At 73.3% G+C, this 54,837-nt stretch carries 55 protein-coding genes and 1 tRNA gene (1 of these 56 only partly in view); 30 read left to right on the top strand and 26 right to left on the bottom strand.

Annotation, left to right across the window (positions count from 1 at the left end; translation table 11 throughout):
* The 3 genes from mfd to MWU57_RS12685 form a co-directional block, all read left to right on the top strand.
* Window positions 1-204, top strand: the 3' end of a protein-coding gene (gene mfd, locus MWU57_RS12695; RefSeq protein WP_246909554.1) for a transcription-repair coupling factor. The gene continues 3,435 nt to the left of window position 1, outside the view; 204 of the gene's 3,639 nt are visible here — the last part of the coding sequence; its start codon lies off the left edge, out of view; the stop codon is at window positions 202-204.
* A 104-nt stretch (window positions 205-308) separates the two neighbouring features.
* On the top strand, window positions 309-1,478 hold the full coding sequence (locus tag MWU57_RS12690; protein WP_246909553.1) for a nucleotidyltransferase family protein: 1,170 nt from the start codon (window positions 309-311) through the stop codon (window positions 1,476-1,478).
* Window positions 1,478-3,361 (top strand): ABC transporter ATP-binding protein, encoded by a 1,884-nt coding sequence (locus MWU57_RS12685; protein WP_246909551.1) that lies wholly within the window; start codon window positions 1,478-1,480, stop codon window positions 3,359-3,361. Before MWU57_RS12690 ends, MWU57_RS12685 begins: the two co-directional genes overlap by 1 nt.
* Here the strand turns inward: MWU57_RS12685 and MWU57_RS12680 are convergent.
* The 4 genes from MWU57_RS12680 to MWU57_RS12665 all read right to left on the bottom strand — a co-directional run bounded on the left by MWU57_RS12680 (window position 3,313) and on the right by MWU57_RS12665 (window position 6,084).
* Entirely contained in the window at window positions 3,313-4,290 is a 978-nt protein-coding gene (locus MWU57_RS12680; RefSeq protein ID WP_246909549.1) for a hypothetical protein, read from the bottom strand. The two genes, MWU57_RS12685 and MWU57_RS12680, sit on opposite strands and share 49 nt — an antisense overlap.
* Window positions 4,287-4,736, bottom strand: coding sequence for a lasso peptide biosynthesis B2 protein (locus MWU57_RS12675; protein ID WP_246909548.1), 450 nt, complete (start codon window positions 4,734-4,736; stop codon window positions 4,287-4,289). The genes MWU57_RS12680 and MWU57_RS12675 overlap by 4 nt, the downstream gene beginning before the upstream one ends.
* Window positions 4,733-5,884, bottom strand: a complete 1,152-nt coding sequence (locus MWU57_RS12670) for an asparagine synthase-related protein (RefSeq protein ID WP_246909547.1) — start codon at window positions 5,882-5,884, stop codon at window positions 4,733-4,735. Before MWU57_RS12670 ends, MWU57_RS12675 begins: the two co-directional genes overlap by 4 nt.
* Before the next feature lie 71 nt (window positions 5,885-5,955).
* Window positions 5,956-6,084: a lasso RiPP family leader peptide-containing protein gene (locus tag MWU57_RS12665; RefSeq protein ID WP_106267616.1), complete on the bottom strand. Its 129-nt coding sequence runs from the start codon at window positions 6,082-6,084 to the stop codon at window positions 5,956-5,958.
* Between the two features lie 199 nt (window positions 6,085-6,283).
* Here MWU57_RS12665 and MWU57_RS12660 point away from each other — a divergent pair, with 199 nt between their 5' ends.
* A complete protein-coding gene (locus MWU57_RS12660; protein ID WP_106267618.1) occupies window positions 6,284-6,544 on the top strand; it encodes a PqqD family protein in 261 nt (86 codons plus the stop codon).
* 272 nt (window positions 6,545-6,816) lie between these two features.
* Window positions 6,817-10,875: an endo-1,4-beta-xylanase gene (locus MWU57_RS12655; protein ID WP_246909546.1), complete on the top strand. Its 4,059-nt coding sequence runs from the start codon at window positions 6,817-6,819 to the stop codon at window positions 10,873-10,875.
* Window positions 10,876-11,266: 391 nt separating this feature from the next.
* Here MWU57_RS12655 and MWU57_RS12650 read toward each other — a convergent pair whose 3' ends face one another.
* The gene (locus MWU57_RS12650; protein ID WP_246909545.1) at window positions 11,267-11,959 is read right to left on the bottom strand and encodes a hypothetical protein; all 693 of its coding nucleotides are present in this window, start codon (window positions 11,957-11,959) and stop codon (window positions 11,267-11,269) included.
* Window positions 11,960-12,144: 185 nt separating this feature from the next.
* On the opposite strand from MWU57_RS12650, the gene eno reads away from it, so the two are divergent.
* From eno to MWU57_RS18180, 7 genes are all read left to right on the top strand, one after another.
* Window positions 12,145-13,425 (top strand): phosphopyruvate hydratase, encoded by a 1,281-nt coding sequence (eno, locus tag MWU57_RS12645; RefSeq protein ID WP_106267626.1) that lies wholly within the window; start codon window positions 12,145-12,147, stop codon window positions 13,423-13,425.
* A gap of 132 nt (window positions 13,426-13,557) precedes the next feature.
* Window positions 13,558-14,232: a septum formation initiator family protein gene (locus MWU57_RS12640; RefSeq protein WP_246909543.1), complete on the top strand. Its 675-nt coding sequence runs from the start codon at window positions 13,558-13,560 to the stop codon at window positions 14,230-14,232.
* A gap of 4 nt (window positions 14,233-14,236) precedes the next feature.
* Entirely contained in the window at window positions 14,237-14,758 is a 522-nt protein-coding gene (locus MWU57_RS12635) for a DUF501 domain-containing protein (protein ID WP_246909541.1), read from the top strand.
* A 49-nt stretch (window positions 14,759-14,807) separates the two neighbouring features.
* Window positions 14,808-15,761 (top strand): Ppx/GppA phosphatase family protein, encoded by a 954-nt coding sequence (locus tag MWU57_RS12630; protein ID WP_246909540.1) that lies wholly within the window; start codon window positions 14,808-14,810, stop codon window positions 15,759-15,761.
* 106 nt (window positions 15,762-15,867) lie between these two features.
* Window positions 15,868-17,319, top strand: a complete 1,452-nt coding sequence (locus tag MWU57_RS12625; protein WP_246909539.1) for an NAD(P)/FAD-dependent oxidoreductase — start codon at window positions 15,868-15,870, stop codon at window positions 17,317-17,319.
* 81 nt (window positions 17,320-17,400) lie between these two features.
* Window positions 17,401-17,474: transfer RNA gene (locus tag MWU57_RS12620), tRNA-Leu, on the top strand.
* Between the two features lie 179 nt (window positions 17,475-17,653).
* On the top strand, window positions 17,654-18,031 hold the full coding sequence (locus tag MWU57_RS18180; protein WP_281495669.1) for a helix-turn-helix transcriptional regulator: 378 nt from the start codon (window positions 17,654-17,656) through the stop codon (window positions 18,029-18,031).
* Between the two features lie 32 nt (window positions 18,032-18,063).
* Here MWU57_RS18180 and MWU57_RS12610 read toward each other — a convergent pair whose 3' ends face one another.
* The 4 genes from MWU57_RS12610 to MWU57_RS12595 all read right to left on the bottom strand — a co-directional run bounded on the left by MWU57_RS12610 (window position 18,064) and on the right by MWU57_RS12595 (window position 20,818).
* A complete protein-coding gene (locus MWU57_RS12610) occupies window positions 18,064-18,267 on the bottom strand; it encodes a hypothetical protein (protein ID WP_246909538.1) in 204 nt (67 codons plus the stop codon).
* Between the two features lie 290 nt (window positions 18,268-18,557).
* Window positions 18,558-19,175, bottom strand: a complete 618-nt coding sequence (locus MWU57_RS12605; protein WP_246909537.1) for a ClpP family protease — start codon at window positions 19,173-19,175, stop codon at window positions 18,558-18,560.
* The gene (locus MWU57_RS12600; RefSeq protein ID WP_106267640.1) at window positions 19,175-19,801 is read right to left on the bottom strand and encodes a ClpP family protease; all 627 of its coding nucleotides are present in this window, start codon (window positions 19,799-19,801) and stop codon (window positions 19,175-19,177) included. The genes MWU57_RS12605 and MWU57_RS12600 overlap by 1 nt, the downstream gene beginning before the upstream one ends.
* A gap of 48 nt (window positions 19,802-19,849) precedes the next feature.
* Entirely contained in the window at window positions 19,850-20,818 is a 969-nt protein-coding gene (locus MWU57_RS12595) for a LysR family transcriptional regulator (RefSeq protein ID WP_246909536.1), read from the bottom strand.
* 72 nt (window positions 20,819-20,890) lie between these two features.
* On the opposite strand from MWU57_RS12595, the gene MWU57_RS12590 reads away from it, so the two are divergent.
* Window positions 20,891-21,835 (top strand): EamA family transporter, encoded by a 945-nt coding sequence (locus tag MWU57_RS12590; RefSeq protein WP_246909535.1) that lies wholly within the window; start codon window positions 20,891-20,893, stop codon window positions 21,833-21,835.
* Here MWU57_RS12590 and MWU57_RS12585 read toward each other — a convergent pair.
* On the bottom strand, window positions 21,809-22,471 hold the full coding sequence (locus tag MWU57_RS12585; RefSeq protein WP_246909534.1) for a helix-turn-helix domain-containing protein: 663 nt from the start codon (window positions 22,469-22,471) through the stop codon (window positions 21,809-21,811). The two genes, MWU57_RS12590 and MWU57_RS12585, sit on opposite strands and share 27 nt — an antisense overlap.
* A 24-nt stretch (window positions 22,472-22,495) precedes the next feature.
* Entirely contained in the window at window positions 22,496-22,732 is a 237-nt protein-coding gene (locus MWU57_RS12580) for a hypothetical protein (RefSeq protein ID WP_246909533.1), read from the bottom strand.
* 275 nt (window positions 22,733-23,007) lie between these two features.
* Between MWU57_RS12580 and MWU57_RS12575 the strand changes: the two genes are divergently transcribed.
* Both MWU57_RS12575 and MWU57_RS12570 read left to right on the top strand, forming a co-directional pair.
* A complete protein-coding gene (locus tag MWU57_RS12575; RefSeq protein WP_246909532.1) occupies window positions 23,008-26,373 on the top strand; it encodes an efflux RND transporter permease subunit in 3,366 nt (1,121 codons plus the stop codon).
* Between the two features lie 161 nt (window positions 26,374-26,534).
* Window positions 26,535-27,359 (top strand): Bax inhibitor-1/YccA family protein, encoded by an 825-nt coding sequence (locus MWU57_RS12570; protein ID WP_246909531.1) that lies wholly within the window; start codon window positions 26,535-26,537, stop codon window positions 27,357-27,359.
* Window positions 27,360-27,542: 183 nt separating this feature from the next.
* On the opposite strand, the gene MWU57_RS12565 is transcribed toward MWU57_RS12570, so the two are convergent.
* The 3 genes from MWU57_RS12565 to MWU57_RS12555 all read right to left on the bottom strand — a co-directional run bounded on the left by MWU57_RS12565 (window position 27,543) and on the right by MWU57_RS12555 (window position 31,023).
* Complete coding sequence (locus MWU57_RS12565; protein WP_246909530.1) at window positions 27,543-28,139, bottom strand: WHG domain-containing protein; 597 nt, start codon at window positions 28,137-28,139, stop codon at window positions 27,543-27,545.
* Window positions 28,132-29,007: an alpha/beta fold hydrolase gene (locus MWU57_RS12560; RefSeq protein WP_246909528.1), complete on the bottom strand. Its 876-nt coding sequence runs from the start codon at window positions 29,005-29,007 to the stop codon at window positions 28,132-28,134. The genes MWU57_RS12565 and MWU57_RS12560 overlap by 8 nt, the downstream gene beginning before the upstream one ends.
* Before the next feature lie 99 nt (window positions 29,008-29,106).
* Window positions 29,107-31,023 carry a glycoside hydrolase family 15 protein gene (locus MWU57_RS12555; RefSeq protein ID WP_246909526.1) on the bottom strand — a complete coding sequence of 639 codons (1,917 nt, stop codon included), beginning with the start codon at window positions 31,021-31,023 and terminating at the stop codon, window positions 29,107-29,109.
* Window positions 31,024-31,188: 165 nt separating this feature from the next.
* Here MWU57_RS12555 and MWU57_RS12550 point away from each other — a divergent pair, with 165 nt between their 5' ends.
* The 3 genes from MWU57_RS12550 to MWU57_RS12540 all read left to right on the top strand — a co-directional run bounded on the left by MWU57_RS12550 (window position 31,189) and on the right by MWU57_RS12540 (window position 33,484).
* Entirely contained in the window at window positions 31,189-31,617 is a 429-nt protein-coding gene (locus MWU57_RS12550) for a YciI family protein (RefSeq protein ID WP_246909524.1), read from the top strand.
* A gap of 71 nt (window positions 31,618-31,688) precedes the next feature.
* Window positions 31,689-32,111 carry a YciI family protein gene (locus tag MWU57_RS12545; protein WP_246909521.1) on the top strand — a complete coding sequence of 141 codons (423 nt, stop codon included), beginning with the start codon at window positions 31,689-31,691 and terminating at the stop codon, window positions 32,109-32,111.
* A gap of 125 nt (window positions 32,112-32,236) precedes the next feature.
* Complete coding sequence (locus MWU57_RS12540; RefSeq protein WP_246909558.1) at window positions 32,237-33,484, top strand: RNA polymerase sigma factor; 1,248 nt, start codon at window positions 32,237-32,239, stop codon at window positions 33,482-33,484.
* On the opposite strand, the gene MWU57_RS12535 is transcribed toward MWU57_RS12540, so the two are convergent.
* Window positions 33,476-34,519 (bottom strand): DMT family transporter, encoded by a 1,044-nt coding sequence (locus MWU57_RS12535; protein ID WP_246909519.1) that lies wholly within the window; start codon window positions 34,517-34,519, stop codon window positions 33,476-33,478. The genes MWU57_RS12540 and MWU57_RS12535 overlap by 9 nt on opposite strands.
* 82 nt (window positions 34,520-34,601) lie before the next feature.
* On the opposite strand from MWU57_RS12535, the gene MWU57_RS12530 reads away from it, so the two are divergent.
* Window positions 34,602-35,507, top strand: coding sequence for a LysR family transcriptional regulator (locus tag MWU57_RS12530; RefSeq protein ID WP_246909517.1), 906 nt, complete (start codon window positions 34,602-34,604; stop codon window positions 35,505-35,507).
* A gap of 64 nt (window positions 35,508-35,571) precedes the next feature.
* Window positions 35,572-35,973, top strand: a complete 402-nt coding sequence (locus MWU57_RS12525) for an FKBP-type peptidyl-prolyl cis-trans isomerase (protein ID WP_243400994.1) — start codon at window positions 35,572-35,574, stop codon at window positions 35,971-35,973.
* Window positions 35,974-36,149: 176 nt separating this feature from the next.
* On the opposite strand, the gene MWU57_RS12520 is transcribed toward MWU57_RS12525, so the two are convergent.
* Window positions 36,150-37,382: a methyltransferase gene (locus MWU57_RS12520; RefSeq protein WP_246909516.1), complete on the bottom strand. Its 1,233-nt coding sequence runs from the start codon at window positions 37,380-37,382 to the stop codon at window positions 36,150-36,152.
* 22 nt (window positions 37,383-37,404) lie between these two features.
* Between MWU57_RS12520 and MWU57_RS12515 the strand changes: the two genes are divergently transcribed.
* Window positions 37,405-37,743: a SelT/SelW/SelH family protein gene (locus tag MWU57_RS12515; RefSeq protein WP_246909515.1), complete on the top strand. Its 339-nt coding sequence runs from the start codon at window positions 37,405-37,407 to the stop codon at window positions 37,741-37,743.
* A gap of 49 nt (window positions 37,744-37,792) precedes the next feature.
* Here the strand turns inward: MWU57_RS12515 and MWU57_RS12510 are convergent, their stop codons facing one another.
* A complete protein-coding gene (locus tag MWU57_RS12510) occupies window positions 37,793-38,182 on the bottom strand; it encodes a DUF5997 family protein (RefSeq protein ID WP_106267670.1) in 390 nt (129 codons plus the stop codon).
* Window positions 38,183-38,234: 52 nt separating this feature from the next.
* Between MWU57_RS12510 and MWU57_RS12505 the strand changes: the two genes are divergently transcribed.
* Together MWU57_RS12505 and MWU57_RS12500 are read left to right on the top strand one after the other, a co-directional pair.
* Window positions 38,235-39,140, top strand: a complete 906-nt coding sequence (locus MWU57_RS12505; RefSeq protein ID WP_246909514.1) for a LysR substrate-binding domain-containing protein — start codon at window positions 38,235-38,237, stop codon at window positions 39,138-39,140.
* A gap of 172 nt (window positions 39,141-39,312) precedes the next feature.
* Window positions 39,313-40,233 (top strand): hypothetical protein, encoded by a 921-nt coding sequence (locus MWU57_RS12500; protein ID WP_246909511.1) that lies wholly within the window; start codon window positions 39,313-39,315, stop codon window positions 40,231-40,233.
* Between the two features lie 146 nt (window positions 40,234-40,379).
* Here the strand turns inward: MWU57_RS12500 and MWU57_RS12495 are convergent, their stop codons facing one another.
* A complete protein-coding gene (locus tag MWU57_RS12495; protein WP_246909510.1) occupies window positions 40,380-41,939 on the bottom strand; it encodes an ATP-dependent DNA ligase in 1,560 nt (519 codons plus the stop codon).
* Window positions 41,940-41,997: 58 nt separating this feature from the next.
* Window positions 41,998-42,375, bottom strand: a complete 378-nt coding sequence (locus MWU57_RS12490; RefSeq protein WP_106267678.1) for a helix-turn-helix domain-containing protein — start codon at window positions 42,373-42,375, stop codon at window positions 41,998-42,000.
* 86 nt (window positions 42,376-42,461) lie between these two features.
* Here MWU57_RS12490 and MWU57_RS12485 point away from each other — a divergent pair, with 86 nt between their 5' ends.
* Window positions 42,462-43,106, top strand: coding sequence for an NAD(P)-dependent oxidoreductase (locus tag MWU57_RS12485; protein ID WP_246909509.1), 645 nt, complete (start codon window positions 42,462-42,464; stop codon window positions 43,104-43,106).
* Window positions 43,107-43,162: 56 nt separating this feature from the next.
* Here MWU57_RS12485 and msrA read toward each other — a convergent pair whose 3' ends face one another.
* Both msrA and MWU57_RS12475 read right to left on the bottom strand, forming a co-directional pair.
* Window positions 43,163-43,834, bottom strand: a complete 672-nt coding sequence (gene msrA / locus MWU57_RS12480) for a peptide-methionine (S)-S-oxide reductase MsrA (protein ID WP_106267682.1) — start codon at window positions 43,832-43,834, stop codon at window positions 43,163-43,165.
* A gap of 179 nt (window positions 43,835-44,013) precedes the next feature.
* Complete coding sequence (locus MWU57_RS12475; protein ID WP_246909508.1) at window positions 44,014-45,606, bottom strand: Na+/H+ antiporter; 1,593 nt, start codon at window positions 45,604-45,606, stop codon at window positions 44,014-44,016.
* A gap of 105 nt (window positions 45,607-45,711) precedes the next feature.
* Here MWU57_RS12475 and MWU57_RS12470 point away from each other — a divergent pair, with 105 nt between their 5' ends.
* From MWU57_RS12470 to ilvA, 3 genes are all read left to right on the top strand, one after another.
* Window positions 45,712-46,323 carry a YdeI family protein gene (locus MWU57_RS12470; RefSeq protein ID WP_246909507.1) on the top strand — a complete coding sequence of 204 codons (612 nt, stop codon included), beginning with the start codon at window positions 45,712-45,714 and terminating at the stop codon, window positions 46,321-46,323.
* Between the two features lie 79 nt (window positions 46,324-46,402).
* Window positions 46,403-47,671: an AI-2E family transporter gene (locus MWU57_RS12465; RefSeq protein ID WP_308221179.1), complete on the top strand. Its 1,269-nt coding sequence runs from the start codon at window positions 46,403-46,405 to the stop codon at window positions 47,669-47,671.
* Window positions 47,668-48,888: a threonine ammonia-lyase gene (gene ilvA, locus MWU57_RS12460; RefSeq protein WP_106267691.1), complete on the top strand. Its 1,221-nt coding sequence runs from the start codon at window positions 47,668-47,670 to the stop codon at window positions 48,886-48,888. The genes MWU57_RS12465 and ilvA overlap by 4 nt, the downstream gene beginning before the upstream one ends.
* Window positions 48,889-49,046: 158 nt before the next feature.
* Here ilvA and MWU57_RS12455 read toward each other — a convergent pair whose 3' ends face one another.
* From MWU57_RS12455 to MWU57_RS12435, 5 genes are all read right to left on the bottom strand, one after another.
* Complete coding sequence (locus MWU57_RS12455; protein WP_106267693.1) at window positions 49,047-49,460, bottom strand: ectoine synthase; 414 nt, start codon at window positions 49,458-49,460, stop codon at window positions 49,047-49,049.
* Between the two features lie 52 nt (window positions 49,461-49,512).
* Entirely contained in the window at window positions 49,513-50,811 is a 1,299-nt protein-coding gene (gene ectB / locus MWU57_RS12450; protein WP_374108550.1) for a diaminobutyrate--2-oxoglutarate transaminase, read from the bottom strand.
* A 97-nt stretch (window positions 50,812-50,908) separates the two neighbouring features.
* Window positions 50,909-51,460 carry a diaminobutyrate acetyltransferase gene (gene ectA / locus MWU57_RS12445; RefSeq protein WP_246909506.1) on the bottom strand — a complete coding sequence of 184 codons (552 nt, stop codon included), beginning with the start codon at window positions 51,458-51,460 and terminating at the stop codon, window positions 50,909-50,911.
* Window positions 51,461-51,587: 127 nt separating this feature from the next.
* Complete coding sequence (greA, locus tag MWU57_RS12440) at window positions 51,588-52,067, bottom strand: transcription elongation factor GreA (RefSeq protein ID WP_106267697.1); 480 nt, start codon at window positions 52,065-52,067, stop codon at window positions 51,588-51,590.
* Window positions 52,068-52,220: 153 nt separating this feature from the next.
* Window positions 52,221-52,652, bottom strand: a complete 432-nt coding sequence (locus MWU57_RS12435; protein ID WP_246909505.1) for a DUF4307 domain-containing protein — start codon at window positions 52,650-52,652, stop codon at window positions 52,221-52,223.
* Between the two features lie 77 nt (window positions 52,653-52,729).
* On the opposite strand from MWU57_RS12435, the gene mca reads away from it, so the two are divergent.
* Genes mca through MWU57_RS12420 form a run of 3 tightly spaced genes read left to right on the top strand, consistent with a single transcriptional unit; the run spans window position 52,730 to window position 54,773 of the window.
* Window positions 52,730-53,602: a mycothiol conjugate amidase Mca gene (gene mca / locus MWU57_RS12430; protein WP_106267701.1), complete on the top strand. Its 873-nt coding sequence runs from the start codon at window positions 52,730-52,732 to the stop codon at window positions 53,600-53,602.
* Window positions 53,602-53,964 (top strand): hypothetical protein, encoded by a 363-nt coding sequence (locus tag MWU57_RS12425; protein WP_106267703.1) that lies wholly within the window; start codon window positions 53,602-53,604, stop codon window positions 53,962-53,964. The genes mca and MWU57_RS12425 overlap by 1 nt, the downstream gene beginning before the upstream one ends.
* Window positions 53,961-54,773, top strand: coding sequence for a carbon-nitrogen hydrolase family protein (locus tag MWU57_RS12420; protein ID WP_246909503.1), 813 nt, complete (start codon window positions 53,961-53,963; stop codon window positions 54,771-54,773). The genes MWU57_RS12425 and MWU57_RS12420 overlap by 4 nt, the downstream gene beginning before the upstream one ends.
* Window positions 54,774-54,837 lie beyond the last annotated feature (64 nt).

The raw sequence follows: 54,837 nt of genomic DNA, 5'->3' as shown, positions 1-54,837 counted from the left end.
CAGATGCGGCTCAAGCGCCTCTACCCGGGCACGATCCTCAAGCCCGGGATCCGCGCGGTCCTCGTGCCCTTCCCGACGACGGCGAGGATCGGCGGCAAGCCGCTGCGCGGCGCCGCTCTGCTCACCTGGGCACGCCAGCTCATCGACGCCGTGATCCTCGGGGAGGTGGCGGCCGCGGCGTCGGCCGGGGCCGCGGCGCGGTAGCCGCGGCTCAGCCGAACGACGCCGTCGGTCGCCGGCACGCTTTCACTCGGGTGAAATCCGCTCTCGCGGTGTTGAGCGTGCCGAGCGCGCGTCATGCTCACCTGGTGGTACTTGTGAGACGACGGGCGTCGGCCGGTGCCGGTCGCCCGCTGCGGCCGCTGGCCCAGCTGCTCCTCGATGCTGCCTTCGACCAGTGCGCCACCTGGGACGACGGCCTCGCGGCGGTCGCCGGCGACGACGTGGTGGATGCGGGCTTCCTCCACCGGATCTCGCCGGCGATCGCCCGAGCGACACGAGGGTGGACCGAGGTCTCGGACGGGTGGCGCGCGCCGTTGCGGGCGGTCCAGCACCGGCAGATGCTCAGGCACCTGCGAGCGCTCGAGGATCTCAAGGTCGTCGGTGCTGCCCTCGACCGAGCCGGCATCGCCTGGGTCGTGGTCAAGGGCGCGACGCTCGCCTCCGTCGTCTGGCCGCACGCGGACATGCGGGAGTACTACGACCTCGACCTGCTCGTCGAACCGGCGTCGTTCCGGGACGCGGTGGCGATCGTCGAGTCCACGGGCGGCCGTCTGCTCGACCGCAACTGGCCCGCGTTGAGCGCGTCGGGTCGCGGCGAGCTGGCCATGGTCGGGCGGCACGGCACACCCCTCGACCTGCACTGGCACCTGGCCGTGGCTCCGTCGGTGCGGCGTGCCTTTCCTCTCGACGTCGACGCGATGCTCGCACGGCGCCGCCACCACCATTTGTCGGTGGCGCCGATGCCGGTGCTCGACCCCGAAGACCAGGCGCTCCATGTGGCCGTGCACGCGGCCCAGGCGGGCGCCAACCGGTTGGTGTGGCTCGCCGACGTCTACTACGCGACGCGGGGCGTCGACTGGGAGGAGCTGGCACGACGATGCCGACGGGCGGACGCCACGGTGCCCGTGGCGCTCGTCGTCGACCGGGCCTACCGCGTCGCTGGTCGGGGCAGCGTCCCGTCCCGGGATCTGGCGCAGGCCGCCGACGGCGTCTGGGGCCGGCTCGCGCGATCCCGTGACGATCTGCTCCCGTTCCCTGGTCTGCCGGGGGACCGGAGGCTCGGGGGGAACATCTACGGGGCCGCCCGGCCCACGGTGCCGGCGAGCATGTGGAGGCTCGGGAAGGACCATGTCGCGGCCCGCTACCAGGGCTGGCGCCACCGCCACGGCCGGAACACGGTCCGCCCGTGGCAGCAGGACGTCCCTGACCCACAGGCTCGCGAGGCCTACTTCGCCACGGCCATGAGCGGAGGGTGATGAGCGGCGTCCGGTCCGCTACCTCCGGTCGTGACGGTCACGGCGGGCGGTCGTCGACGTCCAGGGGCCGCCGGGTCGTCGAGCTGGTCCGCCGTTCGACCCGGCTCGTGTGGTCGTGCAGCCCGCGGCTCTTCGTGGCCCTGGTGGCGCTCCAGATCGTGGCGGCGGCCTCGCTCGGCGCGCAGGTGCTCGTGGTCGCCCAGGTCCTCGAGCGCATCCTCGACCTGACGGAAGCCGGGGTGACTCCGGGGCTCGTCTGGTCGGTCGCGGCCCTGGCCGGCCTGATGGCGCTGGGCGCACTGATCGCCGTGGCGCAGGGCAGCGTGCGGCGGCTCCTCGGCGAGCTCGTCGCCCGTTCGATGAACGAGAAGGTGCAGGACGTCGCCACCACGGTGCCGCTGCGCAACTTCGAGGACCCCGAGTTCTTCGAGAACCTCCAGCGCGTCCGCCAGAGCGCGATGACCCGGCCGTTCCAGGTCACCCAGGGGTTGTTCTCCGTCATCGGGACCGTGGCGTCGAGCGTCGCGGTCGGGGCCGCGCTCGTCGCGCTCTACCCGTGGCTGCTGCCGTTGCTGGCCGTCGGTGCCGTCCCGGTGCTGCTGACCAGCCGCCGCGAGAGTGCGTTGGAGTTCCGGTTCACGGTCGCGCAGACGACCAACCAGCGCGAACGCACCTACGTCAACTACGTGCAGACCAACCGTGACGAGGCCAAGGAGATCCGCGCCTTCCAGGTCTCGCCGTGGCTGCGGGACCGGTACCGGGCGTTGTACGACAGCTACCTCGAGGCACTGCGCAAGCACCTGGGACGCCGGTTGCGGCTGGCGACCCTCGGGCAGTTGTTCTCCGGCGTCGTCCTCGTGGGGACGCTGCTCCTGCTCGTGATGCTCATCGCGAACGGGGAGGTGGGTGTCGCGGACGCCGGTGCCGCGATCGTCGGGATCCGGGCGCTGCAGGGACAGATCCAGGGCCTCGTCGGCGGGGTGCAGCAGATCCACGAGTCGGGGCTCTACCTCGACGACCTCGAGGCGTTCTTCCGGCACCACGCGGACGAGGCGACCGGTCCCGCAGGCGCCGACGACCTTCCCCCGTTCGACGGCGCGCGGATCGAGAAGGTGTCCTTCCGGTACCCGGGGTCCGGCACCGAGGCGTTGCAGGACGTGACCATCGAGGTCGGTCGCGGGGAGGTCGTGGCCGTCGTCGGTGAGAACGGGTCCGGCAAGACCACCGCGGCGAAGGTGCTGGCAGGGCTGTACGAGCCGGACGCCGGCGACGTCCTCTGGGGCGAGACGCCCTACGCCAAGCTCTCGCAGGACGATCTGCGCAGCCGGGTGGCGGTCATCTTCCAGGACTTCGTCCGGTACGCCTTCTCGGCCACGGAGAACATCGCCCTGGACCGGGCCGGTATCGACGCGCGCCAGGACCCGGCCGGCCGGGAGGACGTCCGAGCGGCGGCGCGGGCCGCGGACATCGACGGCGCCCTCTCGCGCCTGCCCCACGGGTATGCGACGCGGCTGTCGAGGATGTTCGACGACAGTGCGGACCTCTCGGGGGGTCAGTGGCAGCGGCTCGCGATCGCGCGAGCGTTCTACCGGGACGCGGACCTCGTCATCCTCGACGAACCGTCGGCGGCGCTCGACCCACGGGCCGAGCACGACCTGTTCAGCTCGTTGCGCACGACGCTGCGCGGCCGGTCCGCCCTGTTCATCTCCCACCGCTTCGCCACGGTGCGGGGCGCCGACCGCATCTACGTCATGGACTCGGGCCGGGTGGTCGAGTCGGGGACGCACACCGAGCTGATGGCCCGTCGTGGCCTGTATGCCGAGCTGTTCGAGCTTCAGGCCGGGGCGTACTTCCCCGACGGCTGGTCCAGCTCGGCACCCTGAGCCCGCAGCGCCGCGACGAGCTCAGTCCCGAGGCGCTCGCGGAAGGGCGGTCCCCAGGGCACCCGCGCCGTGAAGACGGGGACGCTCGCGGCGAGAGCAGAGACTCGGGCGAACTGCTGGGCGGTCACCCGCGGGTCCCGCCACCCGAGCAGCCGGGGGAACTGCATGAGGGCGAACGCCGCCGCCCCGCCGCGGACCCGGTCGACACGCAGCTCCTTGCACGTGCGGTCGGGGAGCGGGACGACCAGCGCACCGACCGGACGAGCGTCCGTCGGCTCACGCCCCGGTGCCAGCAGGTCGCGGCCGTCAGCGCTGCGCCCCCGGCGCGGTGAGTCCGCACCGAACCGCTCGGTGAGGGTGTCCGCGCCCTTGCGCAGCCGCAGCTCCGTCGCCCCGAGCCGAGCGAGGTGGTCGTCGCCCGCCGGGTCGACGCGGAGCACGTCATCGGTGACGAGGGCGCCGCCCTCGGCGCAGAGCAGCGCCGCCATCGTCGACTTGCCCATGCCGGACCGCCCGACGAACCCGACGACGTCGTCCTCGAGCTGCACCGCGCTCGCATGCAGGACCGCGTGCCCGCGCAGGTAGAGCTGGAACGCCATCTGCGCCCCGGACGCGAGCACGCGCGCCACACCGGAGTCCGCGCCCTCCACCGCGTGCAGCGTGACGTGCTCGAGGTCGGGTGTGAGCACGAAGTCGCAGGTCCCGTGGAACCGGAGCCGGTAGCCGTCGTCCGAGCGGGTCGCCGTGTACCAGGGGCGTTCTGGGCTCGCGTACCGCAGGATGATCTCACCGGCCGGGTCTTCGTCGGTGTGGCTGCGGTCTGCGCCGCGGCGGAGGCGAACCGTGCCGTCGACCGTCACGGACTCCGGCCGCGAGGGCATCGGCACGTCGGAGTCGACGGACAGCCCGTACAGCGTGGTCGACGTCATGCGGATCCCCCGGTGGTCTGGGCCTGCTCGAACTCGCGGTACAGCCAGGCGGCGCCCTCGGGGTCGAGGTCCGTGCCGTCGATCCGCAGCCAGGCGTGGGCCCTGATGTGGCCGCCGTCGTCGCGGCGGACGCCGAGCACGATCTGGGGGTCGCGAGAGCGCAGGCTGTGGCCGAGCACGAGGGCGGTGCGCAAGCATGTCCCGTTCACCCACCGCAGACGCAGCACGCGGCGGTCGATGCGCAGCCGGCGCAGCTCGCCGGCGGTGAGCCGCGCCGTGTCGAAAGCGGCGCGGGGTGTCGTGCCCGGTGCTCCGCCGAGCCGCAGACCCAGCATGGCGGCGGTCCGGCGCAGCCCGACCGTGCGCAGGCCCGTCTCGGCCACCAGGTACACGAGCCCGGACCGGGCTGCCCGCAGCAGCCCGCCTACCTGCCGCCGGGGGCTCATGCCGCGTCCCGGGCGCGCGTGCGGTCCTGGCTCGCCAGCCAGGCGGACTGCAGCAGGAGGCCGGTGGGGCCGGGCGGGCGTTCGCCCAGCCACGCCTTCTGCAGCTCCTCGGCGTCGACCAGGTCGTGCGGTACGCCGCTGCCGTCCCAGCTCCGTGCGAACTCACGCGTCGCCGCGCCGAGGTAGGCGAGGGTGAAGGTCGCCTTCGAGGTGCGCGCGAGGACGGCGTCCGGGAGCACGTCGGCGAACACCGCGCGCATGCCCTCCGTCCGCGAGGAGAAGCCGGTCGGGTGCCGGCGGGCCACGGCGGCGAGGAACGTCGGGTCGAGCAGCGGGTGGGCGACCTCGGCGTGGTGCTCGGCCGCGAGGGCGGAGTAGGTGCGGAAGAACTCGGTGACCGACCGACGGCGCGCGACCCAGCGCAGCGAGCCGCCGAACGACAGCGGTTCGGCCAGGTCGTCGGCACCGATCCGCTCGACCAGCTCGTCGTGGGCGGCAGGTCGGAGCCAGGGGAGCGACATCGGCGCCCGCAGCCGGCGACGGCGGAGAACGGCCGGTGAGACTGCCGTGAGCGCGGAGCGGCGAGGGCTTCCCGGCGCGAACGGTCGGCGAGCGGTGCGCCGGAGGGCTCGGATCCGACGATCGCCGAAGACCTCGTCGCCACCCTCGCCGGTGAGGACGACCCCGCCGGCACACCGCTCGAGCAGAGGGCCGCGTGCGTGCATGGTGGCCGGCCAGAGCAGGCCGTGCCGCCGCAGGCTGTCCTGGGCGACCGGGCCGAGCAGGTCGTTCTCCGTGGTGATGGCGAGCCGCCACCAGTCGTGCAGGCCGAGGTGGTCGACGACGGTCCGCTGCCACTCGGACTCGTCGGCCTCGGCGACCCCGGGATAGACGAACGTCACCGGGATCGGGGGCGGGGTGCCGGCCAGCGCGGTGGCGCGGCACGCTGCCGCGAGGACGGCCGAGGAGTCTCGTCCTCCGGAGAAGGTGACGTAGACCTGCCGGTCGCCGGCACGGTCCGCGATGCGTGACGTCAGGACGTCGAGGGGCGCGGCCGTGGTCCGATGGCCGGGCGACGTGTCGACCAGTCCGGGGAGCCACGCCCACGCGGTCTCGCGAGGGGTCGGGCGGTGTACATCGAGGGCCATGTCGACCTCCGCACGGATCGGCGGCACCCGCGACCGTGCCGCGGGCGCCGCCGACCGAGTGCTGGGGAGCGTCAGGAGACGCCGCCGCCGCCGTGCCTGTCGCCACGGAACAGGTCGCCGTCGTAGTCGATGTCGAACTGCGCCTCGAGCGTGAGGTCGGCGACCGTGCCGACCTCGCGGATGCTGGGTGCCTCGTACATAGAAGTGCCTCCTGTGTGTTGTGCCGGACCGTTTCAGTATTCCGAGCACGGTGTGACCGCGGCAGGTGAGGCAGGGGTGAAAAGGCCCGGAGAGCGGGTGAATGCCGTGGCCGCGCGGATGAAATCCACGAACCGGCCGGTGTGGCTCGCCGTCCGGTGGTTTGATGCCTGCGGACGACCGCGACGATGGGGGAAGACGATGCGGCTTCGCGCAGACGGGGTGACCTGGCAGGAGATCGACGGCGAGCTGGTGCTGCTGGACCTGAACTCGTCGACGTACCTCACCACCAACGCGGCCGGCACTCTGCTCGCCCGGACGCTCGCCGACGCCGACGGCGCCACCGAGGACCAGCTCGTGGGTGCGCTGGTGCGGGAGTACGGGATCGACGAGTCGGTCGCACGGACCGACACCACGGCCTTTCTCGCCGACCTGCGGCACCGCGGCCTCCTGCACGACTGAGGCGTCCCCACCGACCGACGTGCGTGCCGGTCCGTGACGCTCCCGCCGGACACCGTCACGGACCGGCACGCACGTCGCCCTTCGGCCGACGCGCTCCCGGTAGCGCAGGACCGCGCCGTCGCAGTGAGATAACGATTTCGCACCGGTTCGTTCAGCCATTGACCTTAAATGGGCGCCCCCGTAGCGTTCCCGATGACGGGGCGCGGCGCGCCCTGCCCGGGGCCCCGAGCATCGAGGCCGGCGCCCCGGCCGCACATCGCAAGGGAGCGACGATGAGGCAGAGCATCACCAGGACGGTCGCGGGGCTCACCGCGGCCGCGCTGGCGGCGAGCGGCGCGGTGGGTGCCGTCGTCGTGGGAGCGTCGACGGCGGCAGCGGACGACGCCGTCATGCTAGAAAACGATTTTGATTCCACGGTGGACCCGTGGGGCCCCCGCGGCCCCGTCGAGCTGACGATCACCGACGACGCCCGCACCGGCGCCGGAGCCCTCGCCGTGACCGGACGGACGGGGGAGTGGAACGGCCCCGCGACCGACGTCACCGGCCTCTTCGCCGAGGGCGGCGTGTACCAGGTCGAGGCCTGGGTCAAGCTGCCCGCCGGGGCCGCGGACGCCACCGACGTCCACGTCACCGTCCAGGAGACGTCCGCCGACGGTGACGCCTACACCTGGGTCGGCGGGGCGGTCACCGCCACCGCCGACGAGTGGGTCGAGGTGGGCGGCACGTACACGATGCCCGCCGGCCTCACCGCCGCCCGGCTCTACCTCGAGGCCGCGCCCGTCGGCGACGCCCACCCCGACTTCCTCGTGGACGACGTCGTGATCACCGGCCAGCAGGTCGACGCCGGCCTGCCCGACGGGTTCGTCCCCGGCGGGGCGGTGAGCCCCACCAGCACCCCGGTGTCCGCCGCCCAGTCCGGCAGCACACCCGAGACCCCCGTCGCGGCGCTCACCTTCGACGACGGGCCGAACCCGGGCACCACGCCCGCGCTCCTCGACCTCCTCGCCGCCCACGACCTGCCGGCCACGTTCTGCGTCATCGGGCAGAACATCGAGGCCGACGGCGGCGCGGAGCTTCTGCGCCGGATCGTGGCCGAGGGGCACACCCTGTGCAACCACTCCACCGGCTACGCCGACATGGGCTCGATGACGCCCGAGCAGGCGCAGGCCGACATGATCGCGAACCTCGACATCATCCGCGGCGCCCTCGGCGACCCGCAGGCCGAGGTCCCGTTCTGGCGCGCCCCCAACGGGTCCTGGGGTGCCACCCCCGGCGTCGCGGTGAACCTCGGCATGCAGCCGCTCGCCGTGACGAACACGATCGCCGACTGGGAGACGCAGGGCGAGGCCACGCTCACCGAGAACCTCCGCGCCGCCCTGACCGACGGCGAGCTCGTGCTGGTGCACGACGGCGGTGGTGACCGTTCGGGTTCGCTCGCCGCGGTCGAGACCGTGGTCACCGAGCGGCTCGCCGACGGCTGGGAGTTCACTCCGGTGCAGGGCACGCCACCGGCGTCCGGCCCCGTGCTGAGCACCGACTTCGAGGACGGCCTCGACGGGTGGGGCCCGCGCGCGGGCGACGACACGGACCCGACCGTCGAGATCACGACGGCGGACGCCGCCTCGGGCGAGGCCGCCGCGCTGGTCACCGGCCGCGACAGCCAGGGTGACGGCGTCGGCCGGGACGTCTCGGTCGCGCTCACGCCCGGCGTGCGCTACGAGGTCTCCGCCCAGGTGCGGTTCGCCGCGGGCCAGCAGCCGGACGCCGTCTGGCTCTCGCTCGCCAGCACGGCCGACGGTTCGACGTCGTACGCCACGTTGGCGCAGTGGTCCGGCGTGACGGCGGACGGCTGGACCGAGGTCACCGCGACCTTCCAGGCGCCGGCCGGCGAGGAGCAGTTCCTCTACCTGGAGACCGACTACAACGGCACCAACACGAGCGACCTCCTCGTCGACGACGTCGTGGTCTCGGTGCCGGAGCCGGCCGTGGTCCAGGACCTCACGCCGATCCAGGAGACCGTGCCGTTCGCGGCCGGGGTGGCGATCGACTCGCGCGAGACCAGCGGCTCCGCCGCCGACCTGCTGCTGCGGCACTTCAACCAGGTCACCGCCGAGAACCACATGAAGCCGGAGGCCTGGTACGACGACGAGGGCACGTTCCGCCCGCACCCCGAGGCGGTCGCGCTGATGGACTTCGCGGCCGCGAACGATCTCGCGATGTACGGCCACGTGCTGACGTGGCACTCCCAGACGCCGGACTGGTTCTTCACCGACGACGCCGGCGAGCCGCTCACCGACTCCGCCGCCGACCAGCAGGTGCTCCGCGACCGCCTGAGGGACCACATCTTCGCGGTCGCCGAGTGGCTCGCCACGTACGGCGAGTTCGGCGCGGACAACCCCGTCAACGCGTTCGACGTGGTCAACGAGGTCGTCGCGGACGGCGCCACGGACGACGGCCTGCGCCGCAGCGAGTGGTACCGGATCCTCGGCGAGGAGTTCATCGACCTGTCCTTCGAGTACGCGGACGAGGCCTTCAACCACACCTACGCGGCCGAGGGCGCCGACCGCCCGGTGCGGCTCTTCATCAACGACTACAACACCGAGCAGGGCGGCAAGCAGGACCGTTACGTGGCCCTGGTCGAGCGGATGCTCGAGCGCGGCGTCCCGCTCGACGGCGTGGGTCACCAGTTCCACGTCTCGCTCGCCATGCCGGTCTCCGCCCTGGAGGTCGCGCTCGAGCGGTTCGAGGACATGCCCGTCACCCAGGCGGTCACCGAGCTCGACGTCACCATCGGCACGCCCGAGACACAGGCGAACCTCGTCGAGCAGGGCTACTGGTTCCGGGACGCGTTCCGGATGTTCCGCGACCACGCCGGCTCGCTGCACGCGGCGACGGTCTGGGGCCTGACGGACGGCCGTTCGTGGCGTGCGGACAACGGTGCGCCGCTCCTCTTCGACGACGCCTACCAGGCCAAGCCGGCGTACCTCGGGGTCGTCGACGGCGACCTGCCGGCGCAGCAACGCTCGGCGAACGTGTTCGCCGGCGACGTCCCGCTGGACGGATCCGCCACGGCCTCGCCCCAGTGGGAGCGTCTGCCGCTGCACCAGGTCATCGCGGCCGGCGAGTCCGTCGCCGGGTTCCAGCTGCGCTGGGCCGCCGACCACCTCACCGCGTACGTGTCCGTCACCGACGGTGCGGCCGAGGCGAGCGACGGCGTCACGTTCGACCTCGGCGGCACGACCGCCGTCGTCGGCCGGGACGGGACGGTGACGGGCGACGCGACCGCCGAGGTCGTCGAGACCGACGCCGGGTACGACGTCGTGGCGCACCTGCCGCTCGACGCCGCTGCGGAGGGCGACACGCTCGCCCTCGACGTCCGGGTGGACGACGGCGGCACCTCCGCCGGGTGGAACACCCCGGGCGCGTACGGCACGCTCACCCTCCTGGAGGAGCTGAGCCACGTCGAGGTGGTCGAGGCGGCCGCCGCGCCCACCGTGGACGGCGAGGTCGACGACGTGTGGACCGCGGCGAACGCCGTCACCACCGCGCAGCGCGTCGAGGGTACCGATGGTGCGGTGGGGAGCTTCTGCACCCTGTGGGCCGACGGCGCGCTCTACGTGCTGGCCGAGGTCGAGGACCCGGCGGTGGACGTCAGCGGCTCCGACCCGTGGATCCAGGACTCGGTGGAGGTCTTCGTCGACGCGGGCAACGCGAAGAACGGCGGCTACCGGGCCGAGGACACGCAGATCCGCGTCAGCGCGGAGAACGAGGTCTCGTTCGGCACGGGGGACGCGGCCGAGCAGGCGGCTCGCGTGACCTCGGCGACCTCGCTCACCGAGGACGGCTACCTGGTCGAGCTGGCGGTCGACCTGCTCGACCAGGGCGGCGTGGGGACGTTCCACGGCCTGGACCTGCAGGTCAACGACGCCACCGACGGCGCGCGGACCTCGGTGACCACCTGGGCGGACCCGACCGGCACCGGCTACCAGTACACGAACCGCTGGGGCGTGGCCGAGCTGGTGGCCGCTCCCGCGCCGCCCGCGCCGGACTGGGAGGAGGGCCAGGTCTACACGGCCGGCGACGAGGTGACCCACGGTGGTGCGCTGTACCGGGCGACGTGGTGGACCACCGAGGAGCCGGGAACCTCGCCCTGGGGTTCGTGGCAGGAGATCGCCACGGCCGACGACGGCACGGCGGTCTGGACCGCGTCGCGCATCTTCGTCGAGGGTGACGTCGTCGTCCACGACGGCGACCGCTACGAGGCGCGGTGGTGGACCCGCAACCAGGCCCCGGGCTCCCAGCACGGCCCCTGGACCCTCCTCGCGAGGTAGTGCCGCCCCGGCCGAGGTAGTGGCGTTTGCGCCGAGGTAGTGCCCTGCCTGCCGAGGTAGTGGCGTTTGCGCCGAGGTAGTGCCCTGCCTGCCGAGGTAGTGGCGTTTGCGCCGAGGTAGTGCCCGACGGCGTGAGGTAGCGCCGGGCGGGAACGTCGAAGTCGGGTGTCGGGTCCGGTGCACGGTCGTCAGTCCCGAAGTGGAGGGCGCCCTGCGCCCGTGAACGCGACCGTGCACGGGACCCGACACCCGGCGGAACCCGAACCGCCCTGACCCCGCACTACCTCGACACGCGAGGTACTACCTCGGCACGAGCGCTACTACGTCGCGCAACGCGGCACTACGTCGCGCAACGCGGCACTACCTCGCGTACGGCGGCCCTACCTCGGCGTCAGGAGGCCGCGTCGCGCCCGGACGCCGGCCCCAGCATGCCCGCGATCCGCTGCTCGATCGCGTCGGTGGCGGCGTCCGGGAGCACGAGGATGCCCTCGAGCTCCTTGGTGGCCCGCCGGTACGCCGACTGGCGCTCCGCGTGGCTCGCCCCGGGGTCGTCGGCCAGTGCCAGGAGCTTCTTCGCCCGGTCGAGCGCCCGGCGCTCGTCGGCGGTGAAGTCGGAGGCGAGTCGGCGCTTCGCCTCGCGCTCCGCGATGTCGAAGGTGAGCTGGTACTCACGGACCGCCGCACGGTAGCGCTCGAGACGGCGGCGGTCACGCAGCTCTTCCGGATCGTCGGGGCGCAGGCTGTCGGCGTCGCGCCGCGCGCGGTGGAAGTCGACGGTCACCTGCTCCCGCATGTCCGTCATCACGGGGAACTCGAGGCTCTTGACGGCGTCCAGCTCGTACTCGAGCCAGCGCGCGTTCGTCCGGTCGTGCTCGGCCGTGGTGCGCTCGATCTCGCTCGTGAGGGCTTCCTCGGCCTCGGCGGTCGCGAGCTGGTCGGCGTGCTTGAGCCGGTAGAGCTCGATCTTGTCGCGGCGGCGGCGCTCGTCCCACTTCTGGGCGCCCTTGACCCATCCACCGACGATGCCGCTCAGTGGAAAGACCAGCCACCAGTAGGAGCCGAGGAAGTCCCAGAAGCCGTCCACCGCCATCACGATAGTGCGTCGCTGCCCGTGGCCGTCGCCCACCACGTGGGCGCGGGCGCACCGGTTCCTGGACGGGGCTACGCTGGGGGCGTCAACCCACCATCGTCGCGGGCGTCGGCGGCCCCGGGTACCCATGTGCCTGAGCCGGGCCGCGGCGGCCCGCGTGCCCTCTCAAAGGAGCATCCGTGGCAAGCATCGAAGCCGTTGGCGCGCGCGAGATCCTGGACTCTCGCGGCAACCCCACCGTGGAGGTCGAGATCGCCCTCGACGACGGGACGTTCGCGCGTGCCGGCGTTCCGTCGGGCGCCTCCACGGGCGCCTTCGAGGCCGTCGAGCGCCGGGACGGCGACTCCGGCCGTTACCTGGGCAAGGGCGTCGAGGGCGCGGTCAACGCCGTCATCGACGACATCGCCCCCGAGCTGATCGGCTACGACGCCGAGGAGCAGCGCCTCATCGACCAGACGCTGATCGAGCTCGACGGCACGCCGAACAAGGCCAAGCTGGGCGCGAACGCGATCCTGGGCGTCTCCCTCGCGGTGGCCAAGGCCGCCGCGAAGAGCGCCGGCCTGGACCTGTTCCGCTACGTGGGCGGCCCGAACGCGCACGTCCTGCCCGTGCCGATGATGAACATCCTCAACGGCGGGTCCCACGCGGACTCGAACGTGGACATCCAGGAGTTCATGATCGCGCCGATCGGTGCCGACTCCTTCAAGGAGGCCCTGCGCACCGGCGCGGAGGTCTACCACGCGCTGAAGTCGGTGCTCAAGAGCGAGGGGCTGGCCACCGGTCTCGGTGACGAGGGCGGGTTCGCCCCGAACCTGTCGAGCAACCGCGCGGCGCTCGACCTCATCATCACGGCGATCGAGAAGGCCGGCTTCACCCCGGGCTCCGACGTCGCGCTGGCGCTGGACGTCGCCGCGACCGAGTTCTTCTCGGACGGCTCGTACCAGTGGGAGGGCGGCGCCAAGACGCCCGACGAGATGATCTCGTTCTACGAGGGCCTCGTCGCCGACTACCCGCTGGTCTCCATCGAGGACCCGCTGTCCGAGGACGAGTGGGACTCCTGGTCCGGGCTCGTCGCGAAGGTCGGCGACAAGGTGCAGATCGTGGGCGACGACCTGTTCGTCACCAACCCGGAGCGCCTGGCCAAGGGCATCGAGACCAAGGCCGCGAACTCGCTGCTGGTGAAGCTGAACCAGATCGGCACGCTCACCGAGACGCTCGACGCCGTCACGCTCGCGCAGCGCAACGGCTTCACGACGATGACCTCGCACCGCTCCGGCGAGACCGAGGACACCACCATCGCGGACCTGTCCGTGGCCACCAACGCCGGTCAGATCAAGACCGGCGCGCCGGCTCGTGGCGAGCGCATCAACAAGTACAACCAGCTCCTGCGCATCGAGGACGCCCTCGACGACGCCGGCCGGTACGCCGGTCGCTCGGCGTTCCCGCGCTTCCAGGGCTGAGACGCTCGGCCTGACGGCCCGACGACGGCCGGTCACCTCCCGCAGGAGGTGACCGGCCGTCGTCGTCCCCGGCGCGGTGGCGCGCCGACGGCGGTCGTGCGCCGCCGTCGCCGGGTTGGGCACAATCGAGGGGTGCCCTCCCGACGTCCCGCCGCCCCACGATCCCGCCGACCCGCCTCCCGGCCGGGGACCCGGACGACGGCGCGCCCGGCCGCCTCCACGGCGCGCTCCCGGGCGACGGGCGCGAGCAAGGCCGCTCCGCAGCAGGGGAAGAGCGGGCGCCGCCCGGCCGGACCGGCGCGGGACGACCGGCGGCGCAGCCGGCTCGGGCTGGTGCTGCCCGAGGTCCTCACCGTCCGGTTGCTGGTGCTGTCGGTGGTGGTGCTGCTGGCCTTCGTGCTGCTGCTGCCGACGGTGCGCGGCGCCGTCCAGCAGCGCGCCGAGATCGACCGGCTGCAGGCGGAGCTCGCCGCCCACGAGTCGGAGCGTGCGGAGCTGGAGGACGAGCTCGGCCGCTGGGAGGACCGCTCCTACGTGGTGGAGCAGGCGCGCACCCGACTGAACTACGTGATGCCGGGTGACACCGTGTGGCGCGTCGTCGACGCGGACGAGGTGGCCGACGGCGGCACACCGGCGGAGAGCGACGCCCCGACCGAACCGGCCCGGCCCGCCGGGCCGGCCGGTGCGCCGTGGTACCAGGCGATGTGGGAGTCGGTCCAGGTGACCGACGCCCGCGCCACGACGGTCGATGGTGACGAGGACGACGGTGCTGACGTGGAGCCGGGTGGCGCGGACGGGGGAGAATGACCGGGTGACCTCGCAGCCTCCGGTGCCCGCCGACGACCCGACCGCCGTGACCGACCGCGACCTCGAGGTGCTCGCCGAGCAGCTCGGCCGTGCGCCGCGCGGGGTGGTGGGTATCGCCGCGCGCTGCGTGTGCGGCCGTCCCCTGGTGGTGCGGACCGCGCCGCGGCTGCCCGACGGCACGCCGTTCCCGACGACGTACTACCTGACACACCCTGGCGCCGTCGCCGCGGCCTCCCGGCTCGAGGCCGACGGTGTCATGCGGGAGATGTCGCAGCGGCTGACCGAGGACGAGGAGCTCGCGGCGGCGTACCGGCGGGCGCACGAGCACTACCTCGCCCGGCGAGAGGAGCTGGGCCACGTCGAGGAGGTCGCGGGGATCTCGGCCGGCGGCATGCCCACGCGCGTCAAGTGCCTCCACGTGCTGATGGGGCACGCGCTGGCGGCGGGCCCGGGCGTGAACCCGCTGGGTGACGAGGCCCTGGAGCGGGTGCGCGACCAGTGGCGTCCGGACCGGTGCTCGTGCTGACGGCTCCGCGCGGGCACGTGTCGGTCCGGGATGAGAGGGTGCGGTCGTGATGAGCAGCAGCACCCGTGTCGCCGCCGTGGACTGCGGCACCAACTCGATCCGCCTCCTGGTCGCCGACGTCTCCGACGACGGCACCCTCACCGAGCTCGACCGACGCATGGAGATCGTGCGGCTCGGCCAGGGCGTGGACCGCACCGGAGAGCTCGCGCCCGAGGCGCTCGAGCGCACGCTGGCGGCCTCTCGGGAGTACGCCAAGGTCGCTGCCGAGATGGGCGCCACCCGCGTGCGGTTCGTGGCCACCTCGGCCACCCGGGACGCGCGCAACCGTGCCGACTTCGCCGCCGGCGTGCGAGCCGCGCTGGGCGTGGACCCCGAGGTGGTCTCGGGCGAGGAGGAGGCCCTGCTCTCCTTCCGGGGCGCCACGAGCGGCTCGGCGAGCGAGCACCCCGGCCCCTACCTCGTGGTGGACCTCGGCGGCGGCTCGACGGAGCTCGTGCTGGGGTCGACGACGCCGGACGCGGCCGTCTCGATGGACGTCGGCTCCGTGCGGCTCACCGAGCGCCACCTGCATTCCGACCCGCCCACGGAAGCGGAGACCTCCCGGGCCCGCGCGGACGTGACGACCGCGCTCGACGCGGCCTCCGCCGTCGTCCCGCTCGGGCGGACGGCCACGCTGGTCGGTCTGGCCGGCTCGGTGACGTCGGTGACGGCGCACGCGCTCGGGCTCACCAGCTACCGGCGCGAGACCATCAACGGCGCCGTGCTGAGCGTGGACGACGTCCTCGCCGCCTGCGAGGACCTGCTCGGCCGCACGCGCGAAGAGCGGCTGGCCCTCGGGTTCATGCACCCGGGCCGCGCGGACGTCATCGGTGCCGGTGCACTGGTGTGGTCGCAGGTGGTGACGCGGGTCCGTGACGAGGTCGTGGCGTCGGGCGGCGCGCTGACGCACGTGGTGACCTCCGAGAGCGACATCCTGGACGGGATCGCCCTCTCCCTGGCCTGATCCTCTCCTGGACCGACGGCGGTGATCGACGCGAGCCGGCAGCCCTGACGTGCGCTGTGGCGGAGCCCGCGCGCGAGTGGTCCGCGGGCGGTCGTAGACTGGATCCATGCCTCAGAACGTTCTGTCGACGGACACCCATGCCCAGGACGCGCCCGCGCCCGCCCCGCGTCCGCGCAAGGTCCCGCGCATCGTCGTGCTCGGCGGTGGATCCGTCGGGCTCTACGTGGCGCGCCGCCTGCGCAAGAAGCTCGGGAAGCGAGAGGCGGCGATCGTCGTCGTCGACCCGCGGCCGTACATGACGTACGCGCCGTTCCTGCCCGAGGCGGGGGCCGGCTCGATCGACGCCCGTGACGTCGTCGCCCCCCACCGCATCGCGCTCAAGGGCGTCGACGTGCTGCAGGGCAAGGTCTCCCAGATCTCCCACGGCGACCGCAAGATCACGATCCACCCGGAGTCGGGCCCGGACTACGAGGTCTCCTACGACCAGCTCGTCCTCGGGCTCGGCTCGGTCTCGCGCACGCTGCCCATCCCGGGCCTGGCCGAGAACGCCATCGGGTTCAAGAACGTGGAGGAGGCCATCGCGGTCCGCAACCACGTGCTGAACCGCATGGACGTCGCGTCCTCGACCTGGGACGCCGACCTGCGTCGCAAGATGCTGACCTTCACGTTCGTCGGCGGTGGCTTCGCCGGGATCGAGGCCCTGGCCGAGATCGAGGACATGGCGCGGTACGCGACGCGGAACTACCCGACGATCGAGGCCGAGGACCTGCGCTTCGTGATGATCGAGGGCGCCGGCCGCATCCTGCCCGAGGTCTCCGAGCCGATGGGCGAGTGGGCGCTCGAGGAGATGAAGAAGCGCGGCATCGAGTTCCACCTCAACACGTTCCTCAGCTCGTGCGAGGACGGCCACGTGGTGACCTCCACCGGCGTCGAGTTCGACACCGAGACGATCGTGTGGACGGCGGGCGTCAAGGCGAACCCGGTCATCAAGGAGAGCTCGGACCTCCCGGTGGACAAGATGGGCCGCGTCACCGTCAAGGCGACGCTGCAGGTCGAGGACGAGAACGGCGAGGTCGTGCCCGGGGCCTGGGCCGCCGGCGACTGCGCCGCGGTGCCGGACCTGCTGAACCCCGGCAGCTTCTGCCCCCCGAACGCCCAGCACGCCATCCGCGAGGCCACCCAGCTCGCCGACAACATCGTCGCGCAGCTCCAGGGGACCGAGCCCGTGGAGTACAAGCACAAGAGCGTCGGCGTGGTCGCCTCGCTCGGCCTGTACAAGGGCGTCGCGGAGCTCTTCGGCTTCGTCAAGCTCAAGGGCCCGCTGGCGTGGCTCGCGCACCGTGGCTACCACGTGATGGCGATGCCGACCGGCAACCGCAAGCTCCGCATCCTCATCGGGTGGATCGGCCAGTTCCTCATGGGTCGCGAGATCGTCTCGCTCGGTTCGCTGCACGACCCGCGTGACGAGTTCCGCAAGGCGTCGGTGCCGCCGAAGCCCCAGAACGAGAAGGTCGAGCAGAAGGCCGAGGCGTCGGCGGCGCGGGCCGAGAAGGGCTGACGCCCTGACGTGACCCGGCCGGGCGGCTCCGTTCGGCACGTCCTGTGCCGAACGTGGCCGCCCGCTCCTGTCTCCGGCGTCGCCCCCGTAGCCCAACTGGCAGAGGCAGCCGGCTTAAACCCGGTCCAGTCCCGGTTCGAACCCGGGCGGGGGCACCCTTCGCGATGCCGGGGCGTCGCGGCCCCCGACGGCGGGACGTGGCCCCCGACGGCGGGACGTGGCCCCTGACGGCGGTACGTGGCCGGGCGGGCGCCCTTCTGCCCGTAGCAGAACGGCGCCACGAGGCGGTGGTCCGTCCGGTGCGGCCGCCCCGACCACGGGTAACTTCAGACGTATGAGCGACGAGACGTACCCACCGCGCGAACCTCTGCTGCGGAGCCTCGTCGGCGCGATCCTGCGCCGTGCCCGGCTGCGGCAGGGACGCACGCTGGCCGAGGTCGCAGCGGCGGCCCGGATGTCCACCGCGTACCTGTCGGAGGTGGAGCGTGGACGCAAGGAGGCGTCGTCGGAGGTGCTGGCGTCGGTCTGCGGTGCGCTGGGGATCGGTCTGGTCGACCTCGTCGGCGACGCGCACCTCACCCTGGCCACCGTGGAAACCCAGCGCGGCGAGGCCCGCGTGCTGAAGAACATCGGCGAGCGGGGCGCCGCCGTCGGTCCGGCGGCCGGTGCCGGACCGGTCGTCACGACCGACGCCGTCCTCCTCGCCGCCTGAGCGGGCACGCGCCGGAGCCGACCCGGAGCCCGCTACCTGGCCCCGCCGGGGCCGAGCCTCAGTAGGGCCGCCGCGCTGACCAGGGCGACGACGCCGGCCGTCCAGCTCGCCCAGTCCAGCCACGGCTCGGGCGGTCGGAAGTGGAACGGGACCAGGACGATGAGCGCGGATCCCGACAGCGTCGTCATCGCGAGCGCGACGAGGAACGGTGTGGCGGACCTCTGGTCTCGCACCATCGTTCCCTCCCTTCGTTCGTTTCCGTGGCCTGCGACGTCGCCCCACCATAGCTGCGCGCCCCGTTGTGCGGTCGGGACCGGGGGTGCGCGGATCGAGGGTGCGCGGTCGGCGTGACCCCGTCACGCTCAGCGTCCGGCGATCACGCCTGGGGTGAATCTCACGCCAGGCGTGATCTGCGCGCGCGCTGCGGTGCCGCATCACGCCAGACGTGCACGTCCGCAATTGACCATCGGCTCCGCCCGCCTCACGCAGCGAGACCTCACGCAGCGAGCCCTCACGCCGCGAGACCTCACGCCGCGAGCCCACGGGCGGCGAGCTTGCGGGAGGTGACGACGGCGTCGGCGACGCCGTACTCGACGGCCTCGGCCGCGGTGAGGATCAGGTCGCGGTCGGTGTCCCGGCGCAGCTGGGACGCCGGCCGGCCGGTGTGCCGGGCCAGGAGCGTCTCCGTCTCGTCCCGCAGGCGCTGGATCTCGCGCGCCTGGATTGCCAGGTCGGAGACGGTGCCCTGGCTCTGACCGGACGGCTGGTGCAGCAGCACGCGGGAGTGCTCGAGCACGGCCCGCTTGCCCGGCGTGCCCGCCGCGAGCAGCACGGCCGCCGCCGACGCCGCCTGCCCCATGCAGGTGGTGGCCACCTCGCAGCGCACGAACTGCATCGTGTCGTAGATCGCCGTCATGGCCGTCGCGGAGCCACCCGGTGAGTTGATGTACAGGTCGATCGGCGACTCCGGGGACTCGGACTCGAGGTGCAGCAGCTGCGCCATCACGACGTTCGCGACGCCGTCGTCGACCTCGGTGCCGAGGAAGATGATGCGGTCGCGCAGCAGGCGGCTGAACACGTCGGAGGCCCGCTCGCCGAGCGGGGTGCGCTCCACGACGCTCGGAATCGTGTAGCTCCCCGACATCACAGACCCACCTTCCGGCCGGGCGCCGTCGGGCGGACGTCGTCCACCGACTCGACGACGCGGTCGACGAACCCGTACTCGACGGCCTCGGCCGCGGTGAACCAGCGGTCGCGGTCGGCGTCCTCGGTGATCTGCGCGAGGGTACGGCCGGTGTGCTGCGCGGTGAGCTCGGCCATGACCCGCTTGGTGTGCTCGAGGTTCTCGGCCTGGATCGCGATGTCGATGGCCGTCCCGCCGATGCCGGCGGACGGCTGGTGCATGAGCACCCGGGTGTGCGGCAGGGCGTAGCGCTTGCCGGCCGTGCCCGCGGTGAGCAGGAACTGGCCCATGCTGGCGGCGAACCCGACGCCGACGGTGACGACGTCGTTGGGCAGCAGCCGCATGGTGTCGTACACGCCGAGGCCGGCGGACACGGAGCCGCCGGGGGAGTTGATGAACAGGGCGATGTCGGCCGCGGCGTCCTCGGCGGACAGCAGCAGGAGCTGCGCGCAGACGCGGGTGGCGACGGCGTCGTCGATCTCGGTGCCGATGACGACGATGCGTTGGTGCAGCAGGCGTGTGGCCAGCTGGTCGTCGAACGGTGCGGGGGGCGTGGGCGTCTCCGAGCGGAGCGTGGTGATCGTCATGGCCCCACCGTGCGCCGTCGCGGTCGGTGGGGGAACGATCCTCTGCCGTCAGCGCATCCGCTCCTGGCAGATCGCCGTGCCACCGGCGCGGTCGGCCGGGTCCGCCGGGTCGGCGTGGTGGCGCCGCGCGGTGGCAGCGGCCGAGCGGACGACGGCGTCGAGCACCCGGCGCACGGCGCGCCGTCGCGCGCGGTCCGGCCGCAGCACGGCCGAGACGTGCCGGTCGGCCGGGATGCCGGTGAGCGGGCGCAGCGTGAGTCGGTCGCCCACCGGCGTGGTGAAGCGGGGGAGGATCGCCAGCCGGTCGCCGGCGGCCACCAGCGCCTCGACGAGCCGGTTGTCCGTGAGGCGTTGCCGGACGTCGAGACGCGTACCGGTGGCCCGCTCGATGCTCTGCAGCACGGTGTCGAAGGGGTAGCCGGGCGGCACCCCGATCCACTCGGCCCCGGTCACGTCGGACACGTCGACCGACGCCCGCGCCGCGAGCGGGTGGACGGCGGACATCGCGACGTCGAGGGGTTCGACGGCGACGGGCACGACGACGAGCCCGTCCGTCCGCGCCGGTCGCGGGCTCGTGAAGCTGTGCGCGACGACGATGTCGTGGTCGGCCGCCAGGGCACCGAACTCGGCCTCGGCCACGTCGGCGTCGGTGTAGCGCAGCTCGACGCCGGTGCCGGCCATCGCCCGCTCGACGTCGGGGAGCAGGAACGTGGCGGCGCTCGGCAGGGCCGCCAGGGTGACCGTGCCGACCGGTTCGTCGCGGAACGCGTCCCAGCGTGCCTGCACCTCGGCGAGCGCCGTGGCGACGTCGACCGCGCCGTCGGCCAGCAGCCGCCCGGCGTCGGTGAGCCGGACGCCCCGGCCGGCGGGCTCGACGAGCGCGACACCCAGCTCACGCTGCGCGGTGCGCAGCTGCTGCGAGACGGCCGACGGCGTGCGGTGCGTCGCCGCGGCGACGGCGGAGATGCTGCCGCGGTCGGCCAGCTCGCGGAGGAGCTCGAGGTGCCGGACGTCCATGTAGGCAGCCTACCGAGTAGCGGTAGAACATTTCGCTTGTCCTTCATGGTGGTCCGGCCGGACGATGACCGCATGCCGTTCCGACACCGCCTCCTCGCCGCCTCCGTGGCCGTCATGTGGGGGTTGAACTTCCTGGCCATCGACGCGTCGCTCGGTCACTTCCCGCCGATGTTCCTCGTGGCCCTGCGGTTCGCGGTGATCGCCGTCCCGACGATCTTCCTGGTACCGCGGCCGCAGGTACCCGTCCGGTGGCTGGTCGGCTACGGCGTCGGGTTCGGGATCCTGCAGTTCACGTTCCTCTACTGGGGGATGGCCGTCGGGATGCCCGCCGGGCTGGCGTCGCTGGTGCTGCAGGCGTCCGGACCGTTCACGGTGGTGCTCGGGGCGACCTTCCTGCGAGAACGGGTCGGCTCGCGTCAGGTGGCCGGCATCCTGGTCGCCGTCGCCGGACTGACCGTGGTCGGCTGGCAGCAGGCGCAGACGGCGGCGCTCCTGCCGTTCCTGCTGACCCTCGCCGGTGCGCTGGGCTGGGCGGTCGGCAACATCTCGAACCGGCAGGCCCGGCCGCAGAACCCGCTGCACCTGACGCTGTGGATGTCGGTGGTGCCGCCGGTGCCGATGCTGGCGGTCGCGCTGGTGGTCGAGGGGCCGGCCGAGATCGTCGGGTCCCTGACGTCGTTCGACGACCCCGGTGCCGTCGGCGCGCTGGTCGGGCTCGCCTACACGGTGGTGGTGGGCACGGTGCTGGGCTCCGGCATCTGGACCTGGCTCATGGCACGCCACCCCGCGGGGGTGGTGGCGCCCTACTCGATGCTGGTCCCGGTCGTGGGCATGACGGCGGCGTGGGTCGTCCTCGGGGAGGCGGTCAGCGTCCCGGAGCTGGGCGGCGCGGCTCTCGTGGTGGCCGGGGTCCTGTGGGGCGGGGCGCGGCGCCGGGCGCGTGCCGAGGAGCCGTCCGGCTCCGGCGGTGCGGCCCGCGGGCGCGGCTCCTCAGGGCTGGTCGTCGCGCGACGCTGACGGCCGGTCGCGGCGGCGCACGGCGTCCACCATCGGGAACGCGTTGAAGTGGACCTGGACCGGGACGGCACCGGGCACGTCCTCCTGGTCCCGCAGCGGGGCCAGCTGCTCGTCGAGGACGGCACTCACGGCGTCGATCACGCGGGCGAGCTGCTCGGGAGTGGCGAAGAAGTTGGACGTGCTGAGCGTGACGGCGTCCTTCCAGTCGGAGAAACCTGACGCGTCGAGCTCGCTGTCACCGATCGCGTCGAGCAGCTGCCAGATCTTCTGCTGGCGGTTGCGCTCGAACTCGGCGTTCACCAGCGACTTGGTGGTCCGCAGGCCGGCGTCGTCATGGTCCTCCGGGCCGATCGAGAAGCCGCCGGGGGAGGCCTCCCACCAGCGTTCGCGGGCCGTTCCCCGGCCCTCGACCTCCCGGACGAAGTCGTGCTTGGCGAGCTGACGCAGGTGGTAGCTGGTCGACCCGCTCGACTCGCCCACCATCTCGGCCAGCCCGCTGGCGGTGAGGGCGCCGTGGACCTGCAGCAGGTCGAGGATCCGGACGCGCAGCGGGTGCGACAGCCCCCGCAGCCGGGTCGCGCTCAGCTGGTCGGGTCGCCGGGACGGTGCGGCCGGGCGCTCCGGGGTCTCGCTCATGCCCATGACGGTACAGCGAGGCGGTCAGCGCAGTCCCAGCGGGTTGACCTGCGCAGCGTTGTCGCGCATGTGCTCGCCCGCGCGACGGTGGGCCTCGGCGGCGCGGCAGGCGCCGGTGCGCTCGGGGCGCCGGGTGGGCGAGGTCCGGGCCATGCGGGTCCCGAGCGCGACCAGCCCGCGACCCAGCCGGTCGACGAGACCGTCCAGCAGGCGGTGGTGGTGGCGGCCGGTGGCGGCAGGGGCGGTGATGGCGAGCAGCATGTCGGACTCCCGGTGACGGCGGACGGCTCTTCGACGTGGTACCAACATAGCGTTGCAAAGAAGACTTTGCAACGGGATCTTTGGACTCGTCTCAGACGGGTGTGCGGACGCGGTGAAATCTGCGGGGCGGGCCCCTCAATCGTACAAATGTTCGAACAGGCCGTCCAGGGTTCATCCGCCCGTGACCCGGCGGGAACTCCACCGGCGTAGGCTCCGTTGAGCAGCCGTACGATGCCGCCGTCGTGCACCTCCCCGTCGCTTCCCCTGGAGTGTGTGTGTTCCGCCTTGCCCGCTTGTCCCTGGCCAACCGTGCCGTCGTGGCGCTCGCCACGATCGCGATCTTCGCCTTCGGTGCGCTGAGCCTGACCTCGCTGAAGCAGGAGCTCATCCCGTCGCTCGAGTTCCCGGCCGGGGCGGTCGTCGCCGTGTACCCGGGGGCGTCGCCGGAGGTCGTGGAGCAGAACGTCACGGAGCCGCTCGAGGCCGCCGCGCAGACGGTCGAGGGCATCGAGTCGATCAGCTCCTCGGCGTCCACGGGCATGTCGATGACCACGGTCGAGTTCGCCTACGGCACGGACATGGACGCCGCCACGCAGCGCCTCACCACCGCCGTCACGCGGACCCAGTCGCAGCTCCCGGAGGACGTCGAGCCGCAGGTCATCACCGGCTCGCTCGACGACCTGCCCGTCATCCAGCTCGCCGCGGCGGGGGCCGACGACGTCGCCGCCCTCGCGGACGAGATCGACACCGTCCTGGTGCCCGAGCTGGAGCGGATCGACGACGTGCGCTCGGTGGCGGTCACCGGCGGCCAGGCCGACCAGGTGCTCATCGAGGTCGACCCCGCCGAGCTCGCGGAGGACGGGCTCGAGCTGACCCAGGTGACCGACGTCCTCGCGGACTACGGCGTGGTGGTGCCGGCGGGCACCGTCACCGAGGACGGCGCCACCTACTCGCTGCAGGCCGGCACCCGCGTGGAGAGCGTCGAGGACCTCGAGGAGATCCCGCTGGTCCCGTCGGCCACCGGGGCCGGCGCCGGTGCCGCCGGCCCCGACGCCGCAGCAGGTGCCGGAGCAGCCGACGACGGCGCCACCGCGCCCGGCGACGCGGCGGACGTGCCGCCGTCGGGCACAGGGGGCCAGCCGGGTGCCGACGGCGGGGCGACCGTCCCCGGCCAGGACGAACTGCTGCCGGACGCCAACGCGCCGCCCGAGGTGCCGGAGCCCGTGCTCCTCGGCGACGTCGCCGAGATCACCGTCGCCCCCACCGAGGCGACCTCCTTCTCCCGTCTGGACGGCGAGCCGTCGCTCGGCATCGCGATCACCAAGACCCCGCAGGGCAACACCGTCGACGTCTCGCACGCGGTGCAGGACGTCATCGACGACAACGCCGCCGAGCTCGAGGACGCCGGCATCAGCACCGCCGTCGTGTTCGACCAGGCGCCCTTCATCGAGGAGTCGATCGAGGGCCTGGCCACCGAGGGCGGTCTGGGCCTGATCTTCGCGATCCTCATCATCCTGGTGTTCCTGCTGTCGGTGCGCTCGACGCTGGTCTCGGCCGTCTCGATCCCGCTGTCCCTGGCCACGGCGTTCCTCGTCATGGACCTGACCGGGTACACGCTCAACATCCTCACGCTCGCCGCGCTGACCATCTCCATCGGCCGCGTGGTCGACGACGCGATCGTCGTCATCGAGAACATCAAGCGGCACCTGTCCTACGGCGAGGACAAGAAGCAGGCGATCCTCACCGCCGTCGGAGAGGTCGCCGGGGCGATCTCCGCCTCCACGATCTGCACCGTCGCGGTGTTCCTGCCCCTGGGGCTCGTCGCCGGCATGACGGGCGAGCTGTTCCGGCCGTTCGCGTTCACCGTCGCCATCGCGATGCTCGCCTCGCTGCTCGTGGCGCTGACCATCGTGCCGGTGCTCGCGTACTGGTTCGTCAAGGCGCCGCGGGGGACCGAGGGTGCCACGGACGGCGGGGCCTCGATCCGGGAGGCCGCCGAGGCCAAGGAGCGCCGCGGGCTCTGGCAGCGCGCGTACGTGCCGAGCCTCGCGGCGTCGCTGCGGCACCCGTGGATCTCGGTGGTGATCGCCGTCGGCATCCTCGCCGGCACGCTCGCCCTCGTCCCGCGCCTGGAGACCAACTTCATCGGGGACTCGGGCCAGGACACCGTCTCGGTCACCCAGACGTTCACCGACACCGCGTCGCTCGAGGCGCAGGACGACGCCGCACGTGACATGGAGGAGGCGCTCGGCGAGGTCGACGGCATCGAGACCGTCCAGACCTCGGTGGGCGCCGGCGACGCCGGCGAGGCCGCGTTCTTCGGCGGCGGCTCGACGCCGACCGCCACCTTCTCGATCACGCTCGACGAGGCGGCCGACCCCCTCGCCGTCCAGGACGACGTCCGCGAGGCGGCCGAGTCGCTGGCGGGGGAGGGCCCGACGACGGAGGTCAGCGTGGCCGGGGGCGACTCCGGCTTCGGCTCCACCACGATCGACCTGGTGGTGCGCGCCAACGAGACCGACGACCTCGCCACGGCCGCCGAGGCGGCCCAGGAGGCGGTGTCCGGGCTCGACGGCGTCGCGGAGGTCACGAACGACCTCTCCGCCGCGCAGCCCGTCCTGCAGGTCACCGTGGACCGGGAGGCCGCCGCCGAGGCGGGCCTCACGGAGACGCAGGTGGCCGGCATCGTCTCGGGCACGATGAACCCGGAGCAGACCGTCGGCGAGGTGGACCTCGGCGAGGGCCCCGTGGACGCCGTCGTCGTCTCCGGCGAGGCGCCGCAGTCGGTCGAGGAGGTCGAGGAGATCGAGATCCCGACCGCCACCGGCATGGTGCCGCTGACGGACGTGGCCGCGGTCGAAGAGGTGGAGACGCCGAGCTCGATCAGCCGCGTCGACGGCGAGCGCTCGGCCACCGTGTCGATCACCCCGGAGAGCCAGGACCTCGGCACGCTGAGCACCGACGTGGCCACCGCCGTCGACGGGCTCGACCTGCCGCCGGGCGCCACCGTCGAGGTCGGCGGCGTCGCGGCGGACCAGGAGGAGGCCTTCGCCGACCTCGGGCTGGCGCTGCTGGCCGCGATCGCGATCGTCTACCTGATCATGGTCGCGACGTTCAAGTCGCTCGTGCAGCCGCTCATCCTGCTCGTCTCCGTGCCGCTGTCCGCGACCGGTGCGCTCGTCGCGCTGCTCGCCACCGACACCCCGCTCGGGGTGCCGGCGCTCATCGGTGTGCTGATGCTCGTGGGCATCGTGGTGTCGAACGCCATCGTGCTGATCGACCTCATCAACCAGTACCGGCTGCGCGGCCGGTCGCTGGACGAGGCGGTGCGCGAGGGGGCACGCAAGCGACTGCGTCCGATCGTCATGACGGCGCTGGCGACCATCGGTGCGCTGACCCCGATGGCCGTCGGTCTCACCGGCGGCGGGGCCTTCATCTCCCAGCCGCTCGCTCTCGTGGTGATCGGCGGGCTCGTCTCGTCCACCCTGCTGACGCTGCTCATCGTCCCGGTGCTGTACGTGCTGGTCGAGGGGCGCAAGGACCGCAAGGAGGCCCGGCGCGAGCGGCGGGCCGCGAAGCGGGAGACGAAGCGGGTCGAGAAGAAGGACCGGGAGGCCGCCGCGCAGGCCGCCCGGGGCTGACCAGCCAGGACCGGAGACGGTCCCGGACACGTCACAGATCGGCCGGGAACCTGTCGGCCGGGTCGCGCGTTGCCTAGGATGATGGCCACGGCCAGCGACCCGGCCCTGTCCGCGCGACGACCCGTCGTCGGGCACCCGGCAGCCGCGACCAGGAGGAGCTCATGAGCAACCCCGTCTTCTCGAACAGCGCCGTCTTCGGCGAGCCCCGCCGGGGCGCCGGAGGCACCGCGACGGCATCGGCCGGCCAGGCCGGTCGCTTCGGCGCGCAGGCCGCCGACGCCGCGTCGCTGCAGAACATGTACAACGCGCCGTCGGCCACGCCGGTCGACACGAAGCGCCTGACCTACACCGACGTCATCATGAAGACGGCCGGGCTGCTCTCGCTGCTCGTGGTGGTCGCGGCGGTGAGCTGGTCGCTCACCGAGACCATCCCGTCGCTGTGGATCATCGGCATGGTCGTGGGCCTGGTGCTCGGACTGGTCAACGCCTTCAAGAAGAACCCGAGCCCGCTGCTCATCACGCTGTACACGGTGGCGCAGGGCCTGTTCCTCGGCGGGATCTCGAGGTACTACGAGTCCTGGTACGACGGCGTGGTCCTGCAGGCGGTCCTCGCGACGCTGTCCGTCTTCGCCGTCGCGCTGGCGCTGTTCAGCTCCGGCAAGGTGCGGGTGACGCCCAAGTTCACGCGCTTCCTGCTGATCGGCATGATCGGCTACCTGGTCTTCTCCCTCGTCAACGTCGTCCTGGTCTGGACCGGCGTGCTCGAGGGCTGGGGCATGCGCGGTGGCACGCTGGGCATCATCGTCGGCCTCTTCGCCGTGGTGCTGGCGTCCATGTCGCTCATCGTCGACTTCGACTCCATCAAGCGCGGCGTCGAGCAGGGCGTCCCGGCCAAGTTCGCCTGGTCGGCGGCCTTCGGCCTGCTGGTCACTCTCATCTGGCTCTACCTGGAGATCCTGCGCCTCCTCGCGATCTTCCGCGAGTGACGCACCTCCCGGCGCGGTAGCACGCGCCCGCTCGACCGAGACGACGGCCGGCCACCCGATCACGGGTGGCCGGCCGTCGTCGTCCGCCGAGGTAGTGCCGGCCCCGCCGAGGTAGTGCCAGGCCCGGCGAGGTAGTAGTGGAACAGCCGAGGTAGCGCCGGGCGCCGCGAGGTAGTTGCGCGCTCAGCCGGGCTCGCGGCGAGCGAGCGCGGCGATACCGGCGACGAGCATGTCCACCAGGGCGTCGAAGCTGCGGTCCACGTCCTGCGGCGCGCGGAACCCTCCGCCCAGCTCGAGGGTCACGAAGCCGTGCACGGCGGACCGGACGGCCCGCACGGCGTCGACCACGCACTCCTCGGGCAGGTCGAAGCCGCGCAGCGTCGCGACCGCGACGGCGACACTCTCGGCGGCGGCGTCGCGGTGGGCGGCGTGCGCCGGGTCGTCCGGGTCGGGCCCCGTCTGGGCGGCGGCGTACCGGCCGGGGTGGACGCGGGCGTAGCCGCGCCACGCGTGCGCCATGGCGCGCACGGCGTCGGGCCCCGACAGCCCGACCGTCGCGCGCGAGGTGGCGCCCGCGAGCTCGCCGACCGCGCGGACGGACACCTCGCGGCGCAGCTCGGCCAGCGAGCCGACGTGCTTGTAGAGGCTGGGGGTCGCCACCCCCGCCTGGGCGGCGACCCGGGCGAGGGTGAGGTCGGCGAACCCGCCCGTACCGCCGTCGTCGACCACCCCCAGCGCGAGGCCGACGACGGCCTCGCGCGACAGCCCGGCCCTAGGCACGGGGGCCACCGGTCGCCGTGGGGAGCTCGGCGAGGAAGTCGAGCACCGCCGGGACGACGACGTCGGGAGTCTGGTGCTGCGGGTAGTGACCGGCCTCGGGGACGAGGACGGCGTGCCGTGCCGGTGTGCCGAGCGCGCCCTGCACCCAGGCGAGCTCCGCCGCCGGGTCGCCGAAGTCGGGGTCGAGGGCTCCGACGACGGCGAGCGCGGGCGCCTGGATCTCGGCCAGACGGCGTTCGACCACGCTGTGGTCGAGCGCCAGGGCCAGGTGCCGGAACGAGCGCAGGTGGGCGCCGTCGGACATCGCGGCGCGGACCTGCGCGACGTGCTCGGCGTGCCGGGGTGACCGCCGTCCCTTGCTGATCATCGAGTAGTAGCCGGCCCAGACGGCGGCGCCCCACGGGCGGGCGAACAGCACACGATAGGCCGCGTGCAGGAGCCGCTGCTTGCCGGGCGAGGCGGTCTCGCGCAGGAACGGGCTGAGCAGCACGAGCCCCCGGACGAGGTCGGGCCGTTCGGCGGCTGCCCAGGCCGCGGCGGACGCGCCCATCGAGTTGCCCATGAGGACGGCGGGGCCCGCGTCGAGGTGCTCGACGAGCGCCAGGAGGTCGGAGCCGGTGGCGTCGTCGCCGTGCCGGGTGAAGGTGGTGTCCGAGTCGCCGTGGCCGCGCAGGTCCGTCACGACGACCCGCCACCCGGCCTGGACCAGCGCCGGGGTGACGTCGGCGTAGGTGGATCTCAGGTCGCCCATGCCGGGGACGGCGACGAGGACCGGGCGATCGGCGTCGCCGGGGGAGGTGTCGGTGTAGGCGAGGCGGCCCTCGGGGCGCTGGAGGGAGCGGTGCGAGACGTGCCGGCTTGTGCTCATAGCCAATAAGCTACGCCTATTAGCCAAAAAGTCAACGTCTCCGGCCGCACCACCCACCGACAGGTCGGGGATGCGGCCGGAGCGGTGGCCGGAGCCTGCTCAGGAGCCCCGCGGCGTGCGGAACGACCGGTGGTCCGTGGGCTCCTCCTCGGCCCGGATCACGTGCATGACCGCGTTGATCAGCGCCAGGTGGGTGAACGCCTGCGGGAAGTTGCCCAGGTGCCGCCCCGTGCGCGGGTCGATCTCCTCGGCGTACAGGTTCAGCGAGGACGCGAACGACAGGAGCCGCTCGCACAGCGTCCGCGCCCGGTCGATCTCGCCGATCTCGCACAGGGCGCTGACGAGCCAGAACGAGCAGATGGTGAACGTGCCCTCCTCGCCCTGCAGGCCGTCGTCGGTCTCCTCGGTCCGGTAGCGCAGGACGAGGCCCTCCTCGGTGAGCTCGTCCGCGATGGCCAGCACCGTGGCGCGCACGCGCTCGTCGTCCGGCGGGAGGAACCGCAGCAACGGCACCAGCAGCAGCGAGGCGTCCAGGGCGTCGTCGCCGTACCGCTGGGTGAACACCCCGCGGTCGTCGACGCCCTTCGTGCAGATGTCGGCGTGGATCTCGTCGGCCAGCTTCTGCCACTGCTCGGCGAAGTCGGGCTCGTCGTAGAGACGGGCGAGGCGCGCGCCACGGTCGAGCGCCACCCAGCACATGAGCTTGGAGGAGGTGAAGTGCTGCGGCTCGCCACGCACCTCCCAGATGCCGCGGTCCGGCAGGTGCCAGTGCTTGGCAGCCTCCTCCACCTGGCGCTTGAGCACGGGCCACAGCGCCTCCGGCAGCTGCTCACGGTTGCGCGTGTGCAGGTACACCGAGTCGAGGACGGCCCCCCAGACGTCGTGCTGGCGCTGGTTGTAGGCCGCGTTGCCGATCCGCACCGGCCGAGCACCCTCGTAGCCGCTGAGGTGGGTCAGCTCCTGCTCGGTGAGCCGTTCCTCGCCGCCCACGCCGTACATGATCTGCAGCTGCTTGTTGTCGTGGCAGGCGTCCTGGATGAACGCGAAGAAGTCGTTGGCCTCCCGGTCCAGACCGAGGGTGTACAGGCCCCACAGCGCAAAGGTCGAGTCCCGGATCCAGGCGTACCGGTAGTCCCAGTTGCGCTCGCCGCCCGGGGTCTCGGGCAGCGACGTGGTCGCGGCCGCCAGCAGGGCGCCCGACGGCGCATAGGTCAGTCCCTTGAGCGTCAGCGCGGAGCGCTGCAGGAAGATGCGCCACGGGTGGTCGGGGAACGAGCCCTGCGTGATCCAGTCACGCCAGAACTGTTCGGTGCGCCACATCTTGTCGATGGCCTCGTCCCAGGACGTGGGCGCCGGCAGCGGGGACCAGGCCAGGGCCACGAAGTGCGTCTCGCCCTCGCTCATCCGGGTGCGGGCCTGCGCGCGCTGGCCCTCGAGCCCGAAGCGGAGGCTGGAGCTGAGCCGCAGGTCCGGGTTCTTGCCACCCATCTGGGCGATGACCGACGAGTAGCCGTCGTCCAGGTAGTCCCAGTCCGGCTCCCCCCGGGCGTAGTCCGGCTTCGGCGAGCAGACCACCTCCAGGTCGACGGTGCCGGAGACGCACTTCACGGTGCGCAGCAGCACGTGCTCGGCGTCGTGGTCGGTCGGCGTCCGGCGGTGGGTCTGCGAGCGCTCGTCGAGGTTGTGCCACGGTCCCATCACCATCGCGTCGCGGACCACCAGCCAGCCGGTCGACGTCTGCCACGTGGTCTCGAGGATGAGGGTGCCGGGCAGGTAGCGCCGCGCCACCGGGACGCGGGCGCCGTGCGGGCCCACGCGGAACATCCCGGCTCCGCGGTCGAGGATCGCGGAGAAGACGCTGGGGGAGTCGGGGCGGGGCAGGCACAGCCACTCGATCGCGCCGCTGGGCGCGACCAGGGCGTTGGTCTCGCAGTCGGACAGGAACGCGTACTCCGCGATGGAGGGGAAGGTGCTGCGGCCGTCGGTCCGCGGGGTCGGCTGGGCATCGAGCGTCATGGGACCAGACTGCGCTGGGTCGGGGTCCTGGCGCCAGTTCGTGCGCCGGTGGGCCCGGAAGTTTCACACACTTGTGACGTGACGTGTCGATCCTGGGGTTTCCCGTTCGACCTGGGGGTGAGAAGGTCCCAGACGGGGGCCACCGCATCACGGGAGATGAGACGAATGGCCAAGTACATGCTGATCATGCGCAGCACCGACGAGTCGGCGGCGGCGTTCGCCGACTCGGGCATCGACTTCGACGAGATGCTCGCCACGATGGGCCGCTTCAACGAGGAGATGATCGAGGCCGGCGTGCTGGTCGCCGCCGAAGGGCTCGAGGAGGCCGACAAGGGCGTCGTCGTCGACTACTCCACGGAGGAGCCGACGGTCACCGACGGGCCGTACGGCGAGACCAAGGAGCTGTTCAACGGCTACTGGATCCTCGACGTCCCCACCATCGACGACGCCGTCGCGTGGGCGAAGAAGGCACCGCTGGCCGGTCCCGGCATGAAGTCCGAGATCCGCCGCATCCCGACCATCGACGAGTTCCCGGCGGACAACGAGTGGATCCGCCGCGAGCGCGCCTGGCGCGAGCGCACCGGGCAGCTCTGAGCGCCGGCACACCACGACATCACGACACCACGACACCCCCACACACCAACCCGGACGACGAGGACGAGACCATGCCGAAGTACATGCTGATCATGCGCGGGACCGACGAGGGCCAGGCCGACTACGAGGAGATGGACTTCACCGAGGTCATCGCCGCGATGGGTCGCTACAACGAGTCCCTGATGGACGCCGGGGTGCTCACCGCCGGCGAGGGGCTCTCCGACGCGTCCGAGGGCGCCGTCGTCGACTTCTCCACCGACACCCCGGTGGTGACGGACGGACCCTACGGTGAGACCAAGGAGCTGTTCAACGGGTTCTGGATCCTCGACGTCGCGTCGCGGGAGGAAGCGGTCGAGTGGGCCAAGCGCGCGCCGCTCAGCGGACCGGGCACCAAGCTCGAGGTGCGGCGCATCAACGGGGTCGAGGACTTCCCGGCCGACAACGAGTGGATCCAGAAGGAGAAGGAGTGGCGCCAGGAGCTCGGGACCGAGTGAGCGCCCGGCACGGCGTGCCCGACGGCGGCAGCCCGGCACCAGCACCGGCGCCAGCACCTGCGCCCGACGGCGGGTCCCCGGGGGATCCCGACGTCGGGCGCCGGGCCGTCGAGGCGACCTGGCGGATCGAGTCGGCGCGGATCGTCGGTGCCCTGGCCCGCTACACCGGCGAGCTCGCGCTCGCCGAGGACGTGGCGTCCGAGGCCGTCGCCGAGGCCCTCGTGAGCTGGCCGCGTGACGGGGTGCCCCGCGACCCGACGGCCTGGCTGCTGGCCACCGGGCGGCGGCGGGCCATCGACGCGTTCCGTCGTCGGGCCGGCCGCGACGTGCGGTACGCGGCGTTCGCCCGGGACCTGGGCGAGGGCGGGGCGCACGCGGGGGCCACGCCGTCCGACGTCGACGAGCCCGACCTGCTGTGGGACCCGGACCGGATCGACGACGACCGCCTCGCGCTGATCTTCACCTCGTGCCACCCGGTGCTGTCCAAGGAGGCGCGGGTCGCCCTGACGTTGCGCGTGGTCGGCGGGCTGACGAGCGAGGAGATCGCGCGGGCCTTCCTCGTGCCGACCCCGACGGTGCAGGCGCGCATCACCCGGGCGAAGAAGCAGCTCGGCGCGGCCCGTGTCCCGTTCGAGGTGCCGTCGGCCCCTCAGCGGCCCGCGCGTCTCGGCTCGGTGCTGAACGTGCTGTACGTGATCTTCTCCGAGGGCTCGTCGGCGTCGGGTGGCGGCGACTGGATCCGGACGGACCTCGCGCGCGAGGCGATCCGGCTGGCCCGCGTCCTGTCGCGCCTGATGCCCGAGGAGCCGGAGGCGGCCGGGCTGCTCGCCCTGCTCGAGCTGACGGCCGCCCGGTTCCCGGCGCGCACCGGTCCGGACGGCGAGCCGATCCTCCTGGCGGACCAGGACCGGCGGCGGTGGGACGCCTCGGCGATCCGGCGCGGCCGGGCGGCGCTGGCACGCGCCGAGGCGGCCGGGCGCGGCCTGGGCCCGTACGCGCTGCAGGCCGCCATCGCCGAGCAGCACGACGTCGCGGCGTCGGTGGAGGCCACGGACTGGGCGCGGATCGTCCGGCTGTACGAGGCGCTCGGCCGCGTGGCACCGTCGCCCGTGGTGGACCTCAACCGGGCCGTGGCGGTGTCGATGGCGTCGGGGCCGCAGGCGGCGCTCGAGGTCGTGGACTCCCTGGCCGGGTCCGGCGCGCTGGCGGGCTCCTACCTGCTGCCGAGCGTGCGGGGCGAGCTGCTGTCCCGCCTGGGACGTCGCGCCGAGGCCCGCGCCGAGCTGGAGCTGGCGGCGCAGCGGTGCGGCAACGAGCGCGAGCGCGGCGTGCTGGAGGCCAAGGCCGCCGCGCTCGCCGAGCCGTCAGGCTGAGGGCACCGCGCCGGCGGGAGGCCGACGGCGGCGCGGGGGCAGCGTGGCCACCGCGACCCCGGCGAGGGCCAGGACCCCACCGAGCAGCGCCGCCGGGGCGGGCACCTCGGCCAGGAGCGTCCAGGACAGCAGGACGACGACGGCGGGCACCGCGTAGGTCGTGGCCGCGGTGCGCCCGGCGCTCGCCCGGGTCAGCACGTACCCCCACGTGCTGAAGGCGATCGCGGTGGGGAAGACCCCGAGGTAGACGATGCCGAGCACGGTTGCCGACGACGCCACGGACAGCTGGTCCACCAGGCCGGGCAGGAACGGCAGCGAGGCCACGGTGCCGGCCAGGCAGCCCAGCCACGTCATGGTGAGGGCGTCCACGTGGGGGAGCAGGCGCTTCTGGAGGGTGGCGGCGCCGGCGTACAGGACGGCGGAGACCAGGCCCAGCACGACGCCGACGGCGTCGAACCGGCCCGAGGAGGTGGCGGCGGCGATGACGACGACGCCGGCGAACGCGACCGCGATCCCGACGAGCAGCCGACGGGGGAACCCCTCGCCGAGGAGCAGCCCGGCGAGGACGGCGACGAGCATCGGCGCGATGTTCACCAGCAGTGCGGTGGTGCCAGCGTCCAGGTGCTGCTCGGCGGCGTTGAGCGTGAGGTTGTAGGCGCCGAACCAGGCCACGCCCCAGACCAGCACGAGAGCCAGGACGCGGCCGCGCGGGACGGCCGAGCGCCGCGGCCCGGCAGGGCTCGCCGCTGCGGACGGGGCGCCGACCGGGGTGCCGGTCGGGGTGCCGGTCGGGCGTGCCGCGCGGACGCGCCGTCGGGTCCGTACGACGAGGAGCATCACCGTCAGCGTGGCGCTCCCCACGACGACGCGGCCCAGGGTCAGCGGACCGGGGTCGACGTCGTGCCCGACGGCGCGGATCGCCACGAAGGCGGAGGCCCACAGCAGCACGGTCGCCGTCATGGCAGCAGCCGTGAGGCGTCCGGCGCGGGAGGTGGCGTGCCCCGGTGGGGCTGCTGCCGTGCTGATGGTCGTCATGCGGTGATCTTCCCCCCGAGCGATTGTTCAGCACCAGTCCTGATCTCTACCGCACCGTTCAGTGCCGCTGTACGGTGGGGAGATGCTGGACGTCCACCGCCTGCGCATCTTCCGCTCCGTCGTGGCGAGCGGCTCCGTCGCCGCGGCCGCCGCCAACCTGGGCTACACGCCGTCGGCCGTGAGCCAGCACGTCACCGCGCTCCAGCGCGAGACCGGCCTGCAGCTCCTCGCCCGGCACGGCCGCGGGGTGAGGCCCACCGCGGCTGGCGAGGCGCTCGCCGCGCAGGCCGACGGGGTGCTCGCACGGCTCGGCGAGGCCGAGTCGTTCGTCGCGGACCTCCGCTCCGGCCGTACCGGCCGGATGTCCGTCGCGTACTTCGCCTCGGTGGGGGCCGCCTGGCTGCCGCACGTGGTCAGCACGCTCACCGAGCGGTTCCCCGGGCTGCGGCTCGAGCTCGAGCTGCGCGAGGACGTCCCCGCCGACCCGGCACGACGGGCCGACCTGCAGGTGGTCGTCGCGCCGCGCAGCTACGACCCCGGGGTGGGCGCCGCGGCCCACCACCTGCTCGACGACCCCTACGTCGCCGTCGTGCCCGCCGGCCACCCGTTCGCCGACCGCGACGAGGTCGAGCTCGCCGAGCTGGCCGACGAGGCGTGGATCGACAACGACTTCGCCCGCGGCTGGTGCCGCCGCAACCTCCTCGAGGCGTGCCGTGCGGCCGGGTTCAGCCCGGCGTTCCGCGTCGAGGCGCACGACTACCCGACCGCCCTCGCGTTCGTCGCCGCCGGGATCGGCATCACCGTGCTCCCTGCGCTCGGCGCCGTGCACCTGCCGCCCGGCACGGTCGGCGTCCCGGCCGTGCGACCCACGCCCTCGCGGACCATCTACGCGGTGGTGCAGGACGCCGTCGCGCACACCCCGCCGGTCCGGGCCGCCGTGGAGAGCTTGCGCGAGGTCGCCGCCGCGCCGGTCGGCGACCCCGCGTAGGCTTGACGCGCACTGCCGCCGGGAGACACGACCCGCGGCTCCCCGAGAACGGATGAGGTATCCCGTGACCACGCTCCCCACCGCCACCGGCTCCTTCGGCGACAAGCCCGAGATCACGTTCCCGGAGGGCGACGCGCCCGCGGGCCTCCAGGTCCAGGTCCTCGCCGAGGGCGACGGCCCCGTCGTCGACGCCGGCCGCACCATCGTCGTCAACTACCTCGGCCAGACCTGGGGCGGCGACGTGTTCGACAACTCCTGGGACCGCGGCCAGACGATCGACTTCCCGATCGGCGTCGGCGCCGTCATCGGCGGCTGGGACAAGGGCCTCGTCGGCCGCAACGTCGGTGACCGCGTGCTGCTGTCCATCCCGGCCGAGCACGGCTACGGCTCGCGTGGCGTGCCGCAGGCCGGCATCCCCGGTGGTGCGACGCTGGTCTTCGTCGTGGACGTGGTCGGGGTGCGCTGACCCGTTGCTGTGACGGGCGGGGCGGAGGACTCCCTGCGAGCTCGCGTTCACGCGCCCCAGGGGGCGCTCCACTTCGGGGGGATGACGAGCTCGCAGGGAGTCCTTCGCCCCGCCTTGTGTCTGCGGCCCGGGGCGGTCCTGGGTCTGGGCGCTGGGCTGGGAGCCGTGCGGCGGGGTCAGGGCTTGCGGGAGCGGGTGACCGTGAAGCGGGGGTCCTGGGCCACGTGGTCCGTGGGGCCGACCGCCCGGGCCAGCGAGCCGCGGTAGCGCAGCTTGGTGTTGAACACGCACCACAGCTCGCCCCCCGGCCGCAGGATCCGGCCGGCCGTCGCGAACATCCGGTGGGCGGCGTCCGTGCTCACGGCGGCCCGGTCGTGGAACGGCGGGTTGAGCAGCACCAGGTCCGCGCTCGCGTCCGGCAGGTCGGCGCCGACGTCGCTCCTCGTCACCGTGCCCGGCACGCCGTTCGCGGCGAGCGTCGCCCGGGTGGAGGCGACCGCGGCCGCCGAGCGGTCGGTGCCGACCACCCGGGCGTCCGGGTAGCGGCGGCCCAGCACCACGGCGAGCAGCCCGGTCCCGGAGCCCAGGTCGACGGCGTCACCTACCCGCGACGCCGCGGGCCAGCGCCCCGCGGTGCTCAGCAGGAACCGGGTGCCGTGGTCGAGCCCGGCGCCCGCGAAGGCGCCACCGTGCGCGACGACATCGACGTGCTCGGCCGGGGCGGCGCCGTCGTGCGTGGGTGTGGCCGCCGCCAGCAGCTCGGGGTCCGTGAGCCGCTCGCGGGCCGGGTAGAGCGGGGTGGCCGAGCGTGCCTCGGGCCGGGGCGTCGTGGCGACCAGGGCGCGCGACTTGCTGCGCGCCAGGGTCGCGTGCACGGACTCGAACCGGTCGCCGAGCACGTCGTTCATGGCGCGCGTCATGTGCTTGATGCGGCCGCCGGCGAGCAGCGTGACGTCGTCGGCGGCGTACCGGGCGACGGCCTCGGCGATCTCGGTGAGCTCGCCCAGCGACTTGGGGAGCTGCAGCAGGACGAGCCGGGCGCCGTCGAGCAGGGCGGGACCCAGGTCGTCGGACGTCGCGATGCGGCCGCGGGCGTCCGCCAGCGTGTCCTGCACCCGGGCGGCGTTGTGCAGCGTGGCCGTCTCGGAGTCGATCGTGTCGTGGTGGGTGCGGACCTCGGCGGCCCCCAGGGCCAGAGCTCCCAGGGTCAGCGCCCCGAACCGGTCGCCCACGACGACGACGCCCCGCGGTCCGGCGTCCGCCACGAGCGGTGCGGCCTCGGCGAGCAGCAGGCGGTCGGTGGCGTCCACGGCGACGGGGGCGTCAGGGCGCGTGCCGTCGTCGGGCCACGGGACGAGCTGGTCGAGCAGGGTGGTCAGGGACGGCGGTGGGACGGCGGGGGAGGTCACGGGACGACCGTAGTCTGGGCGCATGGACGAAGCCACGTCGTCGGACGCCCGGGTGACCATCACCTACTGCACGCAGTGCCGCTGGCTGATGCGGGCCGCCTGGGTGGCGCAGGAGCTGCTGCAGACGTTCCGGACGCGGCTGGGCGAGGTGGCGCTCGTGCCGGGCACGGGCGGGGTGTTCCGCGTCGAGCTGGTGCCGGCGCCGGGCGCGGAGCCGGTGCTGTTGTGGGACCGCAAGGCCGAGGGCGGGTTCCCCGAGATCCCGCCGCTGAAGAAGGCGGTGCGGGACGCCGTCGCGCCGGACCTGGCGCTGGGGCACACGGACCGCGTGGCCGCCGCGGATCAGGACGGCACTTCGTGAGCTGACCGGCACTTCGAACTGCCGATCAGATCACGAAGTGCCGGTCGGATCAGCGGTTCTCTGCTCGCTTCGCCTCGGCCGCCACCCGCTCCTCCTCGGCGCGGACCTTGGCGGCGGTCTCGCGCTCGCGGACCAGCCACGCGGGCGGGTCGTCGCGCAGCTCGTTGATCTGGTCGGTCGTGAGCGGGTCGGTGATGCCACCGCGCGCCAGGCCGGCGATCGAGATGCCGAGCCGGCCGGCGACGACGGGGCGCGGGTGCGGCCCGTTGCGGCGCAGCTCGACGAGCCACTCGGGCGGCTGCTCCTCGAGCTTCTCGAGCTCGGCGCGGGTGATCCCGTGCTCCTGGAACTCCGGCGGCGTGGCGGGCAGGTACACCCCGAGCTTCTTCGCCGCGTTCGTCGGCTTGAGGACCTGCTGGGAGAAGGGGGTTCCGGCCATGGGCCCAGCCTAGTCGCCGGTCGGCGGCCGCGGCGCCCCGTAACCTGGTCGCGTGAGCGACGACACCCGCCCCGCGCCGGGCGACACCGGGCCCGACGACGGCGGTCCGGGCCCGGACGACGCCCCGCGGTTCCGGCTGGGGTACGTCCCCGGGGCGACGCCGGGCAAGTGGGCCAGGACCTGGCGCGAGCGGCTGCCCGGGGTGTTCCTCGAGCTGGTCCAGGTGGCGGCCGCCGACGTGCCGTCCGCCCTGCGGGACGGCGAGGTGGACGCGGCGATCGGCCGGCTGCCCGTCGACAAGGAGACCTTCCACGCCATCCCGCTGTACGCCGAGCTGCCCGTGGTGGTGGTCTCGAGGGACCACCTGGTCGCGGCCACCGAGGAGTCCGAGCGGGTCGGGGCCCACGACCTCGCCGACGACGTCCTGTGGGTCCCGCGCGACGACGTCCTGCTCGGCGCCGGCGTCGACCGCCCGGGCCGGCGTCCGGAGGCCTACGACGACGGCACCGGGACCCGGGTAGAGCCGGTGCCGGCCTCGACCGAGGAGGCGATCGCGTGGGCCGCGACCGGCTCCGGCGTGGTCGTGACGCCGATGTCGCTCGCGCGGCTGCATCACCGCAAGGACACCGTGAACCGGGTCGTCGAGGGCGTGCCCGAGTCGCCGGTCGGGCTCGTCTGGTGCCGGGACGGCCTGCCCGACGACGTGGCGGAGCTGGTCGAGGAGCTCGTCGGCATCGTGCGCGGGCGCACGGCGAACAGCTCGCGCGGGCGTGGTGCTCCCGACGAGGCCCGCTCGCCGAAGAAGGCTCCGGCCAAGGACGGCTCCGGGAGCAAGGGCGGCAAGGGCGCTGCCGAGGGCAAGAAGGCCGCGGCCGCTCGCCGGGGCCGGTCGCAGGGACCCCGTGGCGGCGGGAGCCGGGGGCGCGGGCGGCCGGGGCAGGGGCGCCGCGGACGCTGAGCGCGGCGCGGACAGAGCGTCGTGACGGACACAAGGCTTATTGCCCCCTCGTACCTCTTCACGCGGTAAGTCCGTTTCGATAGGATCGCCTGCGCACCCCGCTGCGTCCCGGCTCGGACGACCGAGCCGACGCCTGCGTGGCACACCCCGTCCTGACTCTCAGAGGAGCGCCATGCGCACGCCCCTAGCCCTCGGAGCCGCCGTGCTCCTCGCCCTCGGCCTCACCGCCGGACCCGCTGCCGCGACGGGAGGCGGCGACCGCCACTGGGACGGCCACGGGGACTCGCGCATCGGCGACCGGTGGGACGGCGGCGAGGCCGAGAAGGGTGGCAAGACCTACGGCTGGCCCGAGGACACGCGCACCTGGGGCGACAACGTCTGCCCGGACATGGACGTGGCCAAGACGGACGTCGACGGGGAGCGCGAGACGGTCACCCTGACGGCACCGGAGGGCAAGCTCATCTCCGCGTACTGCGTCAAGGCAGGTTCAGCGAAGCAGGGCGACGGTCCGAAGATCGTCACGCTCGACGAGCCGGTGGCCGAGGTGACCATCTCCTACGTGGCCGGCGGCAAGTGCAAGGCGATCAGCCACTACGCCGTGGCGTACGTGGACGCCGGCACGCCGACGGACGTCCCGGACGAGTCGACGGACCCGACGCCGAAGCCCACGCCGTCGACCCCGGGCGGCGCGACCCCGCCGGCCGAGGAGCCCGGGGACGACCCGTCGGACCAGCCGAGCCCCTCGCCGTCGGCCGAGCTGCCGGACGAGACGCCCGAGGTCCCCGGGGACGAGGAGCCGGGCGAGCCGGCCGTCGAGACCGAGGAGCCCACGACGGACGAGTCGCCGGACCCCCGCCCGCAGACGGTGGCCCCCGTGGAGCCCGGTGCGGGCGAGGGTGACGAGCCGCGTCCCTCCGAGGTCGCCGTCGAGCTCGACGCCGACGAGGCGGAGACGGTGCGCGCACAGACGCAGGCCGAGCTGCCGCAGACCGGCCCGGGTCGCGCGATCGGGATCACCCTCGGCGCTCTCGCGCTGGTGGGTGCCGGCGTCGGCGCCGTGCTCTACGCCCGCTCGCGGCGCGCCTCGGCCTGACGACCCACGCCGGTGACCGCCGGCACCACGACGGCCCGATGCTGGGAGCGGATTCGCTCCCAGCACCGGGCCGCTGTGCGTCCGGATCCGTGCGTCCGGATCCGTGCGCCGACCGTCGCGGACCGCCGTGCGGCCGCGGTGCGGCTTCAGCCCGAGACGCTGCCCAGCGTGCGCACCTGGTCGATGGTGTCCGCCTCCGCGGCCGTCTTGTCGTCGCGGTAGCGGACGACCCGCGCGAACCGCAGGGCGACGCCGCCGGGGTAACGCGGGGACCGCTGCACGCCGTCGAACGCGATCTCGACGACCTGCTCCGGGCGCACGCGGACCACGGAGCCGTCGGTCGGCCCGTCGGCGAGCTCGGTGAACCGCTCGGTCTGCCAGGCGAGCGTCTCGTCCGTCATCCCCTTGAACGTCTTGCCCAGCATGACGAAACCGCCGGTGTCCGGGTCGCGCGCGCCGAGGTGGATGTTCGACAGCCAGCCCTCGCGGCGCCCTGATCCGCGCTCGACGGCGAGCACCACGAGGTCGAGCGTGTGCCGCGGCTTGACCTTGACCCAGGCGGATCCGCGCCGTCCGGCGTCGTACGGGGCGTCGAGCGACTTGAGGACGAGCCCCTCGTGCCCGGCGGCCACCGTGTCGTCGAAGAAGCCTTGGACCGTGTCGGGGTCGGTTGACACGAGGCGAGGCACGACGGCGGACGGCGGCGCGGCGCTGTCGAGCGCGGCCAGGCGGTCGGCGGCCGGGGCGTCGATGAGGTCGGACCCGTCCAGGTGCAGGATGTCGAAGAAGAACACGGTCAACGGCGTCCGGCCCTGGTGGCTCTCGGCGTCGTGGCTGCCGGTGCGCGCGGCGGTGTCCTGGAAGGCACGGGGCCGTCCGGTCTCGTCCAGCGCGATGGCCTCGCCGTCGAGCACGGCCGTCTCGACGTCGAGCGACCGTGCCAGTGCTACGACCTCCGGCAGGCGTTCGGTGATGTCGTCGAGCGAGCGCGTAAACACGGAGACCTCGTCACCGGACCGGTGGACCTGGACGCGGATGCCGTCGAGCTTGACGTCCGCGGCGACCTCGACGCCGTCGAACCGCTCGAGCGCGCCGCCGACGTCGGGCGCGGAGGAGGCGAGCATGGGGCGGACGGGGCGCCCCACCCGCAGGCCGAAGGACTCCAGCGCCGGGGCGCCGCCGGTCAGTGCTGCCCGCGCGATGGGGCCGGACAGCGCGCTGAACATCGCGGCCCGGCGCACGGACGCCAGCGGGACGTCGGCGGCGGCGGCGATGGCGTCCAGGGAGTCGAGGGCGCCCTGCCGCAGCTCGCCGAGGACCAGCCCGGTGAGGAAGCGCTGCTCGTCGGGCGTGGCGCGGGAGTAGAGGGCCGTCAGCGCGGCGGCCCGGGCCGCCTGGGACCCGGGCCCCTGCAACCCGGCCATGGTCTCGAGGGCGTCGTCGACCTGGACGGGGGTCAGGCTCGGCTCGCTCGCGGCCGCAGGCGGGTCGGCGAGCGAACGCCAGCCCACCCCCGTGCGGCGCTGGCGCGCCCGGCCGGAGAGGTAAGAGGCGACGACCTCGATCTGGGTACCGCGCTGCTCGGGCGGCACGTCGCCCTCCCCGGCGGCGGAGCGCAGGGCCGCGGCCAGCAGCTCGCGCTTGCGCAGGCGGGACCGCGTCGCGGCGACGGCGGCGTGGGTGTCGACGAGCTCGGCGAGCAGCACCCGTCGATCGTCGCAGGGCACACCGACAGTCGCGCGGCGGCTCCCGCTGCCGGTGGGGTCAGGAAGCCTTCGTGCGCGCCTCGTCGTACGCGGCGCGGGCCGCCAGGACCTCGCCGGCGTGGGCGAGGGTCCACTGCTCGATCGCGCGGATCGGTGCGAGCGCGCCGTGACCGGCGTCGGTGAGGGTGTACTCGACGCGGGGCGGCACCTCGGCATGGACGGTCCGGGCGACGAGCCCGTCGCGCTCCAGGCCGCGCAGGGTCTGGGTGAGCATCTTCTGGGACACGCCGTCGACGCGGTGGGCGAGCGCGGTGAAGCGCAGCGGGCCGCCGTCGAGCGCGCCCAGGACGAGCACCGACCAGCGGTCGGCGATGCGGTCCAGGACGGTGCGGCTGGGGCAGCCGCGCTGGTACGGGTCGAACGGGAGCTGGGTCACGGGTCCTCCTTGCGCACCGACAGTCTACGTCCTAATCTCTCCGTTGGAGAGTCACTCTCCGATGGGAACTATCAGAGGAGACCCAGATGGCACGCATCACCGTGATCGGTGGCACCGGGTACGCCGGCACCCACATCGTCCGTGAAGCCGCAGCCCGCGGCCACGAGGTCCGGTCGCTCAGCCGGTCGGCCCCCGCGGAGCGGGTCGACGGTGCCGAGTACACCGAGGGCTCGGTGCTCGACGACGACGCGATCGCCGCCGCGCTCGACGGCACCGACGTCGTCGTCGCCAGCGTCTCGCCCCGTGGGGACATGGCCGGGCAGGTCCGGCCCGCGTACGCCCGGCTCGCCGCCGCGGCCCAGGAGCGCGGCGTGCGTCTCGCCGTCGTCGGCGGCGCCTCCTCGCTGCAGGTCGCCGAGGGCGGACCGCGGCTGCTCGACACCCCCGAGTTCCCCGACGCCTTCAAGGACGAGGCCGCCGAGTTCGCCGCCATCCTCGACGACCTGCGCGGGGCGTCCCCGGAGCTCGACTGGTTCTACCTCAGCCCGGCCGCGACGTTCGGTGCCTACGCCCCGGGCGAGGACACCGGCAGCTACCGCGTCGGCGGCGACGTGCTCCTCACCGACGACGCGGGGGAGTCCGCGATCTCCGGCCCGGACTTCGCCCGCGCGCTCGTCGACGAGATCGAGACCCCCGCGCACCGGCGCACCCGGTTCACCGTGGCGCACTGAGCCGCCGCGGCGCACGCACCGCGGAGCACGCACCGTGGCGCGCGCGGCGGCAGCGGTCAGGCGGCGTCGGGGAACGGCACGCCCGTCGTCGCGTGGCAGCGGTACCCGTGCGGGTTCTTCGCGGCCGACAGGTACTGCTGGTGGTAGTCCTCGGCGTAGAAGAACGGACCCGCCTCCGCCGCGGGGCGCATCTCGGTGGTGATCGGGTCGTAGCCCTTCGCGGCCAGCACCTCGCCGTACTGCTCGGCCGTGCGGCGGACCGCCTCGGCCTGCTCCGGCGTCGTCCAGTACACGCCGGAGCGGTACTGGGTGCCCACGTCGTTGCCCTGGCGGAAGCCCTGGGTCGGGTCGTGCCGCTCCCAGAAGATCTTGAGCAGCTCGGCCTCGCTCACCCGGGACGGGTCGTACGCGACCATCGCCGTCTCGGTGTGCCCCGTGCGGGCCGAGCACACCTCCTCGTACGTGGGGTTCGGCGTCGTGCCGCCCATGTAGCCGACGGCGGTGCTCACCACGCCGGGGACCTGCCAGTAGATCTCCTCGGCGCCCCAGAAACAGCCCATCGCGAGGTAGAGCACCCGCGTGCCCGGCTCCCACGGGCCGGTGAGCGAGGTCCCCAGGACGGTGTGCGTGCGGGGGGCGGGCAGGATCGGCGACTCACGGCCGGGCAGGGTGTCCTCGGGAGCCACCATCGTCGTCTTCGCCGACTGGCCGAACAGGTTCTCGAACATCGCGTCGCCTCCTTGGTGCGGTGCGGGGCCGTTCTGCCGACCCCGCACCTGCGCAACGATGCGGCGCGCCCCGGTGTTCCGCCGTCGGCCCCTTGTCCTCCGCTGTGGGTGCACGACGCGCCGTGGGCACGAGGGGCACATCGGCGTGTCGTGCACCCACAGCGGGGAGGGGGGAGGGGTCAGTCGAGGTCGCGGACGGCGCGGGCCTCAACGTCGGCGAGCACCTCGTCGGCGACGTGCGGGCTCGCCAGCCCCTCGTTGCGCGCTCGGACGACGACGCCGCGCTCGACCTCCGTGGCGTCGCGCAGCAGCGCGTCGACCAGCTCGCCGTACCGGCCCTCCACGTCGTCGCCGGCGCTGCGGGCCTGCGACAGGGCCCGCTGGGCCGTGAGGTAGCCCTCGTACTGGAGCGCGACGGCCTCCCGCACCGGTGCCGGGACGTCGTCGCGCGCCAGGACGGACTCCAGGGCGGCGCGGGTCGCCTCCTCACGCAGCCGGGCGATCTCCGCCACCTCGTCCACCGTGCTGCCGACGCCGAGGCGGCGCACCACGGGCGCGAGCGTCAGCCCCTGCAGGACCAGCGTCATCAGCACGACCATCAGCCCCACGAAGACGACGGTGTCCCGGTGGGGGAACTCGTCACCGGAACCCACGAGGTGCGGCAGCGCCAGCGCGGACGCCACCGACACCACACCGCGCATCCCCGCCCACGAGATCACCGTCGTCTCGCGCCGCGTGAACGCCCCCACCCCCGCGACGTCCGCCGGCACGCCCTGGCGCACCGCCCGGGCGGCCAGGCCGCGCTCCAGCAGCCACACCGCGGGGAACATCCACACGAACCGCAGCACCACCAGCAGCGCGACCACGCCGAGCGCGAGCGGCAGCGTGGCCGCGCCCACGGGGGAGCCGTCGAGCACCGAGGTCAGCTCGAACCCGATGAGGACGAACACGACGCCGGTGATGAGGTAGTCGGCGTACTCCCACACGGAGCGGCCCAGCAGCCAGCCGCCGGAGGAGACCGAGGTGTGCGACACGTTGCGCAGCAGCAGACCCAGGGAGAGGACCGCCAGCACGCCCGACCCGTGGAGCTCCTCCGCGAGGACGTAGGCGACGAACGGCAGCGCGAGCGTGACCGTGGTCTCGGCGGCCGGCACCCGGAGGCGGCCGAGCACCACGTGGCCGAGCCAGCCCAGGGCCAGCCCGACGGCGATGCCCACCACGAGCGCGAGCGCCAGGTCGAGCCCCACCTCGCCCGCCGTCACCGACCCGGCCACGACCGCGGTGACGGCCACGTGGTACATCACCAGGGCGGTGGCGTCGTTGAACATGCCCTCGCCCTCGAGCACCGTCACCACCCGCCCCGGCAGGCGCAGGCGCCGGGCCACGGCGGTGGCGGCGACCGGGTCCGGCGGTGCCACGATCGCCCCCAGCACCCACGCCACCGCCCACGGCACCCCCGCCGCGTGCGCGACGACGGCGACGAGTGCCGCGGACGCGATCGTCAGCCCGACGGCGGTCAGCAGGATGGGCCGGGCCTGCGCGGAGAACTCGCGCGCGGTGGAGCGCTGCGTCGCGGCGAACAGCAGCGGCGGCAGGACGACGGGCAGCACCAGGTCGGGGTCGATCGACAGGTGCGGGGTGCCGGGCAGCAGCGGCAGCGCGATGCCGAACAGGGTCAGCAGCACCGGCAGCGGGACCCGGATCCGGTCGGCCAGCGGGGTCAGGACCACGATGCCGGCGATCACCGTGCCCCACAGGGCGATCGAGGACATGGCGGCTCCGGTCGGTCGGGGACGGGCGACGGCGATGGTCGCGCACAGTCTGCCCCTCCGGCGGGTGCGGTGCACCCTGTCGGGGGCCCGGCGTAGCGTCGCAGCATGGCCCGACCGAACGATCCCGATGCCCTCCTGCTGCCCGGCGTGGACGCCTGGCGGGCGTGGCTCGACGAGCACGAGGACTCCGCGCCCGACGGCGTGTGGCTGATCGTGGCGAAGAAGGGCCAGGACGCGCCGACCACCCTCACCCGCGCCGCGGCGCTGGAGGAGGCGTTGTGCAGCGGCTGGATCGACGCGCAGGCGAAGAGCCGGGATCAGGCCACGAGCCTGCAGCGGTACTGCCCGCGCCGGCGCCGCAGCATCTGGTCCGTGCGCAACCGGGAGATCGTCGCCCGGCTGATCGCCGAGGGGCGCATGCGCCCCCGCGGCCAGGCGGAGATCGACCGGGCGCAGCAGGACGGCCGCTGGGACGCCGCCTACGCGGGACCGGCCACGATCGAGGTGCCGCCCGCCCTGTCCGCGGCGCTCGCCGGGAGTCCCCGTGCGACCGCCATGTGGGAGATCCTCACGTCGCAGAACCGGTACGCCATCCTCCACCGCCTGGCGACGGTGAAGAAGGACGAGACGCGCGTGCGCAACGCCGCCAGGTTCGTCGCGATGCTGGAGCGCGGCGAGACGCTGTACCCGCAGCGGCGCACGCTCGAACCCGACTGACCGCTTCGCCGTCGGCGAACCTCCGACCTGCCGGAGGGACCGTCAGGCGATGCCGCCACGGGCCACCTAGTGTGGGCCCGTGGTGAACCCGGAGGAGGCCTCTGCCAGCGGCCGTGACATGGTCCCGGCGAGCGTGCGCGGGGCCGCGGCGTGGTCGTGGCGCCTGCTCATCATCGCCGCCGGGGTCGCGGGGCTGGTCTGGCTGCTCTCCCAGCTCAAGACGATCGTCGTCCCGGTCGCCGTGGCTCTGCTGATCAGCATCCTGCTGCGTCCCCTGCGGCTCACGCTCGAGCGGTGGGGCGTGCCCCGCGGGCTCGCGACGGCACTGTCCATCCTGGGGCTCATCGCGTTCGTGACCGGGCTCGTGGTCGTCGCGGGCCAGTCGATCGTCAACGGCTTCCAGGACCTGTGGGACCAGGCCGTGGCAGGCTTCGAGGAGTTCCTCACCTGGTTGTCCGAGGGCCCGCTGGGCCTCGACACGGCGACGTTGAGCGACCTGGGCAACCAGGCGCAGGACCTGGTCGCGGAGCAGAGCTCCTCCCTGATCACCGGCGCCCTCGGCGCGGCGACGACGGTGGGCCACGTCCTGGTCGGCATCATCATCGCGCTCTTCTGCACCATCTTCTTCCTGCAGGACGGCCGCAGCATCTGGACCTGGGTCGTCAACGTGCTGCCGATGGCCGCCCGCGAGAAGGTCCACCAGGCCGGCCGGCGCGGCATGGTGACGCTGTCGTCCTACGTGCGCACGCAGATCCTGGTGGCGCTGGTCGACGCCCTCGGCATCGGCATCGGCTCGGCCTTCTTCGTCCCGGCGCTCGCGATCCCGATCGGCATCCTCGTGTTCATCGGGTCGTTCGTGCCGATCCTGGGGGCGATCGTGACGGGCGCGATCGCCTGCGCCGTCGTCCTGGTCGCCGAGGGGTGGGTCGCCGCGGCCATCATGCTCGGCATCGTGCTGCTGGTCCAGCAGGCCGAGAGCCACATCCTCCAACCGTTCCTCATGGGGCACGCGGTCTCCCTGCACCCGGTGGCCGTGGTGCTGGTCGTCGCGGCAGGCAGCCTGGCCGCAGGGCTCATCGGCGCGTTGTTCGCGGTGCCGCTCGCCGCCGTCCTCAACACCGTCATGCAGTACCTGCACGGGCACGACAAGTTCCCCGAGCTCGGGACCGCCGACCACCTGCCACTCCTGCGCCGCCGTCCCTCGCTCGCCGACCTGCCAGGTACGCTCCTGTGGCCAAGCCGGTCCGGCGCGTCGCAGGGCGACGCCGGTGCAGCGCCCACCACCCCGGGTGCTGACCCTGCCGTACCGGCTGACGACGCCGGACCGGCAGGAGAGAGCAGGACGTGACGACACCGCACCCCATCCATCGTGTGACGCTGGCCGACGTCCGAGCGGCCGCAGAGCTGCTCGCCCCCGTGGTGACCCGCACGCCGGTGCACCCGTTCCGGGCGCTGACGCAGATCGCGGGCGCCGACGTCGTCCTCAAGTGCGAGAACCTGCAGCGGGCCGGCTCGTTCAAGATCCGGGGCGCGTACACGCGGCTCGCGGGCCTGACGCCGGAGGAGAAGCAGCGCGGCGTCGTCGCGGCGTCCGCCGGCAACCACGCCCAGGGCGTGGCGCTCGCCGCGGAACAGCTCGGCATCCCCGCCGTCGTCTACATGCCGCTGGGAGCCTCGGTGCCCAAGCTGGAGGCGACGCGGGGCTACGGCGCCGAGGTGCGCCAGCTCGGTGCCAGCGTGGACGAGGCGTTGGGCGCGGCCCGTGCCGAGGCCGCCCGCACGGGCAAGGTGCTCATCCACCCGTTCGACCACGTGGACGTGGTCGCCGGCCAGGGCACCGTCGCGCTGGAGATCCTGGAGCAGGTGCCCGACGTCGGCACGGTCGTCGTGCCGCTCGGTGGCGGGGGGCTCGTGGCCGGCATCGCCACGGTGCTGGCGGAGCTGGCGCCGCACGTCAGGGTGGTCGGCGTGCAGGCGGCCTCGGCGGCGGCCTACCCGGCCTCGCTGGCCGCGGGGCGCCCGCTGGCCGGTGACCTGGGGGCCACCATGGCTGACGGCATCGCCGTCGGCACGCCGGGGGACGTGCCCTTCGAGGTGCTGACCCGCCTCGGCGTCGAGGTGCGCACCGTCACCGAGGACCAGATGTCGCGCGCGCTGCTGATGGTGGCCGAGCGCGGCAAGCTCGTCGTGGAGCCGTCGGCGGCCGCGTCGGTCGCGGCGGTGATGGCGACGCCGCATGCGTACCCCGGGACCGTCGTGCCCGTGCTGACCGGGGGCAACATCGACCCGTTGCTGCTGCAGCGCGTGGTGCAGCACGGCCTCGTCGCGGCGGGCCGGTACCTGCAGCTCTCGGTGCGGCTGGACGACAAGCCGGGCGCCCTGGCGACCCTGCTGGAGACGATCGCCGCCGCCGAGGGCAACATCGTGCGCGTGGACCACCGCCGTACCGACACCACCCTGGAGATCTCCGAGGTGCTCGTGACGCTGCAGCTCGAGACCAAGGGCTACGAGCACCGGGCGGCGGTCCTGGACCGGCTGCGCAACGACGGCTACCGCATCGGCTGAGGGCGAGCGGCCGGCCCCGTCAGGACGGCGGCCGGAACCCTCTGAAGACGCGAGAAGGCCCCCGCGCACGGTCGTCAAACGCGAAGTGCAGGGCGCGCAGCGCCCGTGAACGCGACCGTGCGCGGGGGCCTTCTCGCGTCGCCCCGCGCGGTGAGAGCTCAGACCGTGGCGGTCGTCTCCGCCTCGGGCTCGGTGACGAGCGGGTACACGCCGTTCTCGTCGTGCACCTCGCGGCCGGTCACCGGCGGGTTGAACACGCACACGCACTTGATCTCGGTGCGGGGGCGCACCATGTGCTTGTCGGCGTCGTTCAGCAGGTAGAGCGTGCCGGGCTTGAGCTCGTGCACCTCGCCGGTGGCGAGGTCCTCGATCTCACCCTCGCCCGAGGTGATGAAGACGGCCTCGACGTGGTTGGCGTACCAGAAGAAGCTCTCGGTCCCGGCGTACAGCGTGGTCTCGTGCACCGAGAACCCGACGCCCTCCTTGGCGAGGATGATGCGCTTGGAGCGCCAGTTCTCGCTCTTGACGTCGGCCTCGGTGTCGGTGATCTCGTCGAGCGTGCGGACGATCATGTGTCTCCTCGGTCGTAACAGGCGTGAAGGTCGGGTCGGTCGAGCGGCGTGATCAGGAGCCCAGGACGGTGTCGAACGCCTCGTCCAGGATGGCCAGGCCGCGGCGCAGCTCGTCCTCGCTGATGGTCAGCGGCGGCAGCAGCTTGACGACCTCGCCGTCGGGACCCGAGGTCTCGACCAGCAGACCGTGCTCGAACGCGTACTGCGTCACCTGGCCGGCCAGCTCGCCGTCGGGCAGCTGGAGACCGCGGGCCAGGCCGCGGCCCTTGGCCATCAGCTCGTGGTCGGGGTGGCGCGAGACGACCGAGTTGAAGTGGCTCTCGACGATCAGGCCCTTGGCCTTGATCTCCTTCTCGAGGGTGTCGTCGGACCAGTAGGTCCGGATCGCCTCGGAGGCCGTGGCGAACGCCGGGGCGAACCCGCGGAACGTGCCGTTGTGCTCGCCCGGCTCCCACACGTCCAGCTCGGGACGCACGAGGGTGAGGGCCATGGGCATGCCGTAGCCGGAGATCGACTTCGACAGGCAGATGATGTCCGGCACGATGCCGGCCTCCTCGAAGGAGAAGAACCCGCCGGTGCGGCCGCAGCCCATCTGGATGTCGTCGAGGATCAGCAGGATCCCGTGGGCCTTGCACAGCTCGGCGAGGCCACGGAGCCACTCGGCGCGCGCGGCGTTGATGCCGCCCTCGCCCTGGACCGTCTCGACGATGACGGCGGCGGGCTCGTTGAGGCCGGACCCGCCGTCCTCGAGCATCCGCTGGAAGTACTGGAAGTCGTCGACGTCACCGTTGAAGTAGTCGTCGTACGGCATCGGGGTGGCGTGCACCAGCGGGATGCCGGCGCCGCCGCGCTTCATCGAGTTGCCGGTCACGGACAGGGCGCCGAGCGTCATGCCGTGGAACGCGTTGGTGAAGTTGATGACGGACTCGCGGCCCGTCACCTTGCGGGCGAGCTTGAGCGCCGCCTCGACGGAGTTCGCGCCGCCGGGGCCGGGGAAGACGACCTTGTGGTCGAGGCCGCGGGGCTCGAGGATGGTGGTGCGGAAGGTCTGCAGGAACTCGCGACGCGCCGTGGTGAACATGTCGAGCGTGTGCACCATGCGGTCGTCCGCGAGGAAGTCCAGGAGGACCTTCTTCAGGATCGGGTTGTTGTGCCCGTAGTTGAGCGAGCCTGCTCCCGCGAAGAAGTCGAGGTACTCGGTGCCGTCCTCGGCGTACACGGTGGCGCCGACCGCACGGTCGAACACCACGGGCCAGGCGCGGGAGTAGCTGCGGACCTCGGACTCGAGGGCGGTGAAGCCCGTCGGGTCATCGCCGGTCGACGCGTCGGACTGGGGGGTCAGGGTCGTCACGGAGGACACTCCTCTGAGGTGGTGCGCGCGGGTGCTTCGAGTGGAACGGGGGCTGCGTCGTCACCTGCGCGCGGGACCGGCGCAACCCGGTGTCGTGTCAGTTGCGGAAACCCTCGATCACGAGCAGCGGTTCTGCCTCGTGGCCGTCGGGGAAGTGGTGCGCCTCGAAGCCGGACACCTCGGTGAGCGTGGCGTCGCGGTCCTCGGACCAGCGCCGGAAGACGCGGCGGGAGGCGGCGTTGTCCTCGGTGACCGTGGTCACGAGGGAGGTGATCTCCGGCTGCTCGTCGATGACGGCGTCGATGAGCCGCCCGGCGAGCCGACGACCGCGGGCGCGTTCGTCGACCGCGACCTGCCACAGGAAGTAGCGGCTCGGGTCGGCCGGCAGCCGGTACCCGGTGACGAAGCCGACGACGTCGTCACCCAGCAGGGCGATCCGGCACGTGGCGGAGAAGTGGTCCGCCAGCAGCAGATAGCTGTACGACGAGTTCAGGTCCAGCGAGCCGGAGTCCCGGGCCACCCGCCACATGGCGCCACCGTCGTCGACGGTGGGCGGGCGGATCGTCAACGGCGTGGAGCCGTCCCCGGCTGCCGCGTCCGCGGTCGCCGGGTTGGTCGGTGTGGTCGATGTGCCGTCAGAGATTGTCATACCGCGAACAACCATAGACACGATCGAGGGATAATCCCACCCCGTCCAGATGATTTCAGGGTGCGACATTGACCACAGCCGCACGATGCCGGGGCGTCCGACGATGGACGCCCCGGCATCGTGGAGGTCAGCCGGAGAACGGCTTGGCGGAGCGGATCTCCACCGGGATCTCGCGCCCGTTCGGCGCGGTGTAGCTGGTGGACTCGCCCACCTTCTTGCCGTCGATGGCCGCGCCCAGCGGCGACGTCGGCGAGTAGACGTCGAGGTCGGTGGTCCCGGCGATCTCGCGGGAGCCCATGAGGAACGTCATCTCGTCGCCCGCCACCTCGGCGACGACGACCATGCCGGCCTCCACCGTGCCGTCGTCGGCGGGCTTCCCGACCTGCACGTGACGCAGCTTCTCGGTCAGCTCGCGGATGCGGGCCTCGTTCTTCCCCTGCTCCTCGCGGGCCGCGTGGTAGCCGCCGTTCTCCTTGAGGTCGCCCTCGTCGCGTGCGGCAGCGATGCGCTCGGCGATCTCGGTGCGGGCCGGTCCGGAAAGGCGCTCCAGCTCCGACTGCAACCGGTCGTGAGCCTCCTGGGTGAGCCAGGTGACGTTCTCGGTCACGAGGGCTCTCCTTTCGTGGTGCTCGTCGCCTGCCCCGGGTGACGCGCGCCGGTGCGCCCGGCGGGCGTCGGCACGCGCGCCGGACGGCGCAGGACTGCGTGTGAATCCCTCAGGATAGCCGACGCGGGCGCGGGCGTGCACCGTATGGCGCGCTCAGTCGCCGGTGGGGGCGCAGGCCGTGACGTCGGCGGCGGTCGCCTCCTCGGAGGTGCCGACGGTCACCGTGTAGGCCGAGGTCCGGTCCTGCACGGGGCCCACCGGGACCTCGAGCGTGCCGACCTGCGCGTAGCTGGTGGACAGGGCGTCGACGGTGCAGACCGCTGTCGTGCCGGGAGGCATGTGCACCTGGAAGGTGACGTCCAGGTGCTCGGCGTCGACGACCTCGAACCCCACCATCTCGGCGGTCACCGGGTCCGCGGCGGTCCGCGCGAACGAGAACCAGGCCGTGGCGCCGACGGCGGCGGCCAGGGCCACGCCGATGGCGACCTTGGCGCCGCGTCCCGGACCTCGGCGCGCCGTCGCCGGGGTGGTCGGCGAGTCTCCGTAGCGGCCGGGCGGGACGGTGGGGGACTGCTCGGAGGTCATGACACCATTGTCCTCCACGAGGCGGACGTCCCGAACCCATCCCAGGAGGACCCTTGACCGGCGAACCACTGCGGCTCATGGCGGTGCACGCGCACCCGGACGACGAGGCGAGCAAGGGCGCCGCGACGACGGCGAAGTATGCGGCCGAGGGCGTCGAGGTCCTCGTCGTCACCTGCACCGGCGGGGAGCGCGGCGACGTGCTCAACCCGTCGTTCGTGCCCCCCGAGGGGCTCTCGTTCGACACGATCGAGGACAAGCGCGCCGTGCGCCGCCTCGAGATGGCCGCGGCCGCGGCGGCGCTCGGCGTGCGCCAGCAGTGGCTGGGGTTCGTCGACTCGGGCCTCCCGGAGGGCGACCCGCTGCCCCCGCTGCCGGAGGGCTGCTTCGCGCTGGTCCCGCTGGAGGAGGCCGCCGCGCCGCTCGTCGAGCTCGTCCGCCAGTTCCGCCCGCACGTCATGACGACGTACGACCCGACCGGTGGGTACCCGCACCCGGACCACATCCGCTGCCACGAGGTCGCGTTCGAGGCCTACCACGCGGCGGGCGACGCCGGCCGATACGCCGTGGACGGCGGTGCGGAGCCGTGGGCGCCGCGCAAGCTCTACTACAACCACGGCTTCTCGATGGAGCGCATCCGCGCGGCGCACGAGGCCATGACGGGCGCCGGCCTGGAGTCGCCGTTCGGCGACTGGATCGAGTCGCGCACCGCCCGGGAGATCCCCGAGCGGGAGGTCACCACCCGGATCGACGTCTCCGACCACTTCGCCCAGCGGGACGCGGCGCTGGTGGCGCACGCCTCGCAGATCGATCCCGACGGCTTCTTCTTCGCGGTGCCGCGCGACCTCGAGGTCGACGTGTGGCCCACCGAGGAGTTCGAGCTCGCCGACTCCCGGGTGCCCGTGGAGACACCGGAGGACGACCTGTTCGCCGGCGTCCGGGAGGAGTCCTGATGTCCGCCGCGCTGCTCGCCGGCCTGCTCGCCGACGTCGGCCCGTCACCCAGCCCGACCACCCCGCCGCTGGAGAGCTGGGAGGTCACCCCGGGGCTGACGGGGTTCCTCGCGACGTTCGCCGTCGCCGTCGCCGCCGTGCTGCTGTTCTTCTCCCTGAGCCGCCACATGCGCAAGGCGAACGCCTACGCCCGGGCGCACGGCATCGAGGTGCCGGAGCGACGGTCGATCGGGTTCCGTGCCGCGGGCGACGACCGCGGCACGTCGGCGAGCTCGCCCGACGCGGCCGGCACGCCGGTCTCGCCGTCGGACGCGTCGCCGGACGGCGGCGCCCCGGACGGGCCGGGCCGGCACCCGGCATGACGCGCGTCACCGTCGCCCAGGTCGAGGTGTCGGACGACCACGAGGCGAACCGGTACATGGTCGGGGACGCGTTCTCCGCCGCGGCCGCGGTGCAGGCAGACTTGCTCGTCCTGCCCGAGTACGCCTCGGGGTACCACCGGCACGGCGTCGGCATCGAGCACGCCGAGCCGCTGGACGGGCCGTTCGTGTCGATGCTGCGCGCGCTCGCCGCGGAGCACGCGACGGCGGTGATCGCCGGCACGACGCTCCCGGGTGCCGAGCCGGGACCGGCCGGCGGGGAGCGTCGCGGGGTGAACGCCGTCGTCGCCGTGGACGCCTCGGGGGCGCTCGCGGGCGTCTATCGCAAGGTCCACCTCTACGACGCGTTCGGCACGCGCGAGTCGGACCGCCTCGAGCCGGGGCCGGCCGACGCCGAGCCGTTGACGCTCCGGGTCGGGGAGCTGACCTTCGGCGTGATCACCTGCTACGACCTGCGGTTCCCCGAGTCGGCGCGCCGGGTGGTCGACGCCGGGGCGGACGTCCTCGTGGTCCCCGCCGCCTGGGTCGCCGGCCCCCTCAAGGCGGAGCACTGGCGCACGCTGCTCGCGGCGCGGGCGATCGAGAACACCGTGGTGGCGATCGGTGTCGGCATGGCCGGCAAGGGCGTGACGGGCAGGTCCGTGCTCGTGGGGCCGGACGGCGTCGTCGGCCTGGAGCTGGACGAGCGCCCGCAGTACCGCACGGTGGACCTGGACCCCGCGGAGCTCGCTGCGGTGCGCCGGGCGAACCCGTCGCTGGAGAACCGGCGCTACACCGTCGTGCCCCGCTGATCCTTGCCGAACGTCGAGGTTCGGCCCGGAATGCGGGGCCAAACCGGTCCGAACCTCGACGTTC

Source organism: Isoptericola sp. S6320L (assembly GCF_023015685.1).
Classification (GTDB): domain Bacteria; phylum Actinomycetota; class Actinomycetes; order Actinomycetales; family Cellulomonadaceae; genus Isoptericola; species Isoptericola halotolerans_A.
The sequence above is the reverse complement of the archived record's forward strand: the minus strand, read 5'-3'. Positions and strand labels throughout refer to the sequence as shown.

What these genes read in the sequence shown, in the direction of transcription:
- MWU57_RS12665 (WP_106267616.1), bottom strand. Translation starts at nt 6,084, where the DNA reads ATGTACGAGGCACCCAGCATCCGCGAGGTCGGCACGGTCGCCGACCTC.
- MWU57_RS12625 (WP_246909539.1), top strand. Translation starts at nt 15,868, where the DNA reads ATGCCTCAGAACGTTCTGTCGACGGACACCCATGCCCAGGACGCGCCC.
- MWU57_RS12455 (WP_106267693.1), bottom strand. Translation starts at nt 49,460, where the DNA reads ATGATCGTCCGCACGCTCGACGAGATCACCGACACCGAGGCCGACGTC.
- msrA (WP_106267682.1), bottom strand. Translation starts at nt 43,834, where the DNA reads ATGTTCGAGAACCTGTTCGGCCAGTCGGCGAAGACGACGATGGTGGCT.
- MWU57_RS12470 (WP_246909507.1), top strand. Translation starts at nt 45,712, where the DNA reads ATGGCCCGACCGAACGATCCCGATGCCCTCCTGCTGCCCGGCGTGGAC.
- MWU57_RS12545 (WP_246909521.1), top strand. Translation starts at nt 31,689, where the DNA reads ATGCCGAAGTACATGCTGATCATGCGCGGGACCGACGAGGGCCAGGCC.
- MWU57_RS12550 (WP_246909524.1), top strand. Translation starts at nt 31,189, where the DNA reads ATGGCCAAGTACATGCTGATCATGCGCAGCACCGACGAGTCGGCGGCG.
- MWU57_RS12500 (WP_246909511.1), top strand. Translation starts at nt 39,313, where the DNA reads ATGCGCACGCCCCTAGCCCTCGGAGCCGCCGTGCTCCTCGCCCTCGGC.
- mca (WP_106267701.1), top strand. Translation starts at nt 52,730, where the DNA reads ATGGCGGTGCACGCGCACCCGGACGACGAGGCGAGCAAGGGCGCCGCG.
- MWU57_RS12685 (WP_246909551.1), top strand. Translation starts at nt 1,478, where the DNA reads ATGAGCGGCGTCCGGTCCGCTACCTCCGGTCGTGACGGTCACGGCGGG.
- MWU57_RS18180 (WP_281495669.1), top strand. Translation starts at nt 17,654, where the DNA reads ATGAGCGACGAGACGTACCCACCGCGCGAACCTCTGCTGCGGAGCCTC.
- MWU57_RS12580 (WP_246909533.1), bottom strand. Translation starts at nt 22,732, where the DNA reads ATGCTGCTCGCCATCACCGCCCCTGCCGCCACCGGCCGCCACCACCAC.
- MWU57_RS12610 (WP_246909538.1), bottom strand. Translation starts at nt 18,267, where the DNA reads ATGGTGCGAGACCAGAGGTCCGCCACACCGTTCCTCGTCGCGCTCGCG.
- MWU57_RS12555 (WP_246909526.1), bottom strand. Translation starts at nt 31,023, where the DNA reads ATGACGCTCGATGCCCAGCCGACCCCGCGGACCGACGGCCGCAGCACC.
- MWU57_RS12585 (WP_246909534.1), bottom strand. Translation starts at nt 22,471, where the DNA reads ATGAGCGAGACCCCGGAGCGCCCGGCCGCACCGTCCCGGCGACCCGAC.
- MWU57_RS12595 (WP_246909536.1), bottom strand. Translation starts at nt 20,818, where the DNA reads ATGGACGTCCGGCACCTCGAGCTCCTCCGCGAGCTGGCCGACCGCGGC.
- MWU57_RS12605 (WP_246909537.1), bottom strand. Translation starts at nt 19,175, where the DNA reads ATGTCGGGGAGCTACACGATTCCGAGCGTCGTGGAGCGCACCCCGCTC.
- MWU57_RS12420 (WP_246909503.1), top strand. Translation starts at nt 53,961, where the DNA reads ATGACGCGCGTCACCGTCGCCCAGGTCGAGGTGTCGGACGACCACGAG.
- ectA (WP_246909506.1), bottom strand. Translation starts at nt 51,460, where the DNA reads ATGACAATCTCTGACGGCACATCGACCACACCGACCAACCCGGCGACC.
- MWU57_RS12510 (WP_106267670.1), bottom strand. Translation starts at nt 38,182, where the DNA reads ATGGCCGGAACCCCCTTCTCCCAGCAGGTCCTCAAGCCGACGAACGCG.
- MWU57_RS12435 (WP_246909505.1), bottom strand. Translation starts at nt 52,652, where the DNA reads ATGACCTCCGAGCAGTCCCCCACCGTCCCGCCCGGCCGCTACGGAGAC.
- MWU57_RS12570 (WP_246909531.1), top strand. Translation starts at nt 26,535, where the DNA reads ATGAGCAACCCCGTCTTCTCGAACAGCGCCGTCTTCGGCGAGCCCCGC.
- MWU57_RS12630 (WP_246909540.1), top strand. Translation starts at nt 14,808, where the DNA reads ATGAGCAGCAGCACCCGTGTCGCCGCCGTGGACTGCGGCACCAACTCG.
- MWU57_RS12655 (WP_246909546.1), top strand. Translation starts at nt 6,817, where the DNA reads ATGAGGCAGAGCATCACCAGGACGGTCGCGGGGCTCACCGCGGCCGCG.
- MWU57_RS12670 (WP_246909547.1), bottom strand. Translation starts at nt 5,884, where the DNA reads ATGGCCCTCGATGTACACCGCCCGACCCCTCGCGAGACCGCGTGGGCG.
- MWU57_RS12600 (WP_106267640.1), bottom strand. Translation starts at nt 19,801, where the DNA reads ATGACGATCACCACGCTCCGCTCGGAGACGCCCACGCCCCCCGCACCG.
- MWU57_RS12530 (WP_246909517.1), top strand. Translation starts at nt 34,602, where the DNA reads ATGCTGGACGTCCACCGCCTGCGCATCTTCCGCTCCGTCGTGGCGAGC.
- MWU57_RS12560 (WP_246909528.1), bottom strand. Translation starts at nt 29,007, where the DNA reads ATGAGCACAAGCCGGCACGTCTCGCACCGCTCCCTCCAGCGCCCCGAG.
- MWU57_RS12425 (WP_106267703.1), top strand. Translation starts at nt 53,602, where the DNA reads ATGTCCGCCGCGCTGCTCGCCGGCCTGCTCGCCGACGTCGGCCCGTCA.
- MWU57_RS12675 (WP_246909548.1), bottom strand. Translation starts at nt 4,736, where the DNA reads ATGAGCCCCCGGCGGCAGGTAGGCGGGCTGCTGCGGGCAGCCCGGTCC.
- MWU57_RS12535 (WP_246909519.1), bottom strand. Translation starts at nt 34,519, where the DNA reads ATGACGACCATCAGCACGGCAGCAGCCCCACCGGGGCACGCCACCTCC.
- MWU57_RS12485 (WP_246909509.1), top strand. Translation starts at nt 42,462, where the DNA reads ATGGCACGCATCACCGTGATCGGTGGCACCGGGTACGCCGGCACCCAC.
- MWU57_RS12660 (WP_106267618.1), top strand. Translation starts at nt 6,284, where the DNA reads ATGCGGCTTCGCGCAGACGGGGTGACCTGGCAGGAGATCGACGGCGAG.
- MWU57_RS12515 (WP_246909515.1), top strand. Translation starts at nt 37,405, where the DNA reads ATGGACGAAGCCACGTCGTCGGACGCCCGGGTGACCATCACCTACTGC.
- MWU57_RS12680 (WP_246909549.1), bottom strand. Translation starts at nt 4,290, where the DNA reads ATGACGTCGACCACGCTGTACGGGCTGTCCGTCGACTCCGACGTGCCG.
- MWU57_RS12475 (WP_246909508.1), bottom strand. Translation starts at nt 45,606, where the DNA reads ATGTCCTCGATCGCCCTGTGGGGCACGGTGATCGCCGGCATCGTGGTC.
- MWU57_RS12590 (WP_246909535.1), top strand. Translation starts at nt 20,891, where the DNA reads ATGCCGTTCCGACACCGCCTCCTCGCCGCCTCCGTGGCCGTCATGTGG.